The sequence below is a fragment of the Pseudomonas sp. HT11 genome (genome assembly GCF_044875395.1).
GTDB lineage: Bacteria > Pseudomonadota > Gammaproteobacteria > Pseudomonadales > Pseudomonadaceae > Aquipseudomonas.
Genome location: NZ_CP173217.1, coordinates 5,248,446 through 5,303,598, shown reverse-complemented (window position 1 = coordinate 5,303,598; position 55,153 = coordinate 5,248,446). Strand labels below are relative to the sequence as shown.

57 protein-coding genes and 1 pseudogene (2 of these 58 only partly in view) are annotated in these 55,153 nt (G+C 61.2%); 36 read left to right on the top strand and 22 right to left on the bottom strand.

Features of this window, described 5'->3' with window-relative positions:
* Window positions 1-858: the 3' portion of a helix-turn-helix domain-containing protein gene (locus tag ABWL43_RS24565; protein WP_145164368.1), read on the top strand. It extends 135 nt beyond the left edge of the window; only the last 858 of its 993 coding nucleotides appear in the window; the start codon falls outside the window, past its left edge; the stop codon is at window positions 856-858.
* A gap of 35 nt (window positions 859-893) precedes the next feature.
* Here ABWL43_RS24565 and ABWL43_RS24560 read toward each other — a convergent pair whose 3' ends face one another.
* On the bottom strand, window positions 894-1,769 hold the full coding sequence (locus tag ABWL43_RS24560; protein ID WP_404484959.1) for a LysR family transcriptional regulator: 876 nt from the start codon (window positions 1,767-1,769) through the stop codon (window positions 894-896).
* Window positions 1,770-1,883: 114 nt separating this feature from the next.
* Between ABWL43_RS24560 and ABWL43_RS24555 the strand changes: the two genes are divergently transcribed.
* From ABWL43_RS24555 to catA, 3 genes are read left to right on the top strand one after another with little or no spacing between them, the layout of a single operon-like run.
* Entirely contained in the window at window positions 1,884-3,011 is a 1,128-nt protein-coding gene (locus ABWL43_RS24555; RefSeq protein ID WP_404484956.1) for a muconate cycloisomerase family protein, read from the top strand.
* Window positions 3,012-3,023: 12 nt separating this feature from the next.
* Window positions 3,024-3,314 (top strand): muconolactone Delta-isomerase, encoded by a 291-nt coding sequence (catC, locus tag ABWL43_RS24550; RefSeq protein ID WP_016974901.1) that lies wholly within the window; start codon window positions 3,024-3,026, stop codon window positions 3,312-3,314.
* Between the two features lie 41 nt (window positions 3,315-3,355).
* The gene (gene catA, locus ABWL43_RS24545; RefSeq protein ID WP_404484953.1) at window positions 3,356-4,285 is read left to right on the top strand and encodes a catechol 1,2-dioxygenase; all 930 of its coding nucleotides are present in this window, start codon (window positions 3,356-3,358) and stop codon (window positions 4,283-4,285) included.
* A 120-nt stretch (window positions 4,286-4,405) separates the two neighbouring features.
* Here the strand turns inward: catA and ABWL43_RS24540 are convergent, their stop codons facing one another.
* On the bottom strand, window positions 4,406-4,879 hold the full coding sequence (locus ABWL43_RS24540; protein ID WP_003194103.1) for an Lrp/AsnC family transcriptional regulator: 474 nt from the start codon (window positions 4,877-4,879) through the stop codon (window positions 4,406-4,408).
* 144 nt (window positions 4,880-5,023) lie between these two features.
* Here ABWL43_RS24540 and kynU point away from each other — a divergent pair, with 144 nt between their 5' ends.
* Window positions 5,024-6,274 (top strand): kynureninase, encoded by a 1,251-nt coding sequence (gene kynU / locus ABWL43_RS24535; RefSeq protein ID WP_404484950.1) that lies wholly within the window; start codon window positions 5,024-5,026, stop codon window positions 6,272-6,274.
* A 138-nt stretch (window positions 6,275-6,412) separates the two neighbouring features.
* Window positions 6,413-7,819, top strand: a complete 1,407-nt coding sequence (locus ABWL43_RS24530; RefSeq protein ID WP_369302184.1) for an amino acid permease — start codon at window positions 6,413-6,415, stop codon at window positions 7,817-7,819.
* On the opposite strand, the gene ABWL43_RS24525 is transcribed toward ABWL43_RS24530, so the two are convergent.
* Window positions 7,765-8,655 (bottom strand): LysR substrate-binding domain-containing protein, encoded by an 891-nt coding sequence (locus tag ABWL43_RS24525; RefSeq protein ID WP_404484947.1) that lies wholly within the window; start codon window positions 8,653-8,655, stop codon window positions 7,765-7,767. The two genes, ABWL43_RS24530 and ABWL43_RS24525, sit on opposite strands and share 55 nt — an antisense overlap.
* 190 nt (window positions 8,656-8,845) lie before the next feature.
* Between ABWL43_RS24525 and ABWL43_RS24520 the strand changes: the two genes are divergently transcribed.
* The 5 genes from ABWL43_RS24520 (at window position 8,846) to ABWL43_RS24500 (ending at window position 13,900) form a co-directional block, all read left to right on the top strand.
* Entirely contained in the window at window positions 8,846-9,610 is a 765-nt protein-coding gene (locus tag ABWL43_RS24520) for a sulfite exporter TauE/SafE family protein (protein WP_404484945.1), read from the top strand.
* Between the two features lie 123 nt (window positions 9,611-9,733).
* Complete coding sequence (locus tag ABWL43_RS24515) at window positions 9,734-10,324, top strand: NAD(P)H-dependent oxidoreductase (protein ID WP_242201136.1); 591 nt, start codon at window positions 9,734-9,736, stop codon at window positions 10,322-10,324.
* Between the two features lie 31 nt (window positions 10,325-10,355).
* Window positions 10,356-11,252, top strand: a complete 897-nt coding sequence (locus ABWL43_RS24510) for a LysR family transcriptional regulator (RefSeq protein ID WP_242201134.1) — start codon at window positions 10,356-10,358, stop codon at window positions 11,250-11,252.
* Window positions 11,253-11,355: 103 nt separating this feature from the next.
* Window positions 11,356-12,249, top strand: a complete 894-nt coding sequence (locus ABWL43_RS24505; protein ID WP_404484941.1) for an NAD-dependent epimerase/dehydratase family protein — start codon at window positions 11,356-11,358, stop codon at window positions 12,247-12,249.
* A 205-nt stretch (window positions 12,250-12,454) separates the two neighbouring features.
* Complete coding sequence (locus tag ABWL43_RS24500) at window positions 12,455-13,900, top strand: SulP family inorganic anion transporter (RefSeq protein ID WP_404484939.1); 1,446 nt, start codon at window positions 12,455-12,457, stop codon at window positions 13,898-13,900.
* 4 nt (window positions 13,901-13,904) lie between these two features.
* On the opposite strand, the gene ABWL43_RS24495 is transcribed toward ABWL43_RS24500, so the two are convergent.
* Window positions 13,905-14,297, bottom strand: a complete 393-nt coding sequence (locus ABWL43_RS24495; protein WP_404484936.1) for a lysozyme inhibitor LprI family protein — start codon at window positions 14,295-14,297, stop codon at window positions 13,905-13,907.
* A 246-nt stretch (window positions 14,298-14,543) separates the two neighbouring features.
* Between ABWL43_RS24495 and ABWL43_RS24490 the strand changes: the two genes are divergently transcribed.
* Genes ABWL43_RS24490 through ABWL43_RS24475 form a run of 4 tightly spaced genes read left to right on the top strand, consistent with a single transcriptional unit; the run spans window position 14,544 to window position 18,642 of the window.
* Window positions 14,544-15,893, top strand: coding sequence for a gluconate:H+ symporter (locus ABWL43_RS24490; protein WP_242201127.1), 1,350 nt, complete (start codon window positions 14,544-14,546; stop codon window positions 15,891-15,893).
* A gap of 25 nt (window positions 15,894-15,918) precedes the next feature.
* A complete protein-coding gene (locus tag ABWL43_RS24485) occupies window positions 15,919-16,779 on the top strand; it encodes a MurR/RpiR family transcriptional regulator (protein ID WP_404484933.1) in 861 nt (286 codons plus the stop codon).
* Between the two features lies 1 nt (window position 16,780).
* Window positions 16,781-18,244, top strand: a complete 1,464-nt coding sequence (locus ABWL43_RS24480) for an amidohydrolase family protein (RefSeq protein WP_404484931.1) — start codon at window positions 16,781-16,783, stop codon at window positions 18,242-18,244.
* A gap of 29 nt (window positions 18,245-18,273) precedes the next feature.
* A complete protein-coding gene (locus tag ABWL43_RS24475; RefSeq protein WP_404484929.1) occupies window positions 18,274-18,642 on the top strand; it encodes a glyoxalase superfamily protein in 369 nt (122 codons plus the stop codon).
* Window positions 18,643-19,270: 628 nt separating this feature from the next.
* Here the strand turns inward: ABWL43_RS24475 and ABWL43_RS24470 are convergent.
* Complete coding sequence (locus ABWL43_RS24470) at window positions 19,271-19,975, bottom strand: methyl-accepting chemotaxis protein (protein ID WP_404488488.1); 705 nt, start codon at window positions 19,973-19,975, stop codon at window positions 19,271-19,273.
* A gap of 198 nt (window positions 19,976-20,173) precedes the next feature.
* Window positions 20,174-21,055 (bottom strand): annotated as a pseudogene (locus ABWL43_RS24465) (methyl-accepting chemotaxis protein); the annotation flags it as partial.
* A 425-nt stretch (window positions 21,056-21,480) separates the two neighbouring features.
* Between ABWL43_RS24465 and ABWL43_RS24460 the strand changes: the two are divergent.
* On the top strand, window positions 21,481-22,098 hold the full coding sequence (locus ABWL43_RS24460; RefSeq protein ID WP_106578202.1) for an FKBP-type peptidyl-prolyl cis-trans isomerase: 618 nt from the start codon (window positions 21,481-21,483) through the stop codon (window positions 22,096-22,098).
* 136 nt (window positions 22,099-22,234) lie between these two features.
* Here the strand turns inward: ABWL43_RS24460 and ABWL43_RS24455 are convergent, their stop codons facing one another.
* From ABWL43_RS24455 to ABWL43_RS24445, 3 genes are all read right to left on the bottom strand, one after another.
* A complete protein-coding gene (locus ABWL43_RS24455) occupies window positions 22,235-22,492 on the bottom strand; it encodes a hypothetical protein (protein WP_145164332.1) in 258 nt (85 codons plus the stop codon).
* A 160-nt stretch (window positions 22,493-22,652) separates the two neighbouring features.
* Window positions 22,653-22,994 carry a zinc ribbon domain-containing protein YjdM gene (locus ABWL43_RS24450; protein ID WP_017254008.1) on the bottom strand — a complete coding sequence of 114 codons (342 nt, stop codon included), beginning with the start codon at window positions 22,992-22,994 and terminating at the stop codon, window positions 22,653-22,655.
* A gap of 202 nt (window positions 22,995-23,196) precedes the next feature.
* Window positions 23,197-24,165 carry a polyprenyl synthetase family protein gene (locus ABWL43_RS24445; RefSeq protein ID WP_145164326.1) on the bottom strand — a complete coding sequence of 323 codons (969 nt, stop codon included), beginning with the start codon at window positions 24,163-24,165 and terminating at the stop codon, window positions 23,197-23,199.
* Window positions 24,166-24,404: 239 nt separating this feature from the next.
* On the opposite strand from ABWL43_RS24445, the gene rplU reads away from it, so the two are divergent.
* The 7 genes from rplU (at window position 24,405) to ABWL43_RS24410 (ending at window position 30,177) form a co-directional block, all read left to right on the top strand.
* Entirely contained in the window at window positions 24,405-24,719 is a 315-nt protein-coding gene (gene rplU, locus ABWL43_RS24440) for a 50S ribosomal protein L21 (protein ID WP_007950961.1), read from the top strand.
* A 34-nt stretch (window positions 24,720-24,753) separates the two neighbouring features.
* Window positions 24,754-25,011 (top strand): 50S ribosomal protein L27, encoded by a 258-nt coding sequence (gene rpmA, locus ABWL43_RS24435; RefSeq protein ID WP_003176049.1) that lies wholly within the window; start codon window positions 24,754-24,756, stop codon window positions 25,009-25,011.
* A gap of 193 nt (window positions 25,012-25,204) precedes the next feature.
* Window positions 25,205-26,428, top strand: coding sequence for an Obg family GTPase CgtA (cgtA, locus tag ABWL43_RS24430; protein WP_016976186.1), 1,224 nt, complete (start codon window positions 25,205-25,207; stop codon window positions 26,426-26,428).
* 137 nt (window positions 26,429-26,565) lie between these two features.
* Entirely contained in the window at window positions 26,566-27,684 is a 1,119-nt protein-coding gene (gene proB / locus ABWL43_RS24425) for a glutamate 5-kinase (RefSeq protein WP_026013771.1), read from the top strand.
* Between the two features lie 16 nt (window positions 27,685-27,700).
* Window positions 27,701-28,165 carry a CreA family protein gene (locus ABWL43_RS24420; RefSeq protein WP_404484922.1) on the top strand — a complete coding sequence of 155 codons (465 nt, stop codon included), beginning with the start codon at window positions 27,701-27,703 and terminating at the stop codon, window positions 28,163-28,165.
* Window positions 28,166-28,266: 101 nt separating this feature from the next.
* On the top strand, window positions 28,267-28,749 hold the full coding sequence (locus ABWL43_RS24415; protein ID WP_106578205.1) for a glutathione peroxidase: 483 nt from the start codon (window positions 28,267-28,269) through the stop codon (window positions 28,747-28,749).
* Between the two features lie 324 nt (window positions 28,750-29,073).
* Window positions 29,074-30,177: an NADH:flavin oxidoreductase gene (locus ABWL43_RS24410; RefSeq protein WP_404484918.1), complete on the top strand. Its 1,104-nt coding sequence runs from the start codon at window positions 29,074-29,076 to the stop codon at window positions 30,175-30,177.
* On the opposite strand, the gene ABWL43_RS24405 is transcribed toward ABWL43_RS24410, so the two are convergent.
* The gene (locus ABWL43_RS24405) at window positions 30,146-31,348 is read right to left on the bottom strand and encodes a glycosyltransferase family 1 protein (protein WP_119736716.1); all 1,203 of its coding nucleotides are present in this window, start codon (window positions 31,346-31,348) and stop codon (window positions 30,146-30,148) included. The genes ABWL43_RS24410 and ABWL43_RS24405 overlap by 32 nt on opposite strands.
* Window positions 31,349-31,402: 54 nt before the next feature.
* Window positions 31,403-32,167: a sulfate transporter CysZ gene (gene cysZ, locus ABWL43_RS24400; RefSeq protein WP_404484915.1), complete on the bottom strand. Its 765-nt coding sequence runs from the start codon at window positions 32,165-32,167 to the stop codon at window positions 31,403-31,405.
* A 292-nt stretch (window positions 32,168-32,459) separates the two neighbouring features.
* Here cysZ and trxB point away from each other — a divergent pair, with 292 nt between their 5' ends.
* Window positions 32,460-33,422, top strand: a complete 963-nt coding sequence (gene trxB / locus ABWL43_RS24395) for a thioredoxin-disulfide reductase (RefSeq protein WP_010206474.1) — start codon at window positions 32,460-32,462, stop codon at window positions 33,420-33,422.
* Window positions 33,423-33,608: 186 nt separating this feature from the next.
* Here the strand turns inward: trxB and ABWL43_RS24390 are convergent, their stop codons facing one another.
* The 6 genes from ABWL43_RS24390 to ABWL43_RS24365 form a co-directional block, all read right to left on the bottom strand.
* Entirely contained in the window at window positions 33,609-33,947 is a 339-nt protein-coding gene (locus tag ABWL43_RS24390) for a HopJ type III effector protein (protein WP_404484912.1), read from the bottom strand.
* Window positions 33,940-34,236, bottom strand: coding sequence for a DUF1244 domain-containing protein (locus ABWL43_RS24385; protein ID WP_242201113.1), 297 nt, complete (start codon window positions 34,234-34,236; stop codon window positions 33,940-33,942). Before ABWL43_RS24385 ends, ABWL43_RS24390 begins: the two co-directional genes overlap by 8 nt.
* An 84-nt stretch (window positions 34,237-34,320) precedes the next feature.
* Window positions 34,321-34,692 carry a dihydroneopterin triphosphate 2'-epimerase gene (folX, locus tag ABWL43_RS24380; protein ID WP_003194073.1) on the bottom strand — a complete coding sequence of 124 codons (372 nt, stop codon included), beginning with the start codon at window positions 34,690-34,692 and terminating at the stop codon, window positions 34,321-34,323.
* Window positions 34,693-34,694: 2 nt separating this feature from the next.
* The gene (folE, locus tag ABWL43_RS24375) at window positions 34,695-35,255 is read right to left on the bottom strand and encodes a GTP cyclohydrolase I FolE (RefSeq protein WP_145164314.1); all 561 of its coding nucleotides are present in this window, start codon (window positions 35,253-35,255) and stop codon (window positions 34,695-34,697) included.
* A 20-nt stretch (window positions 35,256-35,275) separates the two neighbouring features.
* Window positions 35,276-35,986: a dihydromonapterin reductase gene (gene folM, locus ABWL43_RS24370; RefSeq protein ID WP_404484907.1), complete on the bottom strand. Its 711-nt coding sequence runs from the start codon at window positions 35,984-35,986 to the stop codon at window positions 35,276-35,278.
* Between the two features lie 57 nt (window positions 35,987-36,043).
* Window positions 36,044-36,604 (bottom strand): antibiotic biosynthesis monooxygenase, encoded by a 561-nt coding sequence (locus tag ABWL43_RS24365; RefSeq protein WP_242201111.1) that lies wholly within the window; start codon window positions 36,602-36,604, stop codon window positions 36,044-36,046.
* Window positions 36,605-36,816: 212 nt separating this feature from the next.
* On the opposite strand from ABWL43_RS24365, the gene ABWL43_RS24360 reads away from it, so the two are divergent.
* Entirely contained in the window at window positions 36,817-37,767 is a 951-nt protein-coding gene (locus ABWL43_RS24360; RefSeq protein WP_404484904.1) for a MerR family transcriptional regulator, read from the top strand.
* A gap of 2 nt (window positions 37,768-37,769) precedes the next feature.
* Here ABWL43_RS24360 and ABWL43_RS24355 read toward each other — a convergent pair whose 3' ends face one another.
* Together ABWL43_RS24355 and ABWL43_RS24350 are read right to left on the bottom strand one after the other, a co-directional pair.
* Window positions 37,770-38,375: a hypothetical protein gene (locus ABWL43_RS24355; RefSeq protein WP_145164307.1), complete on the bottom strand. Its 606-nt coding sequence runs from the start codon at window positions 38,373-38,375 to the stop codon at window positions 37,770-37,772.
* A gap of 58 nt (window positions 38,376-38,433) precedes the next feature.
* Entirely contained in the window at window positions 38,434-38,901 is a 468-nt protein-coding gene (locus ABWL43_RS24350; protein ID WP_404484901.1) for a PAS domain-containing protein, read from the bottom strand.
* Between the two features lie 129 nt (window positions 38,902-39,030).
* Here ABWL43_RS24350 and ABWL43_RS24345 point away from each other — a divergent pair, with 129 nt between their 5' ends.
* Window positions 39,031-39,486 (top strand): flavodoxin, encoded by a 456-nt coding sequence (locus tag ABWL43_RS24345; RefSeq protein ID WP_145164303.1) that lies wholly within the window; start codon window positions 39,031-39,033, stop codon window positions 39,484-39,486.
* Here ABWL43_RS24345 and ABWL43_RS24340 read toward each other — a convergent pair.
* The gene (locus ABWL43_RS24340; RefSeq protein ID WP_145164301.1) at window positions 39,467-40,363 is read right to left on the bottom strand and encodes a LysR family transcriptional regulator; all 897 of its coding nucleotides are present in this window, start codon (window positions 40,361-40,363) and stop codon (window positions 39,467-39,469) included. The two genes, ABWL43_RS24345 and ABWL43_RS24340, sit on opposite strands and share 20 nt — an antisense overlap.
* A gap of 97 nt (window positions 40,364-40,460) precedes the next feature.
* Here ABWL43_RS24340 and ABWL43_RS24335 point away from each other — a divergent pair, with 97 nt between their 5' ends.
* From ABWL43_RS24335 to ABWL43_RS24300, 8 genes are all read left to right on the top strand, one after another.
* Complete coding sequence (locus tag ABWL43_RS24335; protein ID WP_404484898.1) at window positions 40,461-40,847, top strand: CidA/LrgA family protein; 387 nt, start codon at window positions 40,461-40,463, stop codon at window positions 40,845-40,847.
* On the top strand, window positions 40,837-41,523 hold the full coding sequence (locus tag ABWL43_RS24330; protein ID WP_404484893.1) for an LrgB family protein: 687 nt from the start codon (window positions 40,837-40,839) through the stop codon (window positions 41,521-41,523). Before ABWL43_RS24335 ends, ABWL43_RS24330 begins: the two co-directional genes overlap by 11 nt.
* A 150-nt stretch (window positions 41,524-41,673) precedes the next feature.
* Complete coding sequence (locus ABWL43_RS24325) at window positions 41,674-42,456, top strand: class II aldolase/adducin family protein (protein WP_145164297.1); 783 nt, start codon at window positions 41,674-41,676, stop codon at window positions 42,454-42,456.
* Entirely contained in the window at window positions 42,456-43,358 is a 903-nt protein-coding gene (locus ABWL43_RS24320) for an alpha/beta fold hydrolase (RefSeq protein ID WP_404484889.1), read from the top strand. The genes ABWL43_RS24325 and ABWL43_RS24320 overlap by 1 nt, the downstream gene beginning before the upstream one ends.
* Window positions 43,359-43,647: 289 nt before the next feature.
* Window positions 43,648-44,559: an SDR family oxidoreductase gene (locus ABWL43_RS24315; protein WP_145164293.1), complete on the top strand. Its 912-nt coding sequence runs from the start codon at window positions 43,648-43,650 to the stop codon at window positions 44,557-44,559.
* Between the two features lie 483 nt (window positions 44,560-45,042).
* Complete coding sequence (locus ABWL43_RS24310) at window positions 45,043-46,833, top strand: DUF1302 domain-containing protein (protein WP_145164291.1); 1,791 nt, start codon at window positions 45,043-45,045, stop codon at window positions 46,831-46,833.
* A gap of 26 nt (window positions 46,834-46,859) precedes the next feature.
* Complete coding sequence (locus ABWL43_RS24305; RefSeq protein ID WP_145164288.1) at window positions 46,860-48,218, top strand: DUF1329 domain-containing protein; 1,359 nt, start codon at window positions 46,860-46,862, stop codon at window positions 48,216-48,218.
* Window positions 48,219-48,417: 199 nt separating this feature from the next.
* Entirely contained in the window at window positions 48,418-50,913 is a 2,496-nt protein-coding gene (locus ABWL43_RS24300) for a LuxR C-terminal-related transcriptional regulator (RefSeq protein WP_404484885.1), read from the top strand.
* Between the two features lie 329 nt (window positions 50,914-51,242).
* Here ABWL43_RS24300 and ABWL43_RS24295 read toward each other — a convergent pair whose 3' ends face one another.
* A complete protein-coding gene (locus ABWL43_RS24295) occupies window positions 51,243-52,118 on the bottom strand; it encodes a helix-turn-helix domain-containing protein (RefSeq protein WP_404484882.1) in 876 nt (291 codons plus the stop codon).
* Window positions 52,119-52,255: 137 nt separating this feature from the next.
* Between ABWL43_RS24295 and ABWL43_RS24290 the strand changes: the two genes are divergently transcribed.
* Window positions 52,256-53,167 (top strand): DMT family transporter, encoded by a 912-nt coding sequence (locus ABWL43_RS24290; RefSeq protein ID WP_404484879.1) that lies wholly within the window; start codon window positions 52,256-52,258, stop codon window positions 53,165-53,167.
* Window positions 53,168-53,290: 123 nt separating this feature from the next.
* On the opposite strand, the gene norR is transcribed toward ABWL43_RS24290, so the two are convergent.
* Complete coding sequence (gene norR / locus ABWL43_RS24285) at window positions 53,291-54,838, bottom strand: nitric oxide reductase transcriptional regulator NorR (RefSeq protein WP_404484876.1); 1,548 nt, start codon at window positions 54,836-54,838, stop codon at window positions 53,291-53,293.
* 147 nt (window positions 54,839-54,985) lie between these two features.
* Between norR and hmpA the strand changes: the two genes are divergently transcribed.
* On the top strand, window positions 54,986-55,153 hold the 5' portion of the coding sequence (gene hmpA / locus ABWL43_RS24280) for an NO-inducible flavohemoprotein (RefSeq protein WP_404484873.1). It continues 1,014 nt past the right edge of the window; only the first 168 of its 1,182 coding nucleotides appear in the window; the start codon lies at window positions 54,986-54,988; its stop codon lies off the right edge, out of view.

The following is a 55,153-nucleotide window of genomic DNA, read 5'->3' as shown; positions in this document are numbered from 1 at the left end:
AATGTGTTCAAGTCCCGCGCTACCACCTTGGGCGTGATCGAGTACGGCACGGACGTGACCATCGGCATCGAAGACGCCGAGCACTTCAGCAGCTATAGCCTGAGCCTGCCGTTGGTGGGCGAGCAGGAATTGAGCAAGAACGGCGAGCGGCTGAGTTCCAATCGCGACCAGGGCGTGATCCTGTCGCCCAACGAGCATCAGGTGCTGGCGATCTCCGGTGATTGCCGCAAGTTGCAGGTGGTGATCACCCGCGCGGCGATGAGTGAATCCCTGGAAGGCTTGCTGCAACGGCCGATTGAGGCACCGCTGCGCTTTGAGTCGGTGATGGACGCGGTGGAGGGGGCTTCAGCGTCGTGGTGGCGCATGGCGCGGTATTTCATTGCCGAGCTGGAGCGCAGCAGCGAGTTGTATGAGCAGGCGGCCTTTACGCGTGACCTGGAAAGCTCGTTGATCAAAGGCTTGATCCTCGCCCAGCCGAATAACTATTCAGAAGAGCTGCGCGACGTGCTGGGCGTGAAGCTGCCGCACTACCTGATTCGTGCGCGGCAGTACATCCACGACAACGCCCGCGAGGCGGTGCATCTGGAAGACCTGGAAGCGGCTGCGGGCGTGTCGCGGTTCAAGCTGTTCGATGCGTTTCGCAAGTACTTTGCGCTGTCGCCCATGGCGTACCTGAAGAAGTACCGGTTGGGCGCGGTGCGTCAGGAAATCCTTGAGCAGGGGTCTACTCGGACCATTTCCGAAATGGCCCTGGGTTGGGGCTTTACTCACTTGGGGCGGTTTTCGGCGGAGTACCGCAAGCTGTTTGATGAATCGCCCAGCCAGACCTTGCAGCGCAAGCGCCTGCGCAGTCTCTAAACCTGATGAAGATCAAACTGTGGGAGCGGGAGATCTCAGATCAACTCTTCCACCAACTGCAAACAATGACTGAGCCCCGGCGACTGATCATTCACCCGTTGGCTGAGAATGATCGGCGAGGTCGCGGTGCTTTCGACAATCGGCGTGTAGCCGATATCCGCGCGGTGCAGCACTTGCACCGACGCCGGCACCAGCGTCACGCCCATGCCGGCGCCGACCAGGCCGATGGCGGTTTGCAACTCGTTGGTCCACTGCGCCACCTTGAGGCTCAGGCCGTGGGCATCGAACAGCGCAATCACATGGTCGGCATAGCTGGGGCGCGGGTTGCCGGGGTAGAGCACAAACGGCTCGGCGGCCAATTGGGCGAGGTTCGCGGGCGCACCCAGCAGCGGGTGGCCGGCGGGCAGTACGGCGACCAGTCGATCCTCCACCAGCACACGCTGGACGATCGCCGGGTCGTCGATGCGAATGCGCCCGAAGCCCACGTCAATGCGGCCGGCTTTCAGCGCTTCGACCTGCTGCAAAGTGGTCATCTCCGACAAGCCCAATTCCAGCTCCAGCACCGCATCGTTGCGTAGCCGCCGAATCAACTCCGGCAGCACGCCGTACAAGGTCGACGGCGCAAAGCCGATGCCCAGCCAGGTCTTTTCGCCCTGGCCAATGCGGCGCGTGGTGTCGCAAACCTTGCCCAGTTGCTCGAGCAGCACATTGGCGTGTTCATAGAAAAACCGCCCGGCTGCGGTCAGCCGCAGCGGTCGGCCACGTTCAAGCAGAATCACCCCCAGTTCGTCTTCCAATTGCTGGATCTGCCGACTCAACGGCGGCTGGGCGATGTGCAGGCGTTCGGCGGCGCGGGTGAAGTTCAGCGTTTCACCCAGCACCTGGAAATAGCGCAGATGACGCAGTTCCATGGCGGCTCCTTTCATACCTTGAGGGTATTGTGCGAGACCCATTCTATATTGGAAGCCACAAAAAATACGGCACAGAATCGGCTCAAACCTATAAAGAACCCCACGGGTATAGCCATGCCGATTTGCGCCATCGAGTCGATTGAAACGGTCATCGTCGACCTCCCCACCATCCGCCCGCACAAGCTGGCAATGCACACGATGCAAAACCAGACGTTGGTGATCATCCGCCTGCGCTGCGCCGACGGCATCGAGGGCATCGGTGAGGCCACCACCATCGGCGGTCTGAGCTACGGCAACGAAAGCCCTGACAGCATCAAGGTCAACATCGACCGCCACTTCGCGCCGCTGTTGATTGGCCAGGACGCGAGCAACATCAACGCGGCCATGTTGCGCCTGGAGCGCAGCATTCGTGGCAACACCTTTGCCAAGTCCGGCATCGAAAGCGCGTTGCTCGATGCGCTGGGCAAACGGCTTGACTTGCCCGTCAGCGAGCTGCTCGGTGGGCGGGTGCGGGATGCCTTGCCGGTGGCCTGGACCCTGGCCAGCGGCAACACTGCGCAGGACATTGCCGAAGCGGAAAAGATGCTCGACCTGCGCCGTCACCGCATCTTCAAATTGAAGATCGGCGCCGGTGAGGTTGGCCGCGACCTGGCCCACGTGATCGCGATCAAAAAAGCCCTGGGCGAGCGCGCCAGTGTGCGCGTTGACGTTAACCAGGCGTGGGACGAAGCCGTGGCCCTGCGTGCGTGCAAGGTGCTCGGCGACAACGGCATCGACCTGATCGAACAACCGATTTCGCGCAACAACCGCAGCGGCATGGCTCGGCTGAATCTATCGAGCCCGGCGCCGATTATGGCCGACGAGTCCATCGAGTGCGTGGAGGATGCCTTCAACCTGGCCCGCGAAGGCGCAGCCTCGGTGTTCGCGCTGAAGATCTCCAAGAACGGCGGCCCGCGCGCCGTGTTGCGCACCGCCGCCATCGCCGAAGCCGCCGGTATCGGTCTGTACGGCGGCACCATGCTCGAAGGCGGCATCGGTACCCTGGCCTCGGCGCATGCCTTCCTGACCTTGAACAAGCTGGCGTGGGACACCGAGCTGTTCGGCCCCTTGCTGCTCACCGAAGACATTCTCACCGAGCCGCCGGTGTACCGCGATTTTGCGCTGCATGTCTCCACCGCGCCGGGCCTTGGCCTGGCTATCGATGAAGAGCGTCTGGCGTTCTTCCGCCGTGACAACCACTAAGAGGCGCCCGCCATGTTGTTCCACGTAAAAATGACCGTGAACCTGCCGCTGGACATGAACCCTGAGCGCGCGGCTGGCCTGAAAGCCGAAGAAAAAGCCCTGGCGCAGCGCCTGCAGCAGGAGGGCAAATGGCGCCATCTGTGGCGCATCGCCGGGCATTACGCCAACTACAGCGTGTTCGACGTCGACAGCGTGCAAGACCTGCACGACCTGCTGATGCAGCTGCCGCTTTTCCCTTACATGGCCATCGAAGTGAATGCCTTGTGCCGCCACCCTTCGTCGATCCATGAGGACGACCGCTGAGCCTGTTTTGCACCCAATAATGACAAGATGAGGATTGCACCATGTCCATCCGACTTTCCCAGACTGCCCGCGCCCAAGCGTTTCTCGAAGAAGCCAGCGGCAATCACAATGACGCTGGCAACCCGCGCGCCAAAGCGCTGATCTACCGGATCCTGCGCGACACGGTGAACATCATCGAAGACCTGGAAGTGACCCCGCAAGAATTCTGGAAGGCGGTCAATTACCTCAATGAGCTGGGCAAACATCAGGAGGCCGGCTTACTCGCTGCCGGCTTGGGCCTGGAGCATTACCTGGATCTGCTGATGGACGCCGCCGACGAAGAAGCCGGCAAATCCGGCGGCACGCCGCGCACCATCGAAGGCCCGCTGTATGTGGCCGGGGCGCCGCTGAGCCAATACGAAGCGCGGCTGGACGATGGCAAGGACGACGCGGTGCCGCTGTTTATGCGCGGGCAAGTGCGCGACACCGATGGCAAGCCATTGGCGGGTGCAATTGTGGATGTGTGGCAGGCCAATACCGGTGGCACCTATTCATGGTTTGACCCGACGCAGTCGGAGTTCAACCTGCGCCGGCGCATCGAGACCGATGCCCAGGGCAACTACCGCTTTCGCAGCATCGTGCCGTCCGGCTACGGCTGCCCGCCGACCGGGCCGACTCAACAGCTGCTCGACCAACTGGGCCGCCATGGGCAGCGGCCGGCGCATATTCACTTCTTTATCTCGGCGCCGGGGCATCGGCATTTGACCACCCAGATCAACCTGTCGGACGACCCGTACCTGCACGATGACTTTGCCTATGCGACACGGGATGAGTTGATTGCGGAGATTCGCTTCAGTGACGATCAGCAACTCGCGCGGGAGTTTGGCGTGGAAGGGCGCTTTGCGCAGATTGATTTTGACTTTGAGCTGCAACGGGCCGATGCGCCGGTAGAGCAGAAACGCATGCAACGCGTGCGTGCCTTGGAAGACTGAACACGGACAAAAATGTGGGAGCTGGCTTGCCTGCGATGGCATCAACTCGGTGTATCTGATGCACCGAGGTGTCTGCATCGCAGGCAAGCCAGCTCCCACATTTGAATTGAGGTGTTGCTGCTATTTGCGCAGGACTAAGTCCAACACCTCATCCCGATCCTTGATCTTCTGCAACACAATCTCCGAGCGAATATCCATCACCCCCGCCGTGCGGTTCAGGTGGTTCACGATAAAGTCCGAAAAGTGCTTCAAATTCCGCGCCTGCACCCGCAACACATAGTTGCTCGCGCCGGTAATCACGTACGCGCTGGCCACCTCCGGCCAGCCTTGCACCTTTTTGATAAACGTCTCGTGCCAATCCTCCACGTCCTGGCGCAAGGACAGGTGCACGATGGCTTCCAGCTCGATTCCCAACTGCTCGGCATTCAATACCGCGCGGTAGCCGCTGATGATTCCCTCGCTCTCGAGCAAGCGCAAACGGCGCAGGCAGGCGGAGGGCGACAGGGCGACTTTTTCGGCCAGTTCCTGGTTGCTGATGCGGCCATCCTGTTGCAGAAAATGCAGGAGGCGCAGGTCGGTGGCGTCGAGAATCATGCTTAGAATAAATCCGCGTGTTTTGGGGTTAAATTCGAATTTCCTACAGCTTAATTAGCCTGTTACCCACCACTTTGCACGAAAATTCTCTAAAGCTTCGTTCATTATTTGCTCCATCTTCACTTATAAAAATCAGGACAGCCCATGACCACCCGAAGCCACTGCCAAGCCCTCGACGCTCAGGACCCGTTGGCGCCACTGCGTCGTCAGTTCGCCTTGCCTGAGGGCGTGATCTACCTCGACGGCAACTCCCTCGGCGCCCGCCCGGTGGCGGCGTTGGCGCGGGCGCAGCAGGTGATCGCCCAAGAGTGGGGCAATGGCTTGATTCGCAGCTGGAACAGCGCTGGCTGGGCGGATCTGTCCCAGCGCCTGGGCAACCGCCTGGCGCCCTTGATCGGCGCGCGCGACGGCGAAGTGGTTATCACCGATACCACCTCCATCAACCTGTTCAAGGTACTCAGCGCCGCGTTGAGCGTGCAGCGCCAACGCCAGCCGGGCCGTAAGGTGATCGTCAGCGAGGCGAGCAACTTTCCCACCGACCTGTACATCGCCGAAGGCCTGGCCGAGTTGCTGCAGCAGGGTTATTCATTGCGACTGGTGAACAGCCCCGATGAACTGCCGCAGGCTATCGACCAGGACGTGGCGGTGGTGATGCTCACCCACGTCAACTACAAAACCGGCTACATGTACGACATGCAGGCGCTCACCGCCTTGAGCCACGAATGTGGCGCGCTGAGCCTCTGGGACCTGGCGCATTCGGCGGGCGCGGTGCCCATCGACTTGCACACGGCGCGGGCCGATTACGCGATTGGCTGTACTTACAAATACCTCAACGGCGGGCCGGGTTCCCAGGCGTTTGTGTGGGTCAATCCGCTGCTGGTGGACGTGGTGCGCCAGCCCTTGTCGGGTTGGTTCGGGCATACCCGGCAGTTTGCGATGGAAGCTCAATACGCGCCGAGCGCGGGCATTGCGCGCTACCTGTGCGGCACGCAGCCGATCACTTCGCTGGCCATGGTCGAATGCGGCCTGGAGATTTTTGCCCAGACCGACATGGCCAGCCTGCGGACTAAATCCCTGGCGTTGACTGACCTGTTTATCGCGCTGGTCGAAGCCCGCTGCGCCGCCCATGGCCTGGTGCTGATTACCCCGCGCGAGCACGCCAGGCGCGGCAGCCATGTGAGCTTCGAGCACCCCGAAGGTTACGCGGTGATCCAGGCGCTGATCGCTCGGGGCGTGATTGGTGATTACCGCGAGCCGCGCATCATGCGGTTTGGTTTTACGCCGTTGTACACGAGCTTTACCGAGGTGTTTGACGCGGTAGAGATCCTTGGCGAAATTCTCGATAACGCCACTTGGGACCAGGCGCAATTCAAAGTGCGCAACAGCGTCACATAAGAGCACCACAACACTAATGTGGGAGCTGGCTTGCCTGCGATAGCGTCAGTGAATTCACCACCGCTATCGCAGGCAAGCCAGCTCCCACAGGGTTCGGCACCGGCAGTAACAAATCACAATAATAAAGGGGCACACCACGTGACCACACCCGACAACGGTTTTGCAGAGATCACCCACCGCGAACTGGGCCTGCGGCGCCAGCTCACTTCCGGCCAGATGAGTATGATCGCCATCGGTGGCGCCATCGGCACCGGGCTGTTCATGGGCAGCGCCTATGCCATCGGCTATGCCGGGCCCAGCGTGCTGGTGAGCTACGCCATCGGCGCGCTGATCACCTTGCTGTTGATGGGCTGCCTGGCGGAGATGACGGTGGCGCATTCCACCTCGGGCTCATTCGGCGCGTACGCCGAGTTCTACATCAGCCCGCTGGCCGGGTTTCTGGTGCGTTACGCCTACTGGGCCGCGATTGTGCTGGCGGTGGGCGCCGAGGTCACGGCGGTGGCGATGTACATGAAGTACTGGTTTGCCAACGTGCCGGAATGGGTGTGGATCGTGTCGTTTTCCAGCGTGCTGATCCTGCTCAATGCGATCAGCGTGAAGACCTTCGGCAATTTCGAATACTGGTTTTCGACGATCAAGATCAGCGCCATCGTCGGCTTCATCATCCTTGCGGTGTACGTGGTGTTCGGCTCCGGCAACCCGGCGTACGGCGTGCAGAACTACACCGCCCACGACGGCTTTTTCCCGCATGGCTTGAGCGGCATGTGGATCGCGGTGATCGTGTCGATCTTCAGTTACTTGAGCGTGGAGATGATCGCGGTGGCCGCCGGTGAAGCCGCCGACCCGGAACAGGCAGTGAAGAAAGCCTTTCGCGCGACCATCGTGCGGCTGGTGGTGTTTTACCTGCTGACCCTGGCGCTGATGCTGGCCATCGTGCCGTGGAACCAGGCCGGTCAGACCCAGAGCCCGTTCGTCACGGTGATGCAGACCATCGGCATTCCCGGCGCCACCGGGGTGATGAATTTTGTGATTCTGATCGCCGCGCTGTCGGCGATGAACAGCCAGCTCTACATCACCACGCGCATGATGTTCAGCCTCTCGCGCGCAGGCTTTGCGCCCAAGTCGATGGGCGCCTTGAGCAAGAGTGGGATTCCGCTGAATGCGTTGCTGTTGTCCAGCTCGGGCATTGCCCTGGCGACCTTGCTGAACGTGGTGTACCCGGAAAGCTCGTTTACGCTGATGATGGCGATCTCAATGTTCGGCGCGATCTTCACCTGGTTCATGATCTTCCTCACGCACCTGTTTTTCCGCCGCTATCGCAAGCGCCATGGCGGGGCGAAGTTGTCGTTCCAACTGCGCCTGTTCCCCTACAGCACGCTGCTGGGCCTGGTGTTGATGGGCGCGGTGATGATCACCACGTACTTCACCGAGGCGTTCAAAATGACGCTGGTGTTTGGCGTGCCGTTCCTGATGATTCTGTCGGCGGTGTATTACGGGTTTTTCCGCAAGGGCAGGGCGAGGGCGTCGAACAAAGCCTTGGCGTAACCGGGCAATTGTTCGAAGGAGCGCGCGCACAACAGCAGCGTGCGGCGGGCCCACTCTTCTTGCAGCGGTTGGGCTTTGAAGCGGTGCTGCGGCGGCCAGCGCTCCAGTGCCGCTTGGGGCACGATGCCCAGGCCGGCGCCGCCCGCGACCATGCGAATCAACCCATCAAAACCATCGGCGCGGATGCGGGTTTGCAGGCGAAAGCCCGCGTGCAGCGCCTGTTCCTCCAAATACACCGCCAATGCGCTGTTGGCGGCCAGGCCGACGTAGTCGTATTGCAGGCTGTCGATGAAACTCGCGGTCGTCAGCGGATGGTCGAGGGGCATGATCAGTACAAGCGGGTCGTCGCGAAAGGGCAGGGTTTGCAAGCCGTGGGTGTCCACTGCGTCGGAAATAATGCCCAGGTCCGCGGTGCCCTGACGCAAGGCCTGTGTGATGCGCAGGCTCGGCAACTCTTGCAGGTCGATATCGAGGTTGGGGTGTTCGCGCAGAAAATCGGCAAGCAATTCCGGCAGGTATTCACTCAGGGCGGTGGTGTTGCACAGCAGGCGCACCTGGCCTTTGACGCCGTTGGCGTATTCGGCGAGGTCTTGTTGCAGGTGTTCGGCTTGTTGCAGCAGTAAGCGCGCGTGGCGGGCCAGGGCTTTGCCCGCTGGTGTGGGTGTGACGCCCCGGCGGCCGCGCTCAAGAAATTCGATGCCCAATGACGCTTCCATCGCACGGATGCGCGCACTGGCGGCGGCCAGGGATAAGTGGCTGCGCGCCGCGCCGGCGGTGATGTTGCCGGTGTCGAGGATGTGCAGGTAGAGGCGCAGGTCGATCAGGTCAAAGTGCATGGCCGGGGTTCTCGGGTGACTGGACGGGCCTCATCGCAGGCAAGCCAGCTCCCACATTTAGATTTGTGAACACAGCTCAAATGTGGGAGCTGGCTTGCCTGCGATAGCGATCTTAGCCTCACACAAAACAAGAGGCTGCCTCAGTATATGGCGAATTTTCATAACCGCCTTAACGTCGCACAATCTCCTCATGACTACCTTCCTGGCGTTCTACCAAAACCTCGGCGCGGCCCTGACCCTATTGGTTATCGGCACCTTCCTGCTGGCCGGCACCGTCAAAGGCGTGATTGGCCTGGGCCTGCCCACCGTGGCCATGGGCATGCTCGGCCTGGCTATGCTTCCGGCGCAGGCTGCGGCATTGCTGATCATTCCCTCAACGGTCACCAACCTCTGGCAACTGGCATTCGGCGGCCACTTGAGCGCGTTGCTCAAACGCCTGTGGCCGATGCTGGTGCTGATTTTCCTCGGCACCGGGCTCGGCACGCTATGGCTGGACATGGACGGCGGCCATTGGGTCGTTCGCGCGTTGGGCGGCGCGCTGCTGGTGTATGCGTTGAGTGGGTTGTTTCTGCCCACGTTCAAGGTGCAGCCTCACACCGAGCGCTGGCTGGGGCCGGTGTGCGGGCTGGTCACCGGCATCATCACCTCGGCCACCGGCGTGTTCGTGATTCCCGCCGTGCCGTATCTGCAAGCCTTGGGCTTGAACCGTGATCAGTTGGTGCAGGCGCTGGGGCTGTCGTTCACCGTTTCCACGTTGGCGATGGCGGCGGGGCTGGCGTGGCGTGGCACCCTCGGCGGCGGCGAAATGAATGCCTCGTTACTGGCCTTGGTGCCTGCGCTGTTGGGCATGTGGCTGGGCCAGGCACTGCGTCAGCGCATCAGTGCGGTGCTGTTCAAACGGGTATTTTTTATCGGCATGGCGCTGTTGGGCGGTCATTTGCTGATCAGTGGTTAAATCAAGAGTGCGGCGTTATTCGTGCGTTTGGGTCAAATGTATTTTGCCGCACTGCTGCTTATTCCAACGGTTGAATGTCGATAGCCTGCCGGCAGATATTTTTAGCCCTTTGGATTCCTTCCCATGAAAAAAGTACTCCTGCTCAACGGCGGCAAGAAATTCGCCCATTCCGACGGCCGCTATAACGCCACCCTGCATGAAGCCGCCGTGGCGGTGCTGGACCGCGGCGGTATCGACGTCAAAGTCACCCACATCGACGAAGGCTACGACGTGGCCGAAGAGGTCGCCAAATTTCTCTGGGCCGATGTGATCATCTACCAGATGCCCGGCTGGTGGATGGGCGCGCCGTGGATCGTCAAGAAGTACATCGACGAAGTCTTTACCGAAGGCCACGGCAGCCTGTATGCCAGCGATGGTCGGACCCGTTCCGACGCGTCGCAAAAGTACGGCAGCGGCGGCCTGATCCAGGGCAAGCAGTACATGTTGTCGCTGACCTGGAACGCGCCGCAGCAAGCCTTCGACGATCCGACGGACTTCTTCGAGGCCAAGGGCGTGGACGCGGTGTACTTCCCGTTCCACAAGGCCAACGAGTTCCTCGGCATGACCGGCCTGCCGACCTTCCTGTGCGTGGACGTGATGAAACGCCCGGCCATCGAGGCGGACGTGGCGCGCTACGAGCAGCATCTGGCGCAGGTGTTTAACCTGTCGGTGTAAGCTGCTACCCACCGATCAAGAAGGACAGCCTGTGAAAGCCCGATCCGATGAGTTACAGATCTTCGTCAGCGTGATTGAGTGCGGTTCGATTTCCGCCGCGGCGGAGCAGGTCGGGCAGACGCCGTCGGCGGTCAGCCGCACCTTGTCGCGCCTGGAAGCCAAGCTCGACACCACGCTGATCAACCGCACCACGCGGCGCATGGACCTGACCGAAGAGGGCAAGTACTTCTTCGAGCAGGCCAAGGTGATCCTGGCGCAGATGGATGATCTGGAAGAGCGCCTGTCGTCGCGCCAGAAAAACCCGGCCGGGCGGCTGCGCATCAATGCCGCCGTGCCTTTCATGCTGCACGGGATCGTGCCGTACATCGCCGAGTTTCGCAGCCTCTACCCGGACATCCAACTGGAGCTGAACAGCGATGACTTGATCATCGACCTGCTGGAACAGAGCACCGACATTGCCATCCGTATCGGCGCCCTGGCCGACTCCACGTTGCATGCCCGTTCCCTTGGCTGCACGCCGCTGCATATCCTCGCCAGCCCCGACTACCTCAAGCAACACGGCACGCCCACGACGGTGGCCGAGTTGGCGGACCACACGTTGCTGGGCTTCACCCAGACCGAAACCCTCAACCATTGGCCGTTGCGCCATGTGGAAGGCGACCGTTGGCTGATCCAGCCGAGCATCGCTGCCTCCAGTGGCGAAACCCTGCGCCAGTTGGCGCTGGAAGGGCAGGGCATTTGCTGCCTGTCGAACTTCATGACGGTCGAAGACATCAATGCCGGGCGGCTGGTGCCGGTGCTGGAGGCGTTTAACAGTGGTTATCGCCAGCCGATCCACGCAGTGTTCTATCGCAACTCGCAATTGGCGTTGCGCATCCAGTGCTTCCTGGACTTCATTCAGACCAAGCTGGCGCGGTATGCCTGCTGATTCGTGACCTGTACGCAAGATTGAATTGGGCAATACGGTCTTATTCGACAGGGATGAGTCCTCGATACTGGACCCATCACTTACCCCGTCAGGAGCACACTCCATGAATGTATTCGTTACCGGCGCAGCAGGTTTTATCGGCGGCTCCATCGCCACTGGCCTGGTCAAGGCTGGCCACACCGTTACCGGCCTGGTGCGCAGCGCCGAGCAAGCCGCTGAAATGACCGCCCTGGGCATCACGCCCGTGATCGGCACCCTGGATGACTCGGCCGTGTTGACCGAGCAGGCTTCGAAGGCCGATGCAGTTATCAACGCCGCCAGCAGCGACCATCGCGCTGGCGTGGAAACCTTGCTGGCCGCCTTGAAGGGTTCGAACAAGCCCTTCCTGCACACCAGCGGTTCGAGCATCGTTGGCGATGCGTCGGGCGGTAAGGCCAGCGATGTCATCTACTTTGAAGACAACCTGCCGGAGCCGACCGTCGACAAGGCTGCGCGCGTGGCCATCGATAACCTGATTCTGGCGGCGGCCAAAGACGGCGTGAATTCGGCGGTGATTTGCAACACCCTGATTTATGGCCACAGCCTGGGCGTGAAGCGTGACAGCGTGCAATTGCCGCGGCTGCTCAAGCAGGCGCGCAAAAGTGGCGTGGTGCGCCATGTGGGCACTGGGCAGAACATCTGGTCCAACGTGCACATCGAAGACGTGGTAGCGCTGTACCTGCTGGCGCTTGAGAAGAATGTGCCGGGCACCTTCTACTTTGTGGAAAGCGGTGAAGCGGCGTTTGTCGACATGACCACTGCTATTGCCGAAGCGTTGAAGCTGGGCAAGCCGCAGGATTGGCCGTTGGCGGAGGCTGAAGCCGAGTGGGGCTATGAAATGGCCAACTATGGCCTGGGCTCCAACAGCCGCGTGCGTGGCAAGCATGCCCGTGAACTGCTGGGCTGGGCGCCGAAGCGTACGTCGGTGGTTGAGTGGATTCGCAACGAAATGGTGTGATGTTCGCTTAGCACCGCGGTGCTGCCTTCGCGGGCAAGCCCGGCTCCCACATTGACCGAGTGTTGCTTGAATGACTCGGTCAATGTGGGAGCTGGCTTGCCTGCGATGAAGGCGCCTCGGTCATTTGTTGTTACGCTTTACTGGCCCCACTCCCTGCAATTCCGTACCATTCCCCGCCTTATTCCCCGCAACGCCCTGGTACCTCATGAACCTCACCCGTCTGCGCGCCGATGCCCTGGCCGGCCTCACCACGTCCTTTGCGCTGCTGCCCGAATGCATCGCCTTTGCCTTGGTCGCCCACCTCAACCCGCTGATGGGGCTCTACGGCGCCTTCATCATTTGCACCCTTACCGCGTTATTCGGTGGCCGGCCCGGCATGGTCTCGGGGGCCGCCGGTTCGATGGCGGTGGTGATCGTCGCGCTGGTGGTGCAACACGGCGTGGAGTACTTGTTGGCCACGGTGTTGCTGGGCGGGCTGATCATGGTCGCGTTCGGCGTGTTGCGTCTGGGCAAGCTGGTGCGCATGGTGCCGCACCCGGTGATGCTCGGTTTCGTCAACGGCCTGGCGATCATCATCGCCTTGGCGCAACTGGAACATTTCAAAAGCGGCGAAAGCTGGCTCAGCGGCACGCCGTTATACGTAATGATCGGCCTGGTGGCGGTGACCATGGCGATTGTCTATTTGCTGCCGCGCCTGACGCGCGCCGTGCCGCCCGCGCTGGTGGCAATCCTCGGCGTCGGGTTGGCGGTGTACCTGCTCGGCCTGCCAACCCGCACACTGGGCGACATGGCGCACATCGCCGGTGGCCTGCCGACCTTTGCGCTGCCGCCAATTCCCTGGACCCTGGAAACCCTCGGCATCATCGCGCCCTATGCGTTCCTGATGGCGATGGTCGGCTTGCTGGAAACCCTGCTGACCTTGAACCTCACCGACGAAATCACCGAAACCCGGGGCTACCCAGACCGCGAAAGCGTGGCCCTGGGCGCGGCGAATATGGTCTCGGGCCTGTTCGGCGGCATGGGCGGTTGCGCGATGATCGGGCAAACCGTGATCAACTTGAGTTCCGGCGGGCGCGGGCGCTTCTCCGGGGTGTTTGCCGGGGTGATGATCCTGTTGTTCATTTTGTTTCTGTCGCCGCTGATCGAGCGGATTCCGCTGGCGGCGCTGGTGGGCGTGATGTTTGTGGTGTCGCAGCAGACCTTCGCCTGGGCGTCGTTGCGGGTGATCAACAAAGTGCCGGTCAATGATGTGCTGGTGATTCTGGCGGTGACGGTGATTACCGTGTTTACCGACCTGGCCACGGCCGTGCTGTGCGGCATTGTGATTGCGGCGCTGAACTTCGCCTGGCAACAGGCGCGCGAGCTGTATGCCGATGAACACCTGGAGGCCGACGGCAGCAAGCTGTACCGCCTGCATGGCACGTTGTTCTTTGCCTCGACCACGCCGTTTCTAAACCAGTTCGACCCGGCCAACGACCCGGCTCAGGTAACGCTGGATTGCCGTCACCTGAGCTTTGTTGACTACTCGGCGATTGCCGCGCTGATGACCTTGCGAGAGCGCTACAGCAAGGCCGGCAAACATCTGCGGGTGCTGCATTTGTCCGAGCGCTGCAAGAAGCTGTTAAAGCGTGCGCGCGTTCATCATGAGTAACTGATCACGGCCCGACCAGGTCTTCGAGTTCCTGGGCGCGGGTCTGGGTCATGTCCAGCACGCAGCCGGAGCCGTTGACCTGGTCGATGGTGCCGCCCGTGGCACTGCCTGCGAAGGCGCAATTGGCGTCACGGTATTTGAGCCACAGGCGCTGCACGTCCTGCAGCTTCTGCTGGCGGTCGCCTTCCTGGGCGGCCAGGGCGGTTTTATAGGCTTTGTTCAGGCGATCGTCCTGGACCTTGGTTTCCTTGACGTTGCAATTGACCATGTCGACGGTGGTGTTGGCGCTGTCCATGCATTTTTTCAGCGCCGCATTCTCGGCGGCCGAGGCGCTGCTGCAGAACGCCAGCAACAGCGCGCTGGCGGCGAAAGGAACAAGCAGAGTCTTGCGATTCATTGTCGGGATTCCTGAACGATGGTAGGGCTGCCCTCTCAGACTCGGCCCTTACGGTTGAGTTTCGGCACGGCAAAACTTCATGTAAGAACACCCCTCGGATTTTCATTGGCTGGCGCCGGGCATGTCCCCAAGCGACAGCACTTATCCGTGGGCGAAAATTACTTTCATAGAAATTGAAAATTTAATCGAGGAATGATTTATGAGTTTCACAACCAATTCGACGTGACCCTTTCCAAGGAGTACCGCATGGCCGCACCACTGGGCTTGGGGCTGTTGGCATACGCTGCCATCGCCATCATTGCATTGATCGTGCTGATCGCACGTTACCGACTCAACCCGTTTATCGTCATCACCTTGGTGTCCATTGGCCTGGCGCTGATGGCCGGCATGCCGGCGGACACCATCATGGGCTCGTACGAGGCGGGCGTGGGTAAAACCCTGGGGCACATTGCCCTGGTGGTGGCGCTGGGCACCATGCTCGGCAAGATGATGGCCGAGTCCGGCGGCGCCGAGCAGGTGGCGCGTACGCTGATCAACCGCTTCGGCGAGCGCAATGCGCACTGGGCGATGGTGTGTATTGCCTTCCTGGTGGGGCTGCCGCTGTTTTTCGAGGTCGGTTTTGTGTTGCTGGTGCCGATTGCCTTTACCGTGGCGCGGCGAGTTGGCGTGTCGATTCTGATGGTCGGCTTGCCGATGGTCGCCGGTTTGTCGGTGGTGCATGCGCTGGTGCCGCCGCACCCGGCGGCGATGATGGCGGTGCTGGCGTATAACGCCTCGGTTGGGCAGACCGTGCTGTATGCGATTTTGATCGGTATCCCCACGGCCATCATCGCCGGCCCGTTGTACGCCAAGTTCATCGTGCCGCGCATTCACTTGCCGGCGCAGAACCCGCTGGAACGCCAGTTTATCGAGCGCGAGCCGCGCACCCGTTTGCCGAGCTTTACCCTGACCATGGGCACCATCCTGTTGCCGGTGGTGCTGATGATGATCGGCGGCTGGGCCAATGTGATTTCCACACCCGGCACTGGCTTTAACCAGTTCCTGCTGTTTATCGGCAACTCGGTGATCGCGCTGTTGGTGGCCACGTTGGTGAGCTTCTGGACCTTGGGCCTGGCCCAGGGCTTCAACCGCGAGGCGATCCTCAAGTTCACCAACGAATGCCTTGCTCCGACCGCCAGCATTACCTTGCTGGTGGGCGCCGGTGGTGGCTTGAATCGCATTTTGGTGGACGCGGGCGTCACCAATGAAATTCTCGGCCTGGCCCACGCCTTCCATCTGTCGCCGCTGGTGATGGGCTGGTTGTTTGCTGCGTTGATGCGCATCGCCACCGGCTCGGCCACCGTGGCCATGACCACGGCCTCCGGTGTGGTCGCGCCCGTCGCCATGGGCCTGGGTTATCCACACCCTGAGTTGCTGGTGCTGGCGACTGGCGCGGGTTCGGTGATCTTTTCCCACGTCAACGACGGCGGCTTCTGGCTGATCAAGGAATACTTCAATATGACGGTGATCCAGACCTTCAAGACCTGGACCGTGCTGGAGACGTTGATCTCGGTGGTCGCGTTCGGTCTGACTTACGGCCTGTCGCTTGTTTTATGAGCCTCATTTGTAATCCGGAGCCCCGATGGACATCCTCTACCAGATCCGCGCCCGCCAGGGCTCCTTCAGCGCTGGCGAAGGGCGTATCGCCAAGCTGATGCTCGATGACGTGGGCTTTGCCGCGTCGGCCAGCCTGGAGGAGTTGTCCCAACGCGCCGAAGTCAGCACAGCGACCTTGTCGCGGTTTGCCCGCAGCGTCGGCTGCCGCGACTTGCGCGATTTACGCTTGCAACTGGCCCAGGCCAGCGGGGTGGGCAGCCGCTTCCTGGACCCGGCGGGGTTGCCGGAGCAGTCGGCGTTTCATCGGCAGATTCTCGGCGATATCGAATTGACCTTGCGTCAGCATCTGTCGGGGTTCAACCAGGCGAGTTTTGTCGATGCCGTCAGCCTGTTGGGCAAGGCGCGGATGATTCACGCATTCGGCATGGGCGGCCCGTCGAGCCTGTGCAGTGAAGAGTTGCAAGTGCGACTGGTGCGCCTGGGTTACCCGATTGCCGCTTGCCGCGACCCGGTGATGATGCGCGTCACCGCCGCGACCTTGGGCCCTGAGCAGGCGCTGATCGTGTGTTCGCTCTCTGGCCTCACGCCCGAGTTGTTGGACGTGGTGAGGCTGGCGCGCAATTACGATGCGCCCATCGTCGCCATCACCTTGGCCGATTCACCGCTGGCGCAGCTGGCGGACGTGTTGTTGCCGCTGCAGCCGGCCGAAACCAGTTTTATCTACAAGCCCACCGCGGCGCGCTACGGAATGCTGTTGGCCATCGACCTGCTCGCCACCGAGCTGGCGCTGGTCATGCCGGACGAGAACCAGGAACGCCTGCGCCGGATCAAGCTGGCCCTGGACGATTATCGCGGCGGCCCCGATAGCCTGCCGCTTGGAGATTGATATGAAATACGACACGCTGATTCGCCAGGCGCTGATCATTGATGGCAGCAACACACCAGGCTATGTCGCCGATGTAGGGCTGCGTGACGGGCGTATCGAGACAATCGGCGACCTGGCGACTGCGCAGGCCGAGCATGAGATCGAGGCGCAGGGTCGTGTCCTGGCGCCGGGGTTTATTGACGTGCACACCCACGACGACACGGTGGTGATCCGCCATCCGCAGATGCTGCCCAAACTCAGCCAGGGCGTGACCACGGTGATTGTCGGCAACTGCGGCATCAGCGCCTCGCCGGTGACGTTGCGCAGCGATCCGCCGGACCCGATGAACCTGCTGGGCACGCGTGAGGCGTTCGCTTACCCGCGGTTTGCCGATTACCGCGCTGCTGTAGAAAGCGCTCATCCGGCGGTCAACGTCGCGGCGTTGATCGGCCATACGGCGCTGCGCAGCAACCATATGGACGACCTGCACCGCACCGCCACGCCGGATGAAATCGGTGCCATGCGTGTGCAGTTGCGAGCAAGTCTTGAGGCTGGCGCGCTGGGTTTATCCACAGGCCTGGCCTACGCCAGCGCGTTTAATGCCCAGACCGATGAAGTGCTGCAACTCAGTGAAGAACTGACGGCGTTTGGCGCGGTGTACACCACGCATTTGCGCAGCGAATTCGAGCCCGTGCTGGAAGCGATGGACGAAGCGTTTTTGATCGGCCGACACGCCAAGGCACCAGTGATTATTTCCCACCTCAAGTGCGCCGGTGCGGGCAACTGGGGGCGCAGTCCGCAGCTGTTGGCGTCGCTGGAACTGGCTGCAAAAACCCATCCGGTGGGCTGTGATTGTTATCCCTATGCGGCCAGCTCTTCGACCCTGGACCTCAAGCAGGTCACCGATGCGTTTCGCATCACCATCACCTGGTCGACGCCGCACCCGGAGGTCGGCGGGCGCGACTTGCAGGATATTGCCGCCGAGTGGGACGTTTCGCTGCTGGACGCAGCACGTCGCCTGCAACCGGCGGGGGCGGTGTACTACGGGATGGATGAGGAGGATGTACGACGCATCCTTGCGCATCCGCTGTCGATGGTGGGCTCTGATGGCTTGCCGGAAGACCCGTTCCCGCATCCACGCTTATGGGGCGCGTTTCCACGGGTGTTGGGGCATTTCAGCCGGGACGTGGGGTTGTTCCCGCTGCACACGGCGGTGCACAAGATGACCGGGCTGTCGGCGGCGCGCTTTGGCTTGGCCGAGCGTGGGGAAATTCGTCAAGGGTATTGGGCTGACCTGGTGTTGTTCGACCCATTGCGGGTGCGCGACGTGGCGGACTTCAAGGCGCCACAACGCGCGGCTGAAGGCATTGATGGCGTGTGGATCAATGGTGTGTTGAGCTACAGCGAGGGGCAGGCCAATGGTCAGCGGCCAGGGCGGTTTTTGGCGCGCAATGGGGATTTGCGTGGTGGGTTTTCGACTCTATAGTGGGCGCTTTCATACACGGAGCTGTCGTCATGCACTTAGGAAAAGTCACCCCCATTCTGCGGATATTCGACGAAGCCAAAGCGTTGGAATTCTACGTCGACTTCCTCGGGTTCAAGGTCGACTGGCAGCATCGCTTCGAAGCGAATTTCCCGTTGTATCTGCAGGTGTCGTTGGGTGAGTGCGTGCTGCATTTGTCCGAGCATCATGGCGATGCGTCGCCGGGGTCAGCGGTGCGGATTCAGGCGCAAGGCGTGGACGCGTATCAGCAGCAATTGCTGGCCAAGGATTATCGGTATGCCAAGCCTGTCGTTGAAAAAACGCCGTGGGGCTCGCGGGAGATGAGCATCGGCGATCCGTTTGGTAATCGGCTGGTGTTTGTCGAGGAAGGCGAGGGCTGACAGGGCAATTGCAGGCAATAAAAAACCGCCTTAGTAGGGCGGTTTTTTATTGCAAACCCAGTGAGTGGCTGGGGTTGCTGTCTCATTGGAAGCAGTGATGTGCAACGCGGATACTACTGCTGGTTATTACGCCAGGCAAGACTTGGCGACGATCGGGACTTTTCATTTTTCACCCAAAATGCGCGGTAAAGTTTGGCAATGAATTCGCGGACCTTTCTATAGATTTTATCGATGCCCGTCACACCTTTTACCGGGAGGTTGGTTAGTATCAGCGCCGTTCCAAGTACGTCGTTTTGTAGGTGGTTGGGTATGCGCGCGGAATAATGGACCGAACGCCACGGGCTAGTAATCCGTGCCGGATTGATGCGGGAGGAACCAAAGCCCGGCCGCCTCAAAGGAAGCAGTGATGTGCATCCCAAGGCTCACGTGTTCCGGTAAGTGCGCTGGAGGTAAGGCCCAACGCTTGGAGGGCCGAGTATGTCTAAGTTTGCACGACGTACGTGGAACCTCGTAGTGAGTGCCCTGCGTGTTTATCACGTGTGGACATTCCTGCGGGACAGCTTCGATGACCTGTAAGGTCTGAGAAGTGGAGCCGCCTCGGTTTCGGCCGAGGCGGTTTTTTGGTTTTTTAAACCCGGAAGTGGCTGACCATCTGCTGCAATTGGCTGCCCAGACGCGCCAGTTCTACGCTCGACTTGGCCGTCTCGTCGCTCGCCGTTGCGGTCTGCTCGGACACATCACGCACGTTCACAATGCTGCGGCTGATCTCTTCGGCCACGGCACTTTGCTGCTCGGCCGCGGCTGCAATCTGCTGGTTCATCGACTGGATGTTCGACACCGTACGGGTGATATTTTCCAGCGACACACCCGCTTTGCGCGTCAGCTCAACGCTGCTGTCGGTGAGGCTGCGGCTGTTGTTCATCACGGTGGCCACTTGCTGAGTGCCGTTCTGCAGGCCGGCGACCAGGCCTTCGATTTCTTCGGTGGATTTTTGTGTGCGCTGGGCCAGGCCACGCACTTCGTCGGCGACCACGGCAAAGCCGCGACCGGCTTCACCGGCACGCGCTGCTTCAATCGCGGCGTTGAGTGCCAGCAGGTTGGTTTGCTCGGCCACGGCCTTGATCACGTCCATTACGCTGCCGATCTTGTTGCTCTCTTGCTGCAGGTGCGTCATGGCGTCGGTAGAGCGCGCCACTTCAGCAGCGAGGCGTTCGATCTGGGCGATGGCCTCGGCCACCACTTTGTCGCCCGCGCGGGCTTGGCCGTCGGCGTCGGCAGCGGCCAGCGAGGCTTGCTCGGCGTTGCGTGCGACTTCCTGCACGGTAGCCGTCATTTCGTGCATCGCCGTGGCGACTTGATCGGTCTCGATCTTCTGGCTGTTGACGCCAGCACTGGTCTGCTCGGTTACGGCCGACAGTTCTTCGGCGGCGCTGGCGATCTGGGTCACGCCATCGCGAATACCGCTGATCAACTCACGCAGGGTGGTGCCCATGCGCTGGATGCCTTGTTGCAATACGCCCAACTCGTCACGACGGGTCACCTGGATGTTGTGGCTCAGGTCGCCGGAAGCGATGCGCTCCACCACGGCCAGGGTGTCCTGGATCGGGCGAGTGATCTGACGGGTAATCACCAGTGCAGCAATGATGCCGACCAGTAGGGCAAGCAAGGTGCTGATCAGTTGCAGGCTGCGGGCCTGGGTACTTTCGGCGTCACGGCGATTCAGTTGAATGTCGTACAGCTTGTCGCTGATGGTGACGATATCGGCGCCTTGGGTGGTCATTTCCGCACGGGCACTGACGATGTTGGCGTTGGCCGCCTTGTAACTTTGCACGGCGCTGCGATAGGCGCCGAGCGCGGTTTCCAGCGAGGTCAACGCGCTTTGTTGGCTGGCGCCGAGTGCGGCGCTGAGATTTTTCAAACCACTGATGGCTTTTTCAATCTGTGCGGCGGCGCGGACTTCGGTCTCTGCGCTGGGATTGTAGGTGTAGCCGCGCACTTCATAGCGGCTCAACTGGAACTCTTCCTTGGCGCGCGTGACGGCCTGGTACTGGGTGAAGCGCTCCGGACTGTCGGGCATCTGCTGCACACTGGTTTCCAGCGCGTCGATCTGGGTGTTGGCGATGTCGGCCTTGTCGCCCATGACCTGGCGTGCGGCGTTACCGTTACGGTAGGCCTCGCGCATTTTGTTCAGGGACTGCTGGTACGCGGTGATGACGGCTTTCTGCTCGTTGAGCAGCTTGAGGTTTTCCGGGCTCTTGAAGCTGTCCAGCAGTTTCTGTTGCTGGGCGGCGAAGGCGTCGAGACTGGTCTGTACGTTCTGTGCCACGGCTTCGTCGCCGTTGGCCAGCATGTATTGCAGGCGCACGATGCGCAGCTTGGTCAGCGAGGCATTGAGCTGGGTGATGTCGCTCATCCAGTTGCTGCGGTCGATCAGGCCGCCCAGGCTGGTCCAGCCGGTCAGTGCCAGGATCGACGTGAGGACCAGCACCAGGCCGAAGCCCAGGCCGAGTTTGAGGTTGACGCTGATGTTGCCGAACCAGCTATTCATCGAATGCTCCGCAAGAATGATGTATGTCTGCTGGACGGTGTTGTTGTTTGAGCCAGCCAAAGTGTGTAGGGCTGTATCGGCGCAGGCGGGGGATTCTGAAATGTTTTTAATCCGGGTGCGACAAAGGGTCGCCATCGCCGTAGAGCAATCGATTCCCTGCCGGCCCTCAGAGGCCGGGGACGGGGGGCTCATCATCGGCGGGTCTTGTGTGCTAGTCTGCTGGCCCTTTTAGTTCAGGGCCGCCACGCAAAACAGCGTTTTTCGTAATGGCCCTACAGCGGAGCCTCTTCATGTCCGAAGTTAATCTGTCCACCGACGAAACCCGCGTCAGCTACGGTATCGGCCGTCAGTTGGGCGACCAACTGCGCGACAACCCGCCACCGGGCGTGAGCATCGACGCCATCCTGGCTGGCCTGACCGACGCGTTCGCCGGCAAGCCAAGCCGCGTTGACCAAGAGCAAATGGCGGCCAGCTTCAAAGTTATCCGTGAAATCATGCAAGCCGAAGCGGCTGCCAAGGCTGAAGCCGCGGCTGGCGCTGGCCTGGCGTTCCTGGCTGAAAACGCCAAGCGTGATGGCATCACTACCCTGGCTTCCGGCCTGCAGTTTGAAGTACTGACTGCCGGTACAGGCGCCAAGCCGACCCGTGAAGACCAAGTGCGTACTCACTACCACGGTACCCTGATCGACGGCACTGTGTTCGACAGCTCCTACGAGCGCGGCCAGCCTGCAGAATTCCCGGTTGGCGGCGTGATCGCCGGCTGGACCGAAGCCCTGCAACTGATGAATGCCGGCAGCAAATGGCGTCTGTACGTGCCGAGCGAACTGGCTTACGGCGCTCAAGGCGTTGGCAGCATCCCGCCGCACAGCGTTCTGGTGTTCGACGTCGAGCTGCTCGACGTTCTGTAAGACCTGATAGCACTGGCATCGGCTTTATGTGGGAGCCGGGCTTGCCCGCGATGCAGACGACTCGGTCTGACGCCTTACCGAGTTGAGGCTATCGCAGGCAAGCCAGCTCCCACATAGGGCCTGTGTGTTGGCTCGCTCATGGATGGAACTTGCCATTGACCTCAGTCGTCGGGCGCAACGCTCGGGCATAGCAGAACAGAAACAGATTACGCACCACTTCCTTCAGCACCCCAGGTTCACTGGAACTCAGGCCATTCACGTCCAGATCGCCCTGGTCCTGCAGCTCATTCAGCGCTTCTTCTTCCAACACTGCACAGACTTCACCGGTTTCCCGATGCAGGATTCGCAGGTATGGGTGTGGGCGGTCCAGCCAGGCATCTATCAAATAAGTCATGAGTCGTTCTCCTTGATGGGTTTCAATGAGAATAATTCTTATTCGTAGAATAGCAAGTGCCTATTGGCGGTTTCCTGGTTTTTCTGTGTGGATATTGCGCGTGATCAACGTAGAGGGCGAAACGCCATCCCGCGGCGGGCGCGGGATGGAGGCAGCAGATTCAGACTTTGCGCACAAACTCGGACTTGAGTTTCATCGGGCCGATACCGTCGATCTTGCAATCGATGTCGTGATCACCGTCGCACAGGCGGATGTTTTTGACCTTGGTGCCCACCTTGACCACCAGGGAAGTGCCTTTGACCTTGAGGTCTTTGATCACGGTAATGGTGTCGCCGTCTTGCAGGACGTTGCCTACAGAGTCTTTCTTCACGGTTTCATCACCGGCTGCTTCGGCCTCGCCATTGGCGGACCACTCATGGGCGCATTCCGGGCAGATCAGCTGGGCGCCATCTTCGTAGGTGTATTCGGAATTGCATTTCGGGCAGGGTGGCAACGTGCTCACTAAAGCTCCTTGAAAGTCAGGAATGGCTAAAGTCGCACATTATATAGGGATTTGAAGCGCGAGCGGGTAGTGGTTGGCAATGGGATCTAGATGTGGGATCGGGCTTGCTCGCGAAGGCGGCGGATCAGCTGGATATTTCTCACCGATCCACCGCATTCGCGAGCAAGCCCGCTCCCACACAAGCCCACTGCATCAATCGTCGTCAGTGCGTACGGGCGACCGCGAATTCACTCAGCTCGACCAGCGCATCGCGGTATTCGCTGGCAGGCAGGGCTTCAAGGCACTTGATGGCGCGGGCGACGTAGTCACGCGCCAGTTGCGCGGTGTACTCCAGAGAGCCCGAGGCTTCCACTGCTGCGCGGATGGCCTCCAGGTCTTCGATCCCACCTTTCTGGATCGCCTTGCGCACCAGGGCAGCCTGTTCCGGCGTGCCTTCGCGCATGGTGTAGATCAGCGGCAAGGTCGGCTTGCCCTCGGCCAGGTCGTCACCGACGTTCTTGCCCAGGGTTTCGGCGTCGCCCTTGTAATCGAGCAGGTCGTCCACCAACTGGAACGCCACGCCCAGGTGATCACCAAAGGTACGCAGGGCTTCGGCCTGTTCGGCAGTGGCGCCGCACAGGGCAGCAGCACTGTGAGTGGAGGCTTCGAAGAGCATCGCGGTTTTGCCGCGGATCACTTCCATGTAGGTTTCTTCGGTGGTGCTGGCGTCGCGGATCTTCGACAGCTGCAACACTTCGCCTTCGGCGATGATGCGCGTGGCTTGTGAAAGAATCTTCATCACCGGCATCGAGCCCAGTTCGACCATCATTTCGAACGAGCGCGAGTACAGAAAATCGCCGACCAACACGCTGGGGGCGTTGCCCCACATGGCATTGGCGGTCTCACGGCCACGGCGCATGCCGGACATGTCGACCACGTCGTCATGCAGCAGGGTGGCGGTGTGCAGGAATTCGATGGTGGCGGCCAGCAGGCGCAGGTCATCGCCTTCGCGGCCCAAGGCCTTGCCACACAGCAACACTAATAAAGGACGCAGGCGTTTGCCGCCCGCCGACGTAATATAGTCGCCAATTTTGGAGACCAGCGGCACTTTAGAAGTCAGCTGCTGCTTGATGATGCCGTCGACGGCGCTAAAATCGTCCGCGACCGCGCGGTAGAAAGCTTGGGGTTGCATCAGCGACAGTCGCTCCAGAAGGGTTGCGCGGCATGCTAGGACCCTCACCCCCGGGTGTCAAGGCGCGATAGACGGCCTCTTGCAACGCTCCGTTGCCTTGCGTACAATCGCGCACCCTGAACTTCCTGGGCAGCACCTGCCTTACGCAATTGCATTCGGGACGTCCATCCCATGCAGCCATGCCAGCCAATACCTCTTCTTATAAAGCGCTGGGTGAGCAGGATTATCGGAGAAATACCATGTCGTACGCAGTAATTGTTACTGGTGGCAAGCAATACAAGGTCGCCCCAGGTGAATACCTGAAGATCGAAAAACTGGAAGTCGCCACTGGCGAATCCGTTACCTTTGATCGCGTTCTGTTGGTCGCCAATGGCGATGACGTGAACATCGGCGCTCCAGTTGTTGCTGGCGCTACCGTTGTGGCTGAAGTGATCTCCCAAGGTCGTCACGATAAAGTCCGCATCATCAAGTTCCGTCGTCGTAAGCACCACATGAAGCGTATGGGCCACCGCCAGTGGTACACCGAGATCAAAATCACCGGTATTCAGGCTTAATTTCAGCCTAATTCCTCACTAGGAGAATTGACTCATGGCACACAAAAAAGCTGGTGGTAGTACCCGTAACGGTCGCGACTCAGAAGCCAAACGCCTTGGCGTGAAGATGTATGGCGGCCAGAAAATCATTCCGGGCAACATCATCGTGCGTCAGCGCGGCACCCAATTCCACGCCGGTTACGGTGTTGGCATGGGTAAAGATCACACCCTCTTCGCTAAAATCGAAGGCGTGATCAAGTTTGAAGTAAAAGGCGCTTTCAACCGCCGTTACGTGAGCGTTGTCGCCGCTTAATTGCGCGATCGCTGGAAAAGCCCTGTCTCGCGACGGGGCTTTTTCGTTTGTGGAGTGAGTCTCTTGCAAAGCTGTTTGTAATGAGCTCAGGCGCTGGATACGCGGTCATTGTTTGAGGTCGCTGCGCTCATTTTTGCAAGAGTCTTATGTCTTGGTTTCTTAAGCTCGTCCATGCGACGAGAGGCGTTTTGTTATGAAGTTCGTTGATGAAGTTTCCATCCGAGTAAAAGCAGGCGACGGCGGTAACGGTTGCATGAGTTTCCGTCGCGAAAAATTCATCGAAAACGGTGGCCCCAACGGTGGTGACGGCGGTGACGGCGGTTCTATCTACATGATGGCCGACGAAAACCTCAACACCCTGGTCGACTACCGTTACACCCGGCACTTCGATGCCGAGCGTGGCTCCAACGGCGGCAGCACCGACTGCACCGGTAAAAAAGGCGAAGACCTGGTACTGCGCGTACCGGTCGGCACCACGATCATCGACTCGGCCACCCAGGAAGTGATTGGCGACCTGACCAAGGCCGGCCAGAAACTGATGGTTGTGCAGGGCGGCTGGCACGGTCTGGGTAACACCCGATTCAAGTCCAGTACCAACCGTGCACCACGCCAGACCACGCCGGGCAAGCCGGGCGAGCAGCGAGACCTCAAGCTGGAAATGAAAGTACTGGCAGACGTCGGCCTGTTGGGCCTGCCGAATGCCGGCAAAAGTACCTTCATCCGCTCGGTCTCGGCCGCCAAGCCGAAAGTCGCCGACTACCCGTTCACCACTCTGGTTCCAAACCTGGGCGTGGTCAGCGTGGACCGCTGGAAAAGCTTCGTGATCGCCGACATTCCAGGCTTGATCGAAGGTGCTTCCGATGGCGCCGGCCTGGGGATTCGCTTCCTCAAGCACTTGTCGCGTACCCGTTTGCTGCTGCACCTCGTCGACATGGCGCCGCTGGATGACACCAGCGCACCGGACGCCGCCGAAGTGATCGTCAGCGAACTGACCAAGTTCAGCCCGGCCCTGGCCGAGCGCGATCGTTGGTTGGTACTCAACAAGTGCGACCAGATCCTGGAAGAAGAGCACGAAGAGCGCGTCAAGGAAATCGTCGATCGCCTGGAGTGGGAAGGTCCGGTCTACGTGATCTCGGCCATCGCCAAAGAAGGCACCGAACGCCTGACCCGCGACATCATGCGCTACCTGGAAGACCGCGCCGACCGCCTGGCGGCCGACCCGGTATTCAAGGCCGAACTCGCTGAGCTCGATCAACAGATCGAAGACGAAGCCCGTGCCCAGCTGCAGGCTTTGGATGACCAGCGTGCCCTGCGTCGCAGCGGCGTGAAGTCGGTCCATGACATCGGCGACGATGATTGGGACGAAGAAGACGTAGATGATGAAGACGGTCCGGAAATCATTTACGTGCGCGACTGATTCGTTGCAGTAAACTTAAGCGCCGCTCACTTGAGCGGCGTTTTGGTATCTGGGTATACGAGCAGTCACTAAAGTAGTCACGAATAACGTTATGGGCCGCGCTGGGTCGCGCAGCCCTCAATCTAAGGTTGAAGATGATGCGGAGCAAAGTGACAGGTGCGCAGCGCTGGGTCGTAAAGATCGGAAGTGCGCTGCTGACGGCGGATGGCAAAGGTCTGGATCGCGCAGCCATGAGCGTCTGGGTCGAGCAGATGGTGGCCTTGCATGAGGCCGGTGTCGAGTTGGTGCTGGTGTCGTCCGGGGCTGTGGCCGCCGGCATGAGCCGCCTCGGCTGGACCGCGCGACCCAGCGCGATGCACGAGCTGCAAGCCGCCGCTGCCATTGGCCAGATGGGCCTGGTGCAAGCCTGGGAGTCCAGCTTTGCCGAGCATGGCCGCCACACGGCGCAGATCCTGCTGACCCACGACGACCTGTCCGACCGCAAGCGCTACCTCAACGCCCGCAGCACCCTGCGCGCGTTGGTCGAGCTCAAAGTGATCCCGGTGATCAACGAGAATGACACGGTGGTCACCGACGAAATTCGCTTCGGCGACAACGACACCCTGGCCGCGCTGGTGGCCAACCTGGTGGAGGCCGACCTGCTGGTGATCCTCACCGACCGCGACGGCATGTTCGACGCCGACCCGCGCAACAACCCCGATGCCCAGCTGATCTACGAAGCCCGCGCCGATGACCCGGCGCTGGATGCCGTGGCCGGCAGTGTCGGCGGCGCGCTGGGCCGTGGCGGCATGCAGACCAAGCTGCGTGCTGCACGCCTGGCCGCGCGTTCCGGTGCGCATACCATCATCGTCGGCGGGCGCCTGGAGCGTGTGCTGGACCGTCTCAAGGCCGGTGAGCGCATCGGCACGTTGCTGTCGCCGGAACGCGGCATGCTGGCGGCACGCAAGCAGTGGCTGGCCGGACACCTGCAAACCCGTGGCACGCTGGTGCTGGACGATGGTGCCGTGTCGGCGCTGTCCCAAGGCAACAAGAGCCTGCTGCCAGTGGGCGTCAAATTGGTGCAGGGCAGCTTCCGCCGTGGCGAGATGGTGGTGTGTGTGGCGCCCGACGGTCGTGAGATCGCCCGTGGCCTGGCCAACTACAGCGCCCTTGAAGCGCAGAAAATCATTGGACAATCGTCTGACGCGATTGTCGGACTATTAGGTTACATGGCCGAACCCGAACTGGTTCACCGCGATAACCTGATCCTGGTCTAAATAAAGGGAATACACGATGCGCTTCATGAACGGAGTACTCGGCCTGTTGCTGGCTCTGCCGCTGCTGGCCTCGGCTGAAGAAATTGGCCAGGTGTCGACGGTGTTCAAATTTGTCGGGCCTAACGACCGGATCGTGGTCGAGGCGTTTGATGATCCCAAGGTTGATGGCGTGACCTGCTACCTGTCGCGCGCCAAGACGGGCGGCGTCAAAGGCGGCCTGGGCCTGGCCGAGGACCGCGCCGAAGCCTCGATAGCCTGCCGCCAGGTTGGCCCGATTCATTTCAACGGTGAGCTCAAGGATGGCGACGAAGTGTTCAAGGAACGCACCTCGCTGGTATTTAAGACCATGCAGGTGGTGCGCTTCCTCGACAAGAAGCGCAATACCCTGGTTTACCTCGTCTACAGCGACCGTTTGATCGAAGGCAGCCCGCAAAACGCAGTCACGGCGATTCCGATTTTGCCGTGGCCGACCGCTCAGTAACCGGCGGGCGAGTTTTGTAATCGGCGTCTATGATTGCAGGCTTGCAGTCTGTAATCTCGAACGGCCGCAACGCGAAGAACATGGGATATCTGGAGTTCGTCATGAGTGCTTTCCACGACCTGAAACTCAAAGCTTTGGACGGTCAAGAGCTACCGCTGGCGCCCTTCAAGGGGCAAGTTGTGCTGGTGGTGAATGTGGCCTCCAAATGTGGCTTGACCCCGCAATACGCGGCGTTGGAAAACCTCTATCAGCAGTACAAGGGCCAGGGATTTACCGTATTGGGCCTGCCGTGCAACCAGTTTGCAGGCCAGGAACCGGGCACCGAGGAAGAAATCCAGGCGTTCTGTAACGTGAACTACGGCGTGACCTTCCCATTGGGCAGCAAGCTCGATGTCAACGGCCACGATCGCCACCAGTTGTACCGCTTACTGGCGGGCGAGGGCGCCGAGTTTCCCGGGGATATCACCTGGAACTTCGAGAAGTTCCTGCTCGGCAAGGACGGCCGAGTGCTGGCTCGATTCTCGCCGCGTACCGCGCCAGATGATCCGACGATCGTGCAAGCCATCGAAAAAGCCCTGAGCTGAACGCTGCCAAAGGCTTTTATCGGCAAGCGCGCTCCTTGTCGCGAGCGCTCTTGTCATGACGAGCCGGCTTGTCGTGGCGAGCGGGCTTGCCCCGCGTTGGGCTGCGAAGCAGCCCCAAAACCCACACCGCATTAAGCCGATAACCGCGCTGGCTTCAAACAGGGCCACTGCGCCGCCCAACCCGGGTCAAGCCCGCTCGCCACACGTTTGTGGTGATTCACTCCTGACTTTTACCCCTTAATCACCCAAATCAATAGTGCTTTCACGCGCTGCGCACTGCCCATATTATCCGCATCATAAATACCTCTTCCGCGGAGTGCTCCCATGCCTGTCCAAGCCTTGTTCAAACCTTTCCAGCTCGGTGCACTGCAACTGTCGACCCGCGTGGTCATGGCGCCCATGACCCGTTCGTTTTCGCCGGGTGGCGTGCCCAATGCCAAGGTCATCGAATACTACCGCCGCCGCGCTGCCGCCGGCGTGGGCCTGATCATCACCGAAGGCACCGTGGTCGGTCATCAGGCCTCCAACGGTTACCCGAACGTTCCGCATTTTTACGGTGAGGCCGCGCTGGCCGGCTGGAAAGAAGTGGTCGACGCCGTACACGCCGAAGGCGGCAAGATCGTGCCGCAACTGTGGCACGTGGGCAGCGTGCGCCGTATCGGCACCGAGCCTGACGCCAGCGTACCGGCCTACGGCCCGATGGAAAAACTCAAGGACGGCAATGTGGTCGTCCACGGCATGACCACCCAGGACATCCAGGACGTGATCAATGCCTTCGCCCAAGCCGCCAAGGATGCCCAGCGCATCGGCATGGACGGCGTAGAGATCCACGGCGCCCACGGTTACCTGGTTGATCAGTTCTTCTGGGAAGGCACCAACCAGCGCACCGACGAATACGGTGGCAGTCTGGCCAACCGTTCGCGGTTTGCCATCGAATTGATCCAGGCCACCCGCGCCGCCGTAGGCCCGGACTTCCCGATCATCCTGCGTTTCTCGCAGTGGAAGCAGCAGGACTACACTGCGCGCCTGGTGCAAACACCCGAGGCGCTGGGTGAGTTCCTCAAGCCGTTGTCCGACGCGGGTGTGGATATTTTCCACTGCTCAACCCGTCGTTTCTGGGAGCCGGAATTCGAAGGCTCCGACCTCAACCTGGCCGGCTGGACCCGCCAGCTCACCGGCAAGCCGACCATCACCGTCGGCAGCGTCGGCCTGGACGGTGAGTTCCTGCAGTTTATGGTCAACACCGACAAGGTCGCGCAGCCCGCCAGCCTGGAAATGCTGCTGGAGCGCCTCAACAACGACGAGTTCGACCTGGTCGCTGTGGGCCGTGCCTTGCTGGTGGACCCGGATTGGGCGGTGAAGGTGCGCGAGGGGCGTGAGGGCGACATCCTGCCGTTCAGTCGTGAGGCGTTGACGACCCTGGTGTAAGAGGCGAAAGGGCGGGCACCGGGTGTCCGTCCTTGCACACTCCGCGTAACTGACGTTCGAACTGTTCGATAATCGCCGGCCAGCCCTGGCGGCTCGCATGTTGGCGAGCGTTCAGGCGCATACGGCGCAGGCTCTCTGCATCTTCCAGCAACCAATTGGCGGCATCGCAAAACGCAGCCTCATCCCCCGGCATCGCCAGCACGCCGTTGTAGCCATGGCGGATATGCTGGGTTGCGGCCGCCTGATCGTAGGCCACCACCCCCAATCCCGAGGCCATGGCTTCCAGCACCACGTTGCCGAAGGTTTCGGTCAGGCTGGGGAACAGGAACACATCGCCGGAAGCGTAATGCCGGGCCAGTTCTTCACCGCGCAGGGTGCCGCAGAAAATCGCCTCTGGCAGTTCCTTTTCCAGCATCGTGCGTTGTGGGCCATCGCCGACGATGATCAGTTTCATCTGGCGCAACGGATAGGTGTCTTGCAAGGTTTCAAAGCAGCGCTTGAGCAGCCCCAGGTTTTTCTCCTGCGCCAGTCGACCTACGTGCAGCACAGCGATCTGTTCAGCGTTCAATGCCCAACTTTCCCGCAACGCGTGGTCGCGTTTCGCCGGGTGGAACAACTGGCTGTCGACCCCGCGCGCCAACATTCCCAGACGCTCGAAATTCCGCCGCTCCAGCTCCAGGCGCTGACTGGTGCTGGGGACCAGCGTCAGCGTCGAGCGGTTATGGAACCAGCGCAAATAGTGCGTGACCATGCGGCTGAGCAGGCTCAAACCGTATTGGTTCGAGTACTGCTGGAAGTTGGTGTGAAAGCCACTGACCACGCTGATGCCCAGGCGCCGTGCTGCGCGCAACGCCGACAAGCCCAATGGGCCTTCGGTGGCGATGTAGAGCACGTCGGGACGCTGACGGGTCCAGCGGCGCAGCAACTTATGCATCGACGACTGGCCCCATTGCAGGCCGGGGTAGCCCGGCAGCGGCCAGCCGCGGCACAGCAGCAGCGCGTCATCGCTGGGGCGGCTTTGATCGCTGCCCTGGCGTGGGCGCACCAACTCGACCTGATGGCCGCGCGCGCGCAAACCTTCACACAGGCGGCCAAGGGTATTGGCCACCCCGTTGATCTCTGGCGGGAAGGTTTCGGTGATCAGGGTGATGTGAAGCGAAGCTGTCGTCATGACCCACAGTGTCACCGTGGGCCATGTCGTCATTGTGTCATTGGCATGATGGATTTATGACCGGGTCACTTTCTGCGTCGCCATCGCCTCGGCGCCTTGCTCGCGTACCCAGAACAGCGTGGCCCCGGCCACCGCCGCTGGCATCATCAGCAGGTTGACCACGGGCACCAGCAGCACCAGGTAGACGATGCCGCCGAAGCTCATGCTCTGCCAGCGCTTCTTGCGCAGCCAGGCGAGCATCTCGTTCCAGCCCAGCTTGTGGTTGTCTGCCGGGTAGTCGATGTACTGGATCGCCATCATCCACACGCCGAACAGCAGCCACAACGGCGCGGCGATCAGGTTGACCACCGGAATGAACGACAGGATAAACAGGCCGATGGCGCGTGGCAGGAAGTAGCCCAGCTTGCGCATTTCCCGCGCCAGCGTGCGGGGCACCATCGCCACCAGTTCGCCCCAGCTGAACGGCGGGAAGTCGTCGGTGCCGCGCACCACCACTTCAACTTTCTCTGCGAGAAAGCCGTTGAAGGGCGCCGCGATGATATTCGCCAGCATGGTGAAGGTGAAAAACACCATCAGCACCACCAGCACCACAAACAGCGGCCACAGGATGTAACTGAGGAAACTCAACCAGCCCGGCAGCGTCGGCATCAATGTGTCGACCCACAGGCTGAACTGATGGCCGGCGAAGTAGATCAAACCGACGAACAGCACCAGGTTGATCGCCAGCGGCAGCACTACAAACAGGCGCAGGCCTGGGCTCAATACCAGTTTGAGGCCTTCGCGCAGGTATTGCGGGCCGGAAAGAGCAGGGGCGGGCATGGAGAACTCCGAGCAGAATGACAAACGCGCCGACCTTACCGCCTTTGCATCCTGGGCGAAAGCAGCGACATCAGCGGTAACATCAAAGCACAATGGCGTCGATTAATCGGGTGGCAGGGATAGAGACCACCTATGAGCTGGATTGTTATTCCGTATTTCCTTAATCTTGCCCCCCTCGATACGCTGCACCCATTATTTTTCAGGACCGGCGAGTTCAAGCCTTCCCCAAGTGCTTCGCGGTCCTTTTTTATTCCAGCCGTTCTGTAGTCCGGACGGTCGATAGGAGTGAGTCATGTCTGATACCCGTCATTCGCGAGTGATTATTCTCGGTTCCGGCCCTGCCGGTTACAGCGCTGCCGTTTACGCTGCCCGGGCCAACCTCAAGCCGCTGCTGATCACCGGCATGCAGGCGGGCGGTCAGTTGACCACCACCACTGAAGTCGACAACTGGCCGGGCGACGTCCACGGCCTGACCGGCCCGGTGCTGATGGAGCGGATGAAAGAACACGCCGAGCGCTTTGAAACCGAGATCGTTTTCGACCACATCAACCAGGTCGACTTCTCGAAAAAGCCTTACAGCCTGACCGGCGACAGCGGTGTGTACACCTGTGACGCGCTGATCATCGCCACTGGCGCCAGCGCCCGTTACCTGGGCCTGCCGTCGGAAGAAGCGTTCATGGGCAAAGGCGTATCTGCCTGCGCGACCTGCGACGGTTTCTTCTACCGCAACAAGCCTGTTGCCGTGGTCGGTGGTGGCAACACCGCCGTCGAAGAGGCGCTGTACCTGGCCAACATCGCCAGCACCGTGACCCTGGTTCACCGCCGCGAGACCTTCCGCGCCGAGAAGATCCTGATCGACAAGCTGCACGCCCGTGTCGCTGAAGGCAAGATCATCCTCAAGCTCAACGCCACCCTGGACGAAGTCCTGGGCGACAACATGGGCGTGACCGGCGCTCGCCTGAAAAACAACGATGGCAGCTTCGACGAGCTGAAAGTCGACGGCGTGTTCATCGCGATCGGCCACACCCCGAACACCTCGCTGTTCGAAGGCGTGCTCGAAGCCAAAGACGGTTATCTGGTGGTGCAAGGCGGCCGTGAAGGCAATGCCACCGCGACCAACATCGAAGGCATCTTTGCCGCCGGTGACGTGGCTGACCACGTCTATCGCCAGGCCATCACCTCGGCTGGCGCCGGCTGCATGGCGGCCCTGGACGCCGAGCGTTACCTCGACGGTTTGAAGGACGCTTCGTTCTAAACCCGTTGAAACGAAAAAACCGGCTGCGAGGCCGGTTTTTTATGCGCGCGATGTATGCCGCACTGCAGTCCAGAAGTGTTAACCCAATCACTGTGGGAGCTGGCTTGCCTGCGATAGCGGCGTTGGCTGACACTCCGCTATCGCAGGCAAGCCAGCTCCCACATTAAACCGGGTTATCCAATTGAATCAGCGGCGGGTCAGTGGCTGCTGAGTGAACTTCACACCCGCCAACCCATGCTTGATCAGCGCACGAATATTGCCGTGGTCACTGCCTTCCGGCGTAGCCACCACCGAACGGTAATGCTCACCAAACGCCAGCAGCGCTTCCTGATCGCTCAAGCCTTCCAACAGCGCCAGGCCCAGGGTCTTGCACGACCCTTCGTTCTGCCCGGCGGCGTTTTCCACGCTGCCATTGGTGAAGGCTTGCGGCTGGTAGTCGTAACCGGCAGCGACAAAAGCCAAGGTGTCGGCAAAAACGTGTTCGCCGCTGTTGAGGCTGGCGCGCAGGGTGTTCAAATCAGTCATGGGTTTTTCCTTGGGCAAATGCCGCCTGTTGCTCGGCATTGGCTTCTTTCTGGTATTGGGCTTTCCACTCGGCGTACGGCATGCCGTACACCACTTCACGGGCGTCATCGAGGCTCAGCTCGATGTGGCGCTCGTCGGCCTCGGCCTTGTACCACTTGGACAAGCAGTTACGGCAGAAGCCCGAGAGGTTCATCAGGTCGATGTTCTGTACATCCTTGCGGCTGTCCAGGTGTGCCACCAGCCGGCGGAAGGCGGCGGCTTCGAGTTCGAGGCGTTGTTGATCGTTCATGGTGGTCTCTTTGAGACAGCTTCAAGCGGGCAAGCTTCAAGCTGCAAGTTGGAGTGTGGTCGGCCTTTAGCTTATCGCTTGCCCCTAACGGCTTGCAGCCAGCGTTATCGACACCGACTCGGCAAAGCGCAGCGCGTGAGGCTTGTCCACTTCGACTTCGGCGTACAGCACCGACTCGTTGCTCATCACCAGGTCCAGCAGCTCCTGGGTCAGACGCTCGAGCAGGGCGAAGCGGTTGCCTTCGACGTGGGCGATGATGGCCTTGGTGATGGTGCGGTAGTTCAGCGCATGGTCGATGTCGTTGTCGCGCACGGCTTCCTGGGCGGCATACAGGATGGTCAGGTTGATCAGCACGTCCTGCTTGTTGAGGATTTCGTCCTCGTTGATGCCGATAAAGGTGCGCAGGCACAGGTCCTTGACCCGGATGCGCGCCATGCCTGGTTGAAGTTGTGGCATTGCTACTTGCTCCGTCCAATCAGTTGCAGGAACTCCATGCGCGTGGTGTTCGACTCGCGGAACGCGCCGAGCATCACCGAGGTGTTCATGGTTGAATTCTGTTTTTCCACGCCGCGCATCATCATGCACATGTGCTTGGCTTCGATCACCACCGCCACGCCGGCGGCCTGGGTGACCTGCTGAATCGCGTCGGCGATTTGCCGCGTGAGGTTTTCCTGGATCTGCAGGCGCCGGGCGTACATGTCGACAATGCGCGCCAGCTTCGACAGCCCGAGCACCTTGCCGGTCGGAATATAGGCCACATGGGCCTTGCCGATAAAGGGCAGCAAATGGTGCTCGCACAGCGAGTACAGCTCGATGTCCTTAAGAATCACCATCTCGTCATTGTCGGACGCGAACAGCGCACCGTTGACGATTTCGTCCAGGTTCTGCTCGTAGCCGTGACACAAGTACTGCATGGCCTTGGCAGCGCGCTTGGGGGTGTCGAGCAAGCCTTCGCGTTGCGGGTCTTCGCCCAGGCCTTTGAGAATTTCGCGGTAGTGTTGGGGCAGGGACAAGGTCATACAACATCCTCACAAACGGCTTACTTGATATGCCGCCCGCCGTTGACGGTCAGGGTGGTACCGGTGACATAAGGGTTGTCCAGCAGGTAACGCACGCTCTGGTAGATCACCTCGGGCCCGGGCTCGATGCCCAGTGCCGATTTGGCCAGGACCTTGGCGCGGTAGGCCGCGTCGTCGCCCTCGTTGAACATCACCATCGCCGGCGCAATGCCATTGACCTTGATCAACGGCGCGAACTGCGCAGCAAACGACAACGTGAGGCTGTCGAGCCCGGCCTTGGTGGCGCAATAGGCAATATGCTGGCGGCTGCCTTTGCGCACCACGTCGTCGCTGATATGCACAATGTCGGCAGGTGAAGAGCGTTGCAGCAAGGGTGAACAATGCAGGTTGATCAGGTACGGCGCAAGCATGTGCACGCTGAACATGTCGGTAAATGCGCGGCTTTCGTCGCCGGGCGTTTCCGCGACCCACGCCGAAGCGTTATGGATGATCGCGCGCAGGCTGTTGGTGTGGGTTTGCAGTTGGGCGATGAAGGCCAGAATCCCGGCTTCACTGGAGAAGTCGGCAAACACGCCGACCGCGCCACGCTCGCGCAAGGCCTCAACGCCTGGACGCTCGCTGCGGTAGCTGAAAATAACCGGCTGGCCCTCGTCCAGCAGGCGCTCGGCGCAATGCAGGCCGACACGCTGGCCGGCACCGGTGATCAGGATCGGGGCGTTCGTTGCAGTCATGGGAGGCTCAAGTCGCTGGCAGGTTGAAACTATACCAGCGACCGGCCGCCCCTGTACTCAAGCGGCAGCTTCGGCGACCTTGCGCGGCGGCGGTGTGGGGTGCAGCCAGTTCGCCAGCAGGTGCGTTGACAGTGGAATGAACCAGAAAACCATCAAGGGCGTGAGGGCCAGGGTGCTGACCAGTATGCGTGGGGCCAGGTCCAATTCGTTGAGCAGCGGCCCAAGGACGAAGTTGAACAGCAGCGATACCGGGAAAAACGCCAGCCAGATCGCCACAGCCTGTTTCCAGCGGGGCGGCCGTGCGCCCACGGCGCCGAACCAGCCATCGATGCCACTGACGCGATGCTCGGACGGGTCGGCGAACAGCTCGCTGCCACGGCTCAACCAGGCACTGCGCGAGGCGGAAAACTCCCAGGCATGCAGGGTTTTTTCGTCGGCAAAGCGGAAGATGATTTGAAATTCGTCGTCATTGGGCGGCGGTGCCAGTACACCGGAACCCAGGTAACCGGGGAAGTCAGTGGCCAATTGCTCGCCTTCGCGCAGCCAGGCCATCAATTCTTCATAGCGCCCTTTGGCCACGCGGCGCGCAACCATCAGGGTGACAGGGGAGGTAGACATTGTGTATCTCCAAATAATCAGGTGCGCCGAGCCGGGTAGGCGGCGCACGAAGGTGGCGGCCGGGTAGGCCATCACCTGAAAAACAGGCAAGGATTATTCCTGTTTTGCAAAATTACGCCAGTGACATCGGTCAGAAGGGGGCGGGCCTTGAAAAGGACAAGTAGAAAGGCGTTAAATGGGATCCAAATCTACACGGATGTTTTTGATCCCCGATGCCTGAAATTACTGCTCCTGTTCACGAAATCGCCCATGGCAGCCTTGCCGATTCCAGCGAGCTTTTTCCGATTCGTGAAGTCTCGAGATTGACAGGTGTCAATCCGGTCACCTTGCGAGCCTGGGAGCGACGGTATGGTCTGATTCAGCCCGCGCGCACCGAAAGTGGGCATCGCCTCTACTCCAGGACCGATATTGAGACCGTCAACAGGATCCTCGATTGGATTGAGCGCGGTGTTGCGGTAAGCAAGGTCGGCAAAATCCTCGCACGCGATGATCAGCAAGCCGATGTGGTTCGCGCCGAGCGAGACTCGGTCGAGGACACGCAATGGCAAGCGCGGTTGAGGCAGGCCATCAGTGCTTTCGATGATCGCGGCCTTGAACACGTGTACGGTCAGTTGTCAGCAACCTGTGCGCTGAGTGTGGCGTTTCAAGACATCCTCATGCCCCTTTGGTACGACTTGCTGCGGCATCAAGGCCGTTTCGGCCAAGCCAGCGAGTGGTTATTTTTCGATGCTTTCCTGCGTGAGCAAGCCTGGCTGCGCTTGCAACTGGGCAGCGGCTCGCCCGGGTCCCGGGTCTTGCTGGCGGCGTTGCCCGGCGAATGCCGTAAGTTGGAATTGCTGGTGGCGGCGCTATTGGTCGGTCGGCAGGATCTGCCCATGAAGGTGCTGGAAGTGGGCCAGCCCCTGGACGAACTAACATTGGTCTGTGAAAAAATCCGGCCCCAGGCGCTCGTCATCTTCTCCAACCATTCACACAACCATGAGCTGGCCGAGCGCCTGAGTCGCTTGGCGATGACGCTCGATTGCCCACTGTTTCTGGCGGGCGCCGCATCTGACTTCGCCGAAAAAGACCTGGCAGGTTCCTCGGTCGGTTGCCTGGGCAGCGATGGGCTGGTGATGCAGCGCCGCTTGCAGCAGTTTCTGAGTGGGCAGCTGGATACCTGAACTCAGGCGTGTACGTGCGGATGAACCAGGCGGTGCTGGTGCAGAATGAACTGGCGCAGCCGCTCGATCTCATCGGCATCACTTTGGCTCAAGCGGTAAGCGAATAAGCCGCGGGCCGTTTCCCGCTCCAGCGTGCCGCGCAAGGCAATGCGTTCGTAGCCGGAAGGGCTGAACCACAGGGAAAAGGTTTTCGGCGGTTTGACCCGGCCACGAATCTCAACCAGCACGCCTTTGAATGACACCTCGTGAACCCATAACGCGGCAGGGTTGCCCTTGACGTTTTCCAGTGCCACCGGGGTTTCGAGGGCCAGGCGCCACGGCCGGATCATCGGCCCGTCTTCAAAAATGCTCGGCACACCCAGGCGCAGATGCACTGCGTGAAACTCGTCTTCGACCAGGTGCAGCGGGAACGTGAGTTGCTGGTTATCGAACTGCGCCTGGATGGTGACATGGTCGTGAGCGGCCAGGCGCGTGAGCAAATCCCGAATCTGTGCACCGCCGTTGACCGTCAGGCTCGACCACGCATCCCGCAGGTTGAGCTGCGGGTTGTGTTGCATGTCCTGGATAAAATCCAGTTCGTCCTGCGTCAGTAGCGCGTCGCGGTGCATTGATGTAGCTCAACGATGAGACATTAAAAAGCCATTATCGCTCTAAAGACCGTATTTTTTACACTTTGTTAATTCCGCTCGTCGCTTTGAGCGCCGCCAACTCGCCTTTGAGCTCGGCCACCTGTGCTTCCAGCTGGGCCGCGCGTAGTTGTGCTTTGACCTGCGCGGTGACGTCTTTTTGCACGCCCACAAAATAGGTCTGCTTGTCGGCTTCGTTGTAAACCGTCGACAGCGATAATTCGTTCCAGAACGCAGTGCCGTCCTTGCGGTAATTGCGCAGGATCTCCCGGCACGAACCGCCGTTGTCGAGGGCTTCACGAATCGCTATCAAGGCGGGCTGGTCGCGGTCGCCCGCCTGCAGGAAGCGGCAATCCTGATACAGGATGTCGTCCAGTGCATAACCGGTCATGCGCTCGAAGGCCGGGTTAACGTAGATCAGCGGCTTGTCTTTGCCTTCGCGTTCGGCGACGACGATGCCGTCGTTGGAGGCGTTGATGACCAGTTGCATCAGTTTGGCGTTAATCATAGAGCGGTCCATGGCTTGTTTTTAGAGACTGCAGTGTATGGCATGCCCTGAATGTTGCGCGGCATGCGCCGAAATATTTGCGCCAGCTGCTAACATCCCACGCTTTGGCTCAACTACAGGATCAGATTGATGAAAGTCGCCATCCTTTCCGGCTCGGTCTACGGCACCGCTGAAGAAGTCGCCCGCCACGCCGCCGGCATCCTCAACGCGGCCGGTTTTGAAGCCTGGCACAACCCGCGCGCCACCTTGGCCGATGTGCAGGCCTTTGCTCCCGACGCCTTCCTGGCGGTGACGTCCACCACCGGCATGGGCGAGTTGCCTGACAACCTGCAACCCCTGTATTCGAGCATTCGCGACCAACTCCCCGCCGCCTGGCGCGGGCTGCCCGGTGCCGTCATCGGGTTGGGCGACGCCAGCTACGGCGACACCTTCTGCGGCGGCGGCGAGCAAATGCGCGAGCTGTTCGGCGAGTTGGGTGTGCGTGAAGTGCTGCCGATGCTGCGCCTGGACGCCAGCGAAAGCGTCACCCCGGAAGCCGATGCAGAACCGTGGCTGGCCGAGCTGGTCACTGCACTGCGCGGTTGACCGGGAATTCGCGCAGCAGCGCCAGCCAGGCCTGGGCGGCTTTGGACAAATAAGCGCCCTCACGCCAGATAAAGGCAATGTCCCAGCGTAAAAAGTCGGGCGCCTTGAGTGTCAGGCGCACCACGCCCGGTCGCACCAACCCACGGGCGACCACGCTGGGCAACAGCACCACGCCTTGGCCGGCCGCGACCAGGGCGACGAGAAAGTCCGCCTGGCCGCTGCGGCCGATCTCCTTCGGCGTAAAGCCCAATTGCTGACAGGCCTGCATCAGTCGGTCATTGAGCACAAAACTGCGTTGGTACATCAGGAAGGGCGTGTCCGCCAGTTCCTCCAGGCGCACTTGGGCGTTGTCAGCCAATGGATGATCCATCGGCAGCAAAGCGTCCAGCGGCTCGTCGCAAAAGGGTTGCCAGGCAAAGGCCGGATCACTGGGCATCAGCGTGCCACCCACGTCCAGCTCCCCACTGAGAATCGCCTGCTCGATCGTGCGGCTGCCGCCTTCGAGCAATTGGATGGTGACCTTGGGGTAACGCCTGCGGTACTCGGCAAACAGCCCGGCAAACAGAGTGTCGCCCGCCAACAGCGGCAAGCCCAGGCGCAGCTCGCCACGGGCCAGTTGCTGCATATCATCCAGCTCGCTGAGCAGCTCTGTTTGCAGGCGCAACATGGCCTCGGCGCGCTGCAACACCACCTCGCCGGCGGCCGTCAGGCGAATGTGCGAGCCCGTGCGCTCCAGCAGCGGCGTACCGAGGCTCTGCTCCAACTGTGCCACCTGCTTGCTCACGGCCGATTGGCTGATGTGCAAGGTTTTACCGGCCTGGGTAAAGCCGCCCCGGTGGATCACTTCGACAAAACTGCGCAGCTGTTTGAATTCCATGGGCCTGATTCCAGTTTGGAATAGTTGGCAGTCTAACAATTCGCTGTGGGGATGGGAGGGGCGTCTTTAAACTGAGCGCCTGCGAGGATCAACGCTTATGAACCGTTTCAGCTTCAAACATATCGCCCGCCTGCTGATTGAGCTGGTTGTGCTGCTGGCTATCTATTTTCTGGGCACCCAGCTTGCCGTGTGGGTGGCGTGGCCGATTCCGGGTGGCGTGGTGGGCTTGGGCCTGTTGCTGGCGACATTTGCCACCGGCCTGGTCAAGCCGGCCGCCCTGCAACTGGGCGCCGGGGTGTTGATGGCAGAGATGCTGCTGTTTTTTATCCCCGCGCTGATGAGCCTGCTTGATTACGGCGGCCTGGTGCGCAACGACGGCTGGCGCATCCTGCTGGTGATCGGTTTCAGCACGCTGTCGGTGATGCTGGTGACGGCGTTTACCGTAGAGATGGTCTGCCGCTGGAGCATGCGCCGTGAAGCTTGAGTTGATGCCGGTGTTCTGGCTCGCCCTGACCCTGGGCGCCTATATTTTCAGCCGCTGGATCTATCGCCGCACCGGGCGCTACGTGCTGTCACCCTTGATTCTCGTGCCGGCGCTGCTGCTGGCGGTGGCCGCGCCGATGCACACGGCGTACGCCGAATATGCCGCCGACACCCATTGGCTGATGCTGGTGCTGGGCCCGGTCACCGTGGCGTTTGCGGTGCCGATCTGGCAGCAACGCCGCTTGCTGGCGCGTCATTGGTCGGCGTTGCTGCTGGGCATGGTCGCCGGCAGCGCGGCCTCCATCGGCACCTCGTTCGGGCTGGCCAAGGCGCTGGCATTGGACAGCTCGGTGACGATGTCGCTGTTGCCGCGCTCGATCACCACGCCGTTTGCCATGCCGGTTTCCTCTGACCTGGGCGGTGTACCGGAACTCACCGCTGTGTTTGTGATGTTCACCGGCGTGTTCGGCGCCATGCTCGGCGGCGTGCTGCTCAAGTGGTTACCGTTGCGCACACCCCTGGCGCGTGGCGCGTTGTTTGGTGTGGGCGCCCATGGCGCGGGCGTCAGCCGGGCGCGGGAAGTGGGCGGTGAAGAAGGCTCGGTCGCGGGCCTGGTGATGGTGTTGACGGGCTTGCTCAACCTGTTCGCCGTGCCTTTATTGGCGGCGCTTCTCTGACGCGGCGCCCACTGACTTCAACTATTCTTGTTACTGACTCGTTCGGTCATCAAGCTGGCTGCGAAGGCGACTACTTGCGCGATGGCGTCTGACTAGACTGGCCCTCCACCCAAAAAAACAATAAGAACATGCGCCAAGGAGGTCGTTGCCGTGAGCCTAGCACCCGTTCTATCGCCACAGAATGTCAAAGACCAGGTCAGCGCTGCCGAATGGCAAGCCCGTGTCGACTTGGCCGCCTGTTATCGCCTGGTCGCGCTGCATGGCTGGGATGACCTGATCTTCACGCATATTTCGGCCAAGGTGCCGGGCACCGATGATTTTCTGATCAACCCTTACGGGCTGATGTTTCACGAGATCACGGCGTCGAGCCTGGTCAAGGTCGACCAGGCCGGCAACAAGCTGATGGACAGCCCCTACGAGATCAACCCCGCGGGCTATACCATCCACAGCGCCATCCATGAAGTGCGCCACGACGTGGCATGCGTGATACATACCCACACGCCCGCCGGTGTTGCCGTTTCGGCGCAGAAGCAGGGCGTGTTGCCGATCAGCCAGCAATCGTTGTTCGTGCTCTCAAGCCTGGCCTATCACGCCTACGAAGGCGTGGCGCTGAACCATGAGGAAAAGGCGCGCTTGCAGGCGGACCTGGGTCAAAGCAATTTCCTGATGCTGCACAACCACGGCCTGCTGACCTGCGGCGGTACCATCGCCGACACGTTCCTGATGATGTTTACCTTCCAGCGCGCCTGCGATATCCAGGTGCTGGCGCAAAACGGCGCGGCTGAGTTGATTGCCATCGAACCGCAGATTCTTGCCGGGGCCAAGGCCATGGTGGCAGCGGTCACCAAGAGCGCCCAGGGCATGGGCGGCGCGCTGGCCTGGCCGGCGCTGCTGCGTAAATTGGACCTGCAAGATCCCGGGTATAAAAGCTGATGCCACTCGCCGAAATCCCGCTCAGAGCCTGGCGCAAACGCGCCCAGGAATTCGTCTTTCGTGGTCGCACGATCCGTTACTGGGTGGCCGGGCAGGGCGAACCCCTGCTGTTGATTCACGGCTTCCCCACGGCCAGTTGGGACTGGCACTACCTGTGGCAGCCACTGGCCCAGCGCAACCTGGTGATTGCCTGCGACATGCTGGGGTTCGGCGATTCGGACAAGCCGGTGGATCACGACTATTGCCTGTTGGAACAGGCCGACCTGCAGCAGGCGCTGCTCGACCACCTGCGCGTAGAGCAACCGGTGCATGTGTTGGCCCATGACTACGGCGACAGCGTCGCCCAGGAATTACTCGCCCGTCATTACGAAGGCCGTTTTCAGATGGCCAGTTGCGTATTCCTAAACGGCGGGCTGTTCCCGGAAACCCATCGCCCGGCGCTGGTGCAAAAACTGCTGCTCAGCCCGCTTGGCTGGATGATCGGCCGAGCCTTCGGGCGCAATGCCTTGTCGAACAGCTTCAGCCAGATTTTCGGCCCGAATACGCGGCCCAGTGAAAGCGCGCTGGATGATTTCTGGAGCCTGATCAAGTGCAATGACGGCACGCGCATCCTGCACAAACTGATTGCCTACATTCCCCAGCGCCGCCGCTTGCGGGAGCGCTGGGTGGACGCGTTGCGGCGCGGCGAGGTGCCGTTGCGCGTCATCGACGGCGAAGTCGACCCGATCTCCGGTGTGCATATGGTGGAGCGTTATCACCAGTTGGTGCCGCACGCCGACACGGTGTTGCTGGCCAATATCGGCCACTACCCGCAGATAGAAGCGCCGGTGCTGGTGCTCAAGCATTACCTGGCGTTTCGCGAGCGCCTCGGCCAGCCCGCGCCACGAGTGGCCTATTCCTGAGCCACCTGTTGTGGCGAGCGGGCTTGCCCCGCGTTGGGGCGCGAAGCGGCCCTAAAACCTGCCACCGCGATACACCAGACACTCTGCAGTAACCTTATCGGGGCGGCTTCGCCACCCAACGCGGGGCAAGCCCGCTCGCCACTGAGAGGGCGATGCCCTGCGAAAACCTGGGCCGCACAATCATCCCGCTGCCTTATCGAACACCATTCAGCCTCGGCCGACTTTATTGTGACCAGAGGCTGCGTGCCTGACACTCACTTCATTCCCATTGTCGCCAGCGGAGTTCGGTATGAGTGAGTCAGTGCAGTTCCAGGATAAGGTCGTGATCGTCACCGGTGCCGGCGGCGGGTTGGGCCGGGCGCATGCGCTGCTGTTCGCCCGACACGGGGCCAAGGTGCTGGTCAACGACCTCGGCGGTTCCACCCAGGGCGAGGGCGCCAACGCCTCGGCGGCCGATCGCGTGGTCGCCGAGATCCGCGAAGCAGGTGGCATTGCCGAAGCCAACCATGACTCCGTCACCGACGGTGACAAAATCGTGCAGCACGCGCTCGATGCATTCGGCCGCATCGATGTGGTGGTGAACAACGCCGGCATCCTGCGCGACAAGACGTTCCACAAAATGGACGACGGCGACTGGGACCTGGTGTATCGGGTGCATGTCGAGGGTGCCTACAAAGTGACCCGTGCCGCCTGGCCGCATTTGCGTGAGCAAGGCTATGGTCGGGTGATTTTCACCGCGTCCACTTCGGGCATCTATGGCAACTTCGGCCAATCCAACTACGGCATGGCCAAGCTGGGCTTGTACGGTTTGACCCGCACGCTGGCGCTGGAAGGGCGCAAGAACAATATCCTGGTCAACGCCATCGCCCCCACCGGCGGCACGCGCATGACCGAAGGCCTGATCCCGCCGCAAGTGTTCGACCGCCTCAAGCCGGAGCTGGTCAGCCCGTTGGTGGTGTACCTGGGCAGCGAAGCGTGCCAGGAAACCTCGGGCCTGTTTGAAGTGGGCGGCGGCTGGATCGGCAAGACCCGCTGGGAGCGCAGCCTGGGTGTGGGGTTTGACCCCGAAGCCGGGTTCTCACCCGATGATGTGGCCGCGCATTGGGCGCAGATCTGCGACTTCGAAGGCGCCGCGCACCCCAAGGACAACATCGAGGCATTGAAGGAGATGATGGCCAACTTGCAGAAATTCAGCCTCTGATCGTTGCTGGAACACTATCCAATACTGCGGGGCGCTGATGGCGCCCCGTTTTTGTTCAGGCATAAAAAAGGCCGCTGCAAAGGCAGCGGCCGAAGTAAGACGTTGGATCAAGGAGCGACAAATCAACGTCAGTGAACACGGGTAACAGATTGAATAAATTAGCCAATCCGTCGAAATTCAGCTGTTCTCCCCAGGTTGGGAGCGGGCCGTTTGCCCTGAGAGCGAGGTCAGAATAGTCGGTTGTAACAAATTGAGTAATAGCGGTTCGAGACAAGGACTGTTACCAAATTGGCAACAGTCGCTGCGCATGCCATCCATTGCCCTGATAGCGCGCTATCTACCCCAGTCATGGCCCGGTCAAAACCCCGGCCAGAGCGGCTGCTAATCCTTTCGAGCGACACTGCGAATACCCCTTTGGTGCGCTTATCGCTCCTCGCGGGCGGCAGTAGGGTGGGGCCTTCTGTCACTCACCGGGGAAGACGCATGACAAAAACAACAATGCGCGCCATCTTCACGCCACAGGCGCTCGCCGCGGCGGTTGCACTGGGCTGCTGCGCCCAGGCACAGGCTGTTTCGTTCAACATTGGCGAGATCGAAGGGCAATTCGATTCTTCGCTGTCGGTCGGCGCCAGTTGGGGCATGCGCGATGCCGACAAAAAGCTGGTGGGCATTCCCAATGGCGGCACGGGGCAGGCATCCACCGGGGATGACGGGCGGCTCAACTTCAAGAAGGGCGAAACCTTCTCCAAGATCTTCAAAGGCATTCACGACCTGGAGCTCAAGTACGGCGACAGCGGCGTGTTTGTGCGCGGCAAGTACTGGTACGACTTCGAACTGCAGGACGAAGACCGCGAGTTCAAGCAGATCAGCAATAACCATCGCGACGAAGGCGCGCGGTCGTCCGGCTATGAGCTGCTGGATGCCTTCGTCTATCACAACTATTCGATTGGCGACCTGCCCGGCAACGTGCGCGTCGGCAAGCAAGTCGTCAGCTGGGGCGAAAGTACGTTCATCGGTAACTCGATCAACAGCATCAACCCGATCGACGTGTCGGCCTTTCGTCGCCCCGGCGCCGAAATCAAGGAAGGCCTGATCCCGGTGAACATGCTGTTCGCGTCCCAGAGCCTCACCAACCAGCTGTCGGTGGAAGGTTTCTACCAGTTGAACTGGGAAAACACCGTGGTGGACAACTGCGGCACCTTCTTCGGCAACGACGTGGTCGCTCACGGCTGCAACAACAACTACACCGTCGGCAGCCCGGCGATTGCGCCGCTGCAGCCGGTGGCCGCCGCGTTCGGCCAGGGCTTTCAAGTCACCCGCGAAGGCGTGGTGGTGCAGCGTGCCAAAGACCGCGAAGCCCGTGATGGCGGGCAGTTCGGTGCGGCCTTGCGCTGGCTCGGCGATGACACCGAGTACGGCCTGTACTTCATGAATTACCACAGCCGCACGCCCACCGTGGGCACCATTACCGCCAACACCAACCTGGCCACCATCGGGCGTATCGCGGCCACCGCCAACGCCATTGCGCCCGGCAGCGGCTCGGGCCTGGCCCAGAGCACCATGCTCGGTCGCGGCCAGTACTACCTCGACTACCCGGAAGACATTCGTCTGTACGGCGCCAGTTTCTCCACCACCTTGCCCACCGGCACGGCGTGGACCGGCGAGATCAGCTACCGCCCGAATGCGCCGGTGCAGCTCAACACCACCGACCTGACGCTGGCGCTGGTCAACCCGATTGCCGGCCAGACCGCCTCGCCGATCCGCAGCTCGTTCGGCTCGGATAACTCAGGCTACCGCCGCAAGGAAATCACCCAGATCCAAAGCACCATGACTCAGTTCTTCGATCAGGTACTGGGCGCCGAACGCCTGACGTTGGTGGGCGAGGCGGCCTATGTGCACGTCGGCGGCCTGGAGGCCAAAACCAAACTGCGCTACGGCCGCGACTCGGTGTATGGCGCCTATGGTTTCGGCGGCGATACCGACGGCTTCGTCACCGCCAATTCCTGGGGTTATCGCGCCCGCGCAATCCTGGATTACAACAACGTATTTGCCGGGGTGAACCTCAAGCCCAACCTGTCCTGGTCCCATGACGTCAGCGGCTATGGGCCGAACGGGATATTCAATGAAGGCGCCAAAGCGATCAGCGTCGGTGTGGACGCGGATTACCGCAACACCTACACCGCGAGCCTGAGCTACACCGACTTTTTCGGCGGCGACTACAACACCCTCACCGACCGCGACTTTATCGCCCTCAGCTTCGGCGTGAACTTCTGATCTGGTTTAAGGAAGGACAAGAACCTATGCGTAAGATATTTGCAGTGATGGCCCTGAGTGTGCTGGCCGCCCACGTCATGGCGGCGGTGTCGCCCGAAGAAGCCGCCAAGCTTGGCACCACCCTGACGCCGGTCGGCGCTGAAAAAGCCGGCAACGCCGACGGCTCGATCCCGGCCTGGACCGGCGGCATCCCCAAAAATGCCGGCGCGGTGGACAGCAAGGGGTTTCTGGCCGACCCGTTTGCCAATGAAAAACCGCTGTTCGTGATCACCGCCGCCACGGTCGACAAGTACAAAGACAAGCTTTCCGACGGCCAAGTGGCGATGTTCAAGCGCTACCCCGAAACCTACAAGATCCCGGTGTACCCGACCCACCGCACGGTCAACCTGCCACCGGAGATCTACGAGTCGATCAAGCGCAGCGCGCTCAACGTGCATGCGATCAACGACGGCAATGGCCTGGAGAACTTCACCGGCAACCGCTATTACGCGTTCCCGATTCCGAAGAATGGCGTGGAGGTGTTGTGGAACCACATCACCCGTTACCACGGCGGCAACCTCAAGCGCATCATCACCCAGGCCACCCCGCAAACGAACGGCAGCTACACGCCGATCCGTTTCGAGGAAGAAGTGGCAGTGCCGCAAGCCATCCCGGACATCGACCCGGCCAAGGCGGCCAACGTGCTGAGCTTCTTCAAGCAATCGGTGACCGCCCCGGCACGTCTGGCGGGCAACGTGCTGTTGGTGCACGAGACGCTTGATCAGGTGAAAGAGCCACGCCTGGCCTGGATCTACAACGCCGGCCAGCGCCGGGTTCGCCGCGCGCCGCAAGTCTCCTATGACGGCCCGGGCACCGCCTCCGACGGCCTGCGCACCACCGACAACTTCGACATGTTCTCTGGCGCGCCGGACCGCTACGACTGGAAGCTGGTCGGAAAAAAAGAGGTGTACATCCCCTACAACAGCTACAAGCTCGATTCGCCGACCCTCAAGTACGACGACATCATCAAGGCCGGGCACATCAACCAGGACCTGACCCGTTATGAGCTGCACCGCGTGTGGGAAGTGATCGGCACCGTCAAGCCGAGCGAGCGGCACATCTACGCCAAACGCCACATGTACATCGACGAAGACAGCTGGCAGGTCGCGCTGGTTGATCACTACGACGGCCGTGGCCAACTGTGGCGGGTAGCCGAGGGCCACGCGCAGTTCTACTACGACCATCAGGTGCCGGCCTACACCGTGGAAACGCTGTACGACATCATCGCCGGGCGCTACATCGCGCTGGGGATGAAAAACGAGGAGAAGAGCAGCTTCGTGTTCGGCTTTGCGGCCAAGGCGGCCGATTACACCCCGGCAGCGTTGAGGTCTGAGGGCGTGCGCTGATCTTCAATTGCAATGCGATCACCCTGTGGGAGCCGGCAAGCCAGCTCCCACATTGACCGGGTTCCACTTTATGGTGGAGTGGAATCCCGGGTTTTGTGCATGGCTACCAATCACCCCGCTGAATACTTCTTCAACAACCGCCGACCACAGGACTAGGGTAGGCGCCAGGTTGCATAACAATAAAAAGCAGGATGCAGCAATGACCGCCATGACACGCTGCCTGGACCGTCCTGGATTCATGCCACGGCTCTCCGCTCATCATTTGTTGCGCCCGCGCCTGGCCGGGCCTTTGCTGGCGGCGCCGGTCAGGGTGAAGCTGCTCTGCGCGCCGGGTGGCAGTGGCAAGAGCGCGTTGCTCGCCGAGTGTGCGTTGCAGGCGCCGGCGGAGTGTCAGGTGTATTGGCTGGCGCTCAATGGCGCCGTGCTCAGCCCCGATGATTTTTGCGCGCGGTTGGCGCTACACCTCGGTTTGTCGTTTGTCGACGAAGCCACCTTATTGCTCGACCTCAGCCGCTGGCACAGCCCGGCGTGGATATTTCTCGACGATTTCTGCCGCCTGCCGGCCCCCGAACTGGACGCCTTGCTCGACCGTTTGCTGAGCGCCGCCAGCCCGGCGCTGACTTGGTGGCTGGGCGCCCGGCGGCGCCCGCTGTGCAACTGGCCGCGTCTGCTGCTCGACGATGAGTTGCTGGAATGCAGTGAGTTGATGTTCAACCCGGCGGAAATCCAGCAACTGCTCGGGCCCACGCACACCGTCGACAGCGTGATGCAGTTCAGCGGCGGCTGGTGCGCCGGCGTGCGCATCGCCTTGCTCGGTGACGGGCACCCGGACAAAACCTTGCTCGACTACCTGCAACACGAACTCTTCGGCACCTTGCCCGCCGAGCTGGCGGAGGCCTGGCGTGTGTTGGCGCATATGCCGCGCTTCAACCCGGGCCTGTGTGAGCACTTGTTCGGCTTTGGCGACGGCGATCACTACCTGCGCGACCTGCAAGCGCTGGGCGCATTTATCCAGCCGTGGGAGGACACCACTGATTGGCTGCAAATTTTTGCGCCACTGGCGCAACTGATCCGCGATGAGCCCTGGCCGGCCAAGCGCTCCTGGCATCGTCGCGCCTGCCAATGGTTCACCGCGCAGCAGGACTGGCAGGCCGCCTTTGAACAGGCGCTGCTGGCCGAAGCCTACGAGGTGGCGGTAAGCCTGTTGCAGCACTTCAGTTTTGAAGACTTGTTCCGTCAGCACAACGCCGTGCTGCTGTTGCGTCTGCATGAACAGCATGGCGATGAATTGATGCTTGGCTCGGCGCAACTGGTGGGGTTGGTCACGGCGGCGTTGCTGTTTGCCGGACGCTTCGACCAGGCAGCCTTGTGTATCGATCAATTGGCGCGGTTCGCCCCGCAACCAACGGCGGCGCAACAGCGTTATCTGTTGGCCCGCTGGCAGGCGCAATGGGGTTGGCTGTTGCACTTGAGCGGCGATGCCCAGCGCTCCCGCGAGCATTTTCTCGAAGCGCTGCAAGCCTTGCCCGACAGCGCCTGGACCTCGCGCCTGATGTGCCTTTCGGGCCTGACCCAGCAAGCCCTGCTGCGCGGTGAACTGGACGTGGGCCAGGCCTTGAACCGCGAAGCCCTGTGCCTGGCGCGTGCACAGGGTTCGTTGGTGCTGGAGGCATTGCTGGAGCTGGATCACGCGCAACTGCTGGAACAACGCGGCGCGCCCTATCGGGCACAAAGCCTGTTGGAGCAGGTGCAGGCGATGCTGATGGGGCAGCGGCTCAAGGCCGGCCCGCTGGTGGGGCGGATTGCCCTGCGGCGCGGGCATCTTGCGTTGCGTCAAGGGCAGGATGCGCTGGCCACCGAGTGTTTCGAGGCCGGGTTGGAAATGTGCCTGCACAGCCAGGACAAACGCGTGCTGTACGGGTTTCTCGGCCTGGCGCTGCTGGCAGCGAACCGGGGCGATTACGCCCAGGCGTTCATCCAGCTGCGTGAGGCCGAGCGCTTGATGCAGCAACGCCAGGTACCGGACACGGTGTATCGCGCGGTGCTGCTGTTGGTCAGCGGGCATTTCTGGTTGCAGCAGGGCCGCGCCGAATTGACGCTGGAAGCGGTGCGCCGGGTGCTGCGTCACTTTCGCGGGCCCGGTGCCAAACAGGCGCCGCCAGCCACGCTGGAGTTGATCCCGCGCCTGGAGTATTTGCTGGTGCTGGCCGAAGTGAAGCTGGGCTGTGCCGAGCAGCCGATTGCACGGCTCAATGATTTGCTCGACACCACTCGGCAGCGCGGCATGCTGTGCCTGGAAACCGAGTTGCAACTGGTGCTGGGCGAGGTGGCCTGGCAGCTCGGTGATCCGCTGTTGGCTCGCCGGGCCCTGCAGGCAGGGCTGGCGCTGGCCGGGCGTTGCCAGGTGCAGCAGGCGATTCGCGAGCTGCGGTTGCGCTCGCCAGGGCTATTGAGTGAACTGGGCCTGGAGGCACAGGCGGCGCCCAGCGGCGTGGCGGAAAACCCCCTGAGCCAGCGCGAGCTGCAAGTGCTGGAGTTGATCGCCCTGGGCAACTCCAACCTGGAAATCGCCGACCGGCTGTTTATCTCGTTGCACACCGTCAAGACCCACGCGCGGCGCATCCACAGCAAGCTCGGCGTGGAGCGGCGCACCCAGGCGGTGGCGAAAGCCAAGACATTGGGTTTGATGGCGTAGGCAGCGGGGTCTACATAGCGTTGGAATGACGTCTCACGCTTTCGTGGCGAGCGGGCTTGCCCCGCGTTGGGCTGCGCAACGGCCCTGTAAGGGCATTGAGATTTTCCTGGTGGAGCGTGGTGGCTGTTTTTAGGGCTGCGCAGCGGCCCTGTAAGGGCATTGAGATTTTCCTGGTGGAGGGCGGTGGCTGTTTTAGGGCTGCGCAGCGGCCCTGTAAGGGCATTGAGATTTTCCTGGTGGAGCGTGGCGGCTGTTTTTAGGGCTGCTGCGCAGCCCAACGCGGGGCAAGCCCGCTCGCCACGGGGGCGGGGCGGCTGGAGGGGTTGTGTTTAGGCGTGGAAAGCTTGGCGGTATTCGCTGGGTGTGGCGCCCATGGCTTGGCGAAAGCGATGGGTGAAGTGGCTGGCGCTGGAGAAGCCGCACATCCAGGCGATGTCGCCCAAGGGCAGTGTTCCGGCACGCAGCAGGCTTTGCGCGCGGGCCAAGCGTCGCGCCAACAGGTATTGATGGGGCGGCAGGCCGAAGCTTTGGCGGAACATCCGCGCGAAATGGTATTCGGACAGCGCGCACATCCCGGCCAATTGCCCCAGGCTGATCGGGTCTTCGAGGTGATGGTCGATGTAGTCCACCAACAGCCGGCGCTGATGCGCGGCCAATCCGCCTTTCAAACACAGACCGTCGCGCGCGCCAACCTGGCTGAGCAAGGTGTGGCTGAGCATTTCATGGGCCAGGCTGCTGGTCAGCAGACGCTCGGCGGGCTCGTGCCAGTTGAGGGCGATCAACTGGTGAAAGCGCCGGGCCTGGCTGGCGTCTTCCAGAAAGGTGCTTTCGCGCAATTGCAATTCGCGCGGTTCGCGGTCCAGCAGGGTGACGCAGCCGAGGGCAAATTGCTCCGGGCTGAAGTACACATGGGCCAGGCGAATTTCACCATTGATCACCCAGGCTGACTGATGCTCGGCCGGCAGGATGCAGAGTTTGTCAGGGCCACCTTTGGTGCCGGGCTGATCACGGCGAAAGGTGCCGGTGCCGCCGCCGATGTAGCAGGACAAGGTGTGGTGGGTGGGCGCCTGGTAGTCCTGAGCATCGTGATGGTTGCTCCACAACGCCGCAGACAAGCCGTCACCGAGCTCGGCGCAGGCTTCGAGGCGTGCGTTGGGCGAGCTGTTAAGGGCTTGAAAGACTTGCAGGGATTCCAGCTCTGGCATGGTTGTTCTCTCCGACGCCTTGCATCCTACTCCGCAGCGCGGGCGCTGTGATCCTGCCGCCCGACAAAAGCGCAAGAATGTGCAAGAGCGCGAGCCGGTCTGCGGGCAACACTGTGGCTCAATCGACGGAGCCCGCTATGAACCTTTTCCTGTACTTACTCACCGTGCTGATCTGGGGCACCACCTGGATCGCCCTCAAGTGGCAATTGGGCGTCGTGGCGATTCCCGTGTCGATTGTCTATCGCTTTGGCCTGGCTGCGCTGGTGCTGTTTGCGCTGTTGCTGCTCAGCCGCAAGTTGCAGGTGATGAACCGGCGCGGGCACTTGATTTGCCTCACTCAGGGCGTGTGCCTGTTTTGCGTCAACTTCATGTGCTTTCTGACGGCCAGCCAATGGATTCCCAGCGGCCTGGTGGCGGTGGTGTTTTCCACGGCCACGCTGTGGAATGCCCTCAATGCGCGGGTGTTTTTCGGTCAGCGAGTGGCGCGCAACGTGTTGATGGGCGGCGCGCTTGGATTAATCGGCCTGGGTTTTCTGTTCTGGCCGGAGCTGGTCGGGCACACCGCCAGCCCGCAGACGTTGTTGGGCTTGGGCTTGGCGCTGTTGGGGACGATGTGTTTTTCGGCCGGCAACCTGCTGTCGAGCCTGCAGCAGAAGGCCGGGCTCAAGCCGTTGACCACCAATGCCTGGGGCATGGCCTACGGTTCGGTGATGCTGGCGACCTATTGCGCAGTGCGCGGGATACCGTTCGACATGGATTGGAGCGCGCGTTATGTCGGCGCGCTGTGGTACCTGGTGATTCCGGGGTCGGTGATTGGTTTTACCGCCTACCTCACGCTGGTGGGCCGTATGGGCCCGGAGCGCGCGGCGTATTGCACAGTGCTGTTTCCGGTGGTGGCGCTGAATGTGTCGGCGTTTGCCGAGGGGTATCAGTGGACGGCACCGGCGTTGATGGGGCTGGTGCTGGTGATGCTGGGGAATGTGTTGGTGTTTCGTAAGGTTAAACCGAGCCAGCCTGTGAACCCGATGCTCAAGGCAAAGCAAATCTGATGTGGGCGCTGGCTTGCCGGCGATGGCGGTAAGTGGATGAGCCGGCAGGTACACCGCTATCGCAGGCAAGCCAGCTCCCACATTGGAGCGGGTTGTTCCTGCGTTCGGGCTGGGGTGATCGTTCTATTTGAGACCCAGACGTTTGGCCATGCGGCCGAGGTTGGCGCGGTCGAGGCCCAGTTCGCGGGCGGCGCTGGCCCAGTTGTGCTGGTGGCGCTCCAGGCAGGCGCTGATGACTTGGCGCTGGTAGTGCTCGGTGGCCTGGCGCAGGTCGCCGGTGACAACCGGGGCCACATCGGCCGGTGCTTCGATTGCCGGCGGCGCGCTGATGTCGGGCAGGTCCAGGTCTTGGGCACTCAGGCTCAGGATCTTCGGACGTTCGCGACAGTTTCCCAGGGCTTTGAGTGCGCTGCGTCCGATCAAATGTTCCAGCTCCCGCACATTGCCCGGCCAGTTATAAGCCAGCAGCGCCGCCTGCGCGTCGCTGGTCAGGCGCAGGCTGCCCAGGCCCATGCGTGAACGGTTCTGCTCAAGGAAAAAGCCCGCCAGCAATAACACGTCACGCCCGCGTTCACGCAGCGCCGGTACTTGCAGCGGGTACACGCTCAGGCGGTGATAAAAGTCGGCACGGTAGCGGCCGTTGCGCACCTCTTCGGCCAGGTCGCGGTTGGTGGCGGCGATCAGGCGCACGTCCACTTGATGCTCCTTGTCCGAGCCCAGGCGCTGCAGTTGGCCGCTTTGCAGCACGCGCAACAGCTTGGCCTGCACGGTCAGCGACAACTCGCCCACTTCATCCAGAAACAGCGTGCCGCCATTGGCCAATTCGAATTTGCCGCGGCGCTCGTTCAGCGCACCCGTAAAGGCGCCGCGCACATGGCCGAACAGCTCGCTTTCCACCAGGGTTTCCGGGAGTGCGGCGCAGTTGAGGCTGATCAGCGGTTTGTCTGCACGCGGCGACGCGGTGTGGAGGGCCTGGGCGACCAGTTCCTTGCCGACACCGGTTTCGCCGGTAATCAACACGGTCAGGTCGCTGCCGCCCACCAGCTTGATTTCCTCGACCAGGTGCTTGTGGGCCTTGCTCTGGCCAATCATTTCCTTGTGCTGCTGGCCGCTGGCCTGGCGGTAGATCTCGGCGCGCTGGTGCTCATCGTCGGCGCGCAAGGCCAAGCGCTCGATGCGTTCGGCGACGTTGACGGTGGCCGCCGCCAGGCTGGCGAAGGCTTGCAGGGCGTCGAGTTCGACACGTTCGAAGCGCTCGGTGTCCAGCGCATCAAGGGTCAGCAGGCCCCAGGGTTTGTCGTCGATAAACAGCGGGCAGCCCATGCAGTCGTGCACTTGCAGGTGGCCGTGCAGGCCATCGACCAAACCATCGTAGGGGTCCGGCAGTTCGCTGTCGGCGTCAAAGCGGGTAGGGCCGGGGCTGCTCAGCAACACCGCAAAGCGTGGGTGCTCGCTGACCTTGAAGCGTCGGCCGAGGGTGTCGGCGCTCAAACCGTCCACCGCCAACGGCACCAGCCATTCACCGTCCAGGCGCAACAGCGCGGCGGCATCGCACGGCAGCAGCGCGCGCATGGCCTGCAACAGGCGCCGGTAGCGCTCGCCTTCAGGCAGGTCGCGCGACAAGTCGGCAACCAGAGGCAGCAGGGTAGTGAGCAGCGATTGTGCAGTCATAATGACTCCTTGTAGTCCTTATGACTATAAAACGTAGGAAGTCATATTGACTACACTATATTTAACTCATTGAAAAATAACGGTTTATAAGTTGGCACGAATACTGAGTACCTAAGGGTAATCAGTAAAAAGACCCAGGAGTCTGCCATGCTTAGTGCCCAAGACCGTGCCATCGTCAAATCCACTGTGCCCCTGCTGGAAAGCGGCGGCGAAGCGCTGATCACGCACTTCTACCGCATGATGCTCAGCGAGTACCCGGACGTCCGCCCGCTGTTCAACCAGGCCAATCAGGCCAACGGCGACCAGCCCCGCGCC

Coding starts and splice junctions, on each gene's coding strand:
- ABWL43_RS24355 (WP_145164307.1), bottom strand. CDS start 38,375: ATGCACCGCGACGCGCTACTGACGCAGGACGAACTGGATTTTATCCAG.
- norR (WP_404484876.1), bottom strand. CDS start 54,838: ATGACTGCACAATCGCTGCTCACTACCCTGCTGCCTCTGGTTGCCGAC.
- ABWL43_RS24335 (WP_404484898.1), top strand. CDS start 40,461: ATGAACCGTTTCAGCTTCAAACATATCGCCCGCCTGCTGATTGAGCTG.
- ABWL43_RS24365 (WP_242201111.1), bottom strand. CDS start 36,604: ATGTCTACCTCCCCTGTCACCCTGATGGTTGCGCGCCGCGTGGCCAAA.
- cysZ (WP_404484915.1), bottom strand. CDS start 32,167: ATGCCCGCCCCTGCTCTTTCCGGCCCGCAATACCTGCGCGAAGGCCTC.
- ABWL43_RS24480 (WP_404484931.1), top strand. CDS start 16,781: ATGAAATACGACACGCTGATTCGCCAGGCGCTGATCATTGATGGCAGC.
- ABWL43_RS24295 (WP_404484882.1), bottom strand. CDS start 52,118: ATGCCAGAGCTGGAATCCCTGCAAGTCTTTCAAGCCCTTAACAGCTCG.
- ABWL43_RS24455 (WP_145164332.1), bottom strand. CDS start 22,492: ATGACTTATTTGATAGATGCCTGGCTGGACCGCCCACACCCATACCTG.
- ABWL43_RS24350 (WP_404484901.1), bottom strand. CDS start 38,901: ATGATTAACGCCAAACTGATGCAACTGGTCATCAACGCCTCCAACGAC.
- folE (WP_145164314.1), bottom strand. CDS start 35,255: ATGACCTTGTCCCTGCCCCAACACTACCGCGAAATTCTCAAAGGCCTG.
- folX (WP_003194073.1), bottom strand. CDS start 34,692: ATGCCACAACTTCAACCAGGCATGGCGCGCATCCGGGTCAAGGACCTG.
- ABWL43_RS24315 (WP_145164293.1), top strand. CDS start 43,648: ATGAGTGAGTCAGTGCAGTTCCAGGATAAGGTCGTGATCGTCACCGGT.
- ABWL43_RS24300 (WP_404484885.1), top strand. CDS start 48,418: ATGACCGCCATGACACGCTGCCTGGACCGTCCTGGATTCATGCCACGG.
- ABWL43_RS24410 (WP_404484918.1), top strand. CDS start 29,074: ATGCCTGTCCAAGCCTTGTTCAAACCTTTCCAGCTCGGTGCACTGCAA.
- catA (WP_404484953.1), top strand. CDS start 3,356: ATGTCCATCCGACTTTCCCAGACTGCCCGCGCCCAAGCGTTTCTCGAA.
- ABWL43_RS24515 (WP_242201136.1), top strand. CDS start 9,734: ATGAAAAAAGTACTCCTGCTCAACGGCGGCAAGAAATTCGCCCATTCC.
- ABWL43_RS24560 (WP_404484959.1), bottom strand. CDS start 1,769: ATGGAACTGCGTCATCTGCGCTATTTCCAGGTGCTGGGTGAAACGCTG.
- catC (WP_016974901.1), top strand. CDS start 3,024: ATGTTGTTCCACGTAAAAATGACCGTGAACCTGCCGCTGGACATGAAC.
- ABWL43_RS24525 (WP_404484947.1), bottom strand. CDS start 8,655: ATGCACTTTGACCTGATCGACCTGCGCCTCTACCTGCACATCCTCGAC.
- ABWL43_RS24385 (WP_242201113.1), bottom strand. CDS start 34,236: ATGAACGATCAACAACGCCTCGAACTCGAAGCCGCCGCCTTCCGCCGG.
- ABWL43_RS24475 (WP_404484929.1), top strand. CDS start 18,274: ATGCACTTAGGAAAAGTCACCCCCATTCTGCGGATATTCGACGAAGCC.
- ABWL43_RS24290 (WP_404484879.1), top strand. CDS start 52,256: ATGAACCTTTTCCTGTACTTACTCACCGTGCTGATCTGGGGCACCACC.
- ABWL43_RS24415 (WP_106578205.1), top strand. CDS start 28,267: ATGAGTGCTTTCCACGACCTGAAACTCAAAGCTTTGGACGGTCAAGAG.
- rpmA (WP_003176049.1), top strand. CDS start 24,754: ATGGCACACAAAAAAGCTGGTGGTAGTACCCGTAACGGTCGCGACTCA.
- folM (WP_404484907.1), bottom strand. CDS start 35,986: ATGACTGCAACGAACGCCCCGATCCTGATCACCGGTGCCGGCCAGCGT.
- ABWL43_RS24405 (WP_119736716.1), bottom strand. CDS start 31,348: ATGACGACAGCTTCGCTTCACATCACCCTGATCACCGAAACCTTCCCG.
- ABWL43_RS24310 (WP_145164291.1), top strand. CDS start 45,043: ATGACAAAAACAACAATGCGCGCCATCTTCACGCCACAGGCGCTCGCC.
- kynU (WP_404484950.1), top strand. CDS start 5,024: ATGACCACCCGAAGCCACTGCCAAGCCCTCGACGCTCAGGACCCGTTG.
- ABWL43_RS24485 (WP_404484933.1), top strand. CDS start 15,919: ATGGACATCCTCTACCAGATCCGCGCCCGCCAGGGCTCCTTCAGCGCT.
- ABWL43_RS24495 (WP_404484936.1), bottom strand. CDS start 14,297: ATGAATCGCAAGACTCTGCTTGTTCCTTTCGCCGCCAGCGCGCTGTTG.
- ABWL43_RS24345 (WP_145164303.1), top strand. CDS start 39,031: ATGAAAGTCGCCATCCTTTCCGGCTCGGTCTACGGCACCGCTGAAGAA.
- ABWL43_RS24360 (WP_404484904.1), top strand. CDS start 36,817: ATGCCTGAAATTACTGCTCCTGTTCACGAAATCGCCCATGGCAGCCTT.
- ABWL43_RS24320 (WP_404484889.1), top strand. CDS start 42,456: ATGCCACTCGCCGAAATCCCGCTCAGAGCCTGGCGCAAACGCGCCCAG.
- ABWL43_RS24500 (WP_404484939.1), top strand. CDS start 12,455: ATGAACCTCACCCGTCTGCGCGCCGATGCCCTGGCCGGCCTCACCACG.
- ABWL43_RS24505 (WP_404484941.1), top strand. CDS start 11,356: ATGAATGTATTCGTTACCGGCGCAGCAGGTTTTATCGGCGGCTCCATC.
- ABWL43_RS24520 (WP_404484945.1), top strand. CDS start 8,846: ATGACTACCTTCCTGGCGTTCTACCAAAACCTCGGCGCGGCCCTGACC.
- cgtA (WP_016976186.1), top strand. CDS start 25,205: ATGAAGTTCGTTGATGAAGTTTCCATCCGAGTAAAAGCAGGCGACGGC.
- trxB (WP_010206474.1), top strand. CDS start 32,460: ATGTCTGATACCCGTCATTCGCGAGTGATTATTCTCGGTTCCGGCCCT.
- ABWL43_RS24420 (WP_404484922.1), top strand. CDS start 27,701: ATGCGCTTCATGAACGGAGTACTCGGCCTGTTGCTGGCTCTGCCGCTG.
- ABWL43_RS24460 (WP_106578202.1), top strand. CDS start 21,481: ATGTCCGAAGTTAATCTGTCCACCGACGAAACCCGCGTCAGCTACGGT.
- proB (WP_026013771.1), top strand. CDS start 26,566: ATGCGGAGCAAAGTGACAGGTGCGCAGCGCTGGGTCGTAAAGATCGGA.
- ABWL43_RS24445 (WP_145164326.1), bottom strand. CDS start 24,165: ATGCAACCCCAAGCTTTCTACCGCGCGGTCGCGGACGATTTTAGCGCC.
- ABWL43_RS24305 (WP_145164288.1), top strand. CDS start 46,860: ATGCGTAAGATATTTGCAGTGATGGCCCTGAGTGTGCTGGCCGCCCAC.
- ABWL43_RS24490 (WP_242201127.1), top strand. CDS start 14,544: ATGGCCGCACCACTGGGCTTGGGGCTGTTGGCATACGCTGCCATCGCC.
- ABWL43_RS24555 (WP_404484956.1), top strand. CDS start 1,884: ATGCCGATTTGCGCCATCGAGTCGATTGAAACGGTCATCGTCGACCTC.
- ABWL43_RS24470 (WP_404488488.1), bottom strand. CDS start 19,975: ATGACGGCTACCGTGCAGGAAGTCGCACGCAACGCCGAGCAAGCCTCG.
- ABWL43_RS24540 (WP_003194103.1), bottom strand. CDS start 4,879: ATGATTCTCGACGCCACCGACCTGCGCCTCCTGCATTTTCTGCAACAG.
- ABWL43_RS24340 (WP_145164301.1), bottom strand. CDS start 40,363: ATGGAATTCAAACAGCTGCGCAGTTTTGTCGAAGTGATCCACCGGGGC.
- rplU (WP_007950961.1), top strand. CDS start 24,405: ATGTCGTACGCAGTAATTGTTACTGGTGGCAAGCAATACAAGGTCGCC.
- ABWL43_RS24390 (WP_404484912.1), bottom strand. CDS start 33,947: ATGACTGATTTGAACACCCTGCGCGCCAGCCTCAACAGCGGCGAACAC.